Below are 56,680 nucleotides of genomic sequence, written 5' to 3' on the forward strand. Positions count from 1 at the left end.
TGCCCAGCGCCGAACAGATGGGCGACTGCGGCTGGGTGGCCAACCGCTGGACCGAGCTGCTGCCCCTGCCCGTGTCCATCAAGCAGCAACTGATGGCCTTGGACAGCCCGCTGGTGCGGCTGGAGCTGGTGGCGGATGTGCTGGAACGCAGCGGCATAGTCAATTCGCAGGGGACGGCGCCCGGCTCCCCGCCCGCCGCGCACTGACGAATTGGCGGTCCTGCGGCGTCATACCGCAGCAAGGTCCGGCACATTGACGGCACCACGCACCGAAAGCGCGGCAAAAAACTTAAAATCGCGGATTCAGCCCGCCAGCTGCGGGGCCTGCCGGTGGCATTTGCTGCTGCCGCTGCATTTTCCAGCCCTTCCCGCCTGGCTTTTTTTCGGCTTTCCCCGATTTCCCCCTCCGGCTTTTTTCCGGCCCCTCGGCGTTTTGCGCTGGCGCTCATTGTCATGACCGAACACAACACACCATCTGCAGCGGACCAGACCGCTCCCCAGGACGAAAACCAACTCATCGCCGAGCGCCGCGAAAAACTCAAGGCCCTGCGCGAACAGGTGCGTGAACAGGGCGGCGTGGCCTTCCCCAACGACTTCAAGCCGGCCGACCGCGCCGAGACCCTGCAGCAGGCCCATGCCGACAAGAGCGCCGAGCAGCTCGACGCCGAATCCGTGCAGGTCAGCCTGGGCGGCCGCATGATGCTCAAGCGCGTCATGGGCAAGGCCAGCTTCGCCACCATCCAGGACGGATCGCTGGGCCCCACGCACGGCCGCATCCAGCTGTACATCACGCGCGACACCGTGGGCGAGGAGGTCTATGCGGCCTTCAAGCGCTGGGACCTGGGCGACATCCTGGGCGCCGAAGGCACGCTGATGAAGACCAAGACCGGCGAGCTGTCGGTCAAGGTGCAGACGCTGCGCCTGCTCACCAAGAGCCTGCGCCCCATGCCTGACAAGTTCCACGGCATGGCCGATCTGGAGCAGAAGGTGCGCCAGCGCTACGTGGACCTGATGATGGACGAGCAGGCCCGCCGCCGCTTCATCGCGCGCAGCAAGGCCGTCTCGGGCATCCGCGAATTCATGGTGGAGCATGGCTTCCTGGAAGTGGAGACGCCCATGCTGCATCCCATTCCCGGCGGCGCCAACGCCAAGCCCTTCGTCACCCACCACAACGCGCTGGACCAGGAGATGTACCTGCGCATCGCGCCCGAGCTGTACCTCAAGCGCCTGGTGGTCGGCGGCTTCGAGCGCGTGTTCGAAATCAACCGCAACTTCCGCAACGAAGGCATCTCGGTGCGCCACAACCCCGAGTTCACCATGATGGAGTTCTACGCCGCCTACTGGAACTACCGCGACCTGATGGACTACACCGAGGCACTGGTGCGCGACGCCGCGCAAAAGGCCGTGGGCACGCTGCAGCTGACCTACGGCGGCAAGCCCGTGGACCTGTCCCAGCCCTTCCAGCGCCTGACCATTCCCGAGGCCATCGTCAAGTTCACCGAAGCCGGTGACAAGGTGGCCGACCGCGAATGGCTGACCAATGCCCTGCGCAAGCTGGGCATGACGGAAGAAAAGGACCGCCTGTCCACCCGTACCCTGGCCAGCCTGCAGGTGCTGTACTTCGAGGAAGTGGTCGAGGAAAAGCTCTGGCAGCCCACCTTCATCATGGAGCACCCCACCGAGATCTCGCCGCTGGCACGCGCCAATGACGAGCGCCCCGAAGTCACCGAGCGCTTCGAGCTGTACATCACGGGCCGTGAATTCGGCAACGGCTTCTCCGAACTCAACGACGCCGAGGACCAGGCCGCGCGCTTCAACGCCCAGGTCCAGGCCAAGGACGGCGGCGACGACGAAGCCATGTACTTCGACCACGACTTCGTGCGTGCCCTCGAGTACGGCATGCCCCCCACGGGCGGCTGCGGCATCGGCATCGACCGCCTGATGATGCTGCTGACCGACAGCGCCAGCATCCGCGACGTGATCCTGTTCCCCGCCCTGCGCCGCGAACAGTAAACCCCCGGCATCCAGCGCCTGCGCGCATGGCCAACTGAAGCCGCCTGCGTTCCCTTGGGAGCCAGGCGGCTTTTCCCTATACTGGCTCGCCATGCACATCCCCACCTACTGGGCGCAGGCGCGCCTGCGGCATGAAAGCCGCCCCACCCACGGCATCACCGTCCAGCGCTGGGGATGGTCCGACACCAGCCAGGAGGCTGCCCAGGCCCACGCCCAGGAGCGTGCCGCCAAGGCCCTGCAAGACGCCCGCAATGCGGCGCTACCCCCAGGCGAGCCGCGCATGGAATGGAAGAACGAGTACGCGCTCGACGGCGTCACCACCCCCATACGCGAAGAAGTCCTGCAGCGCCGCGACGGCACGGTGATGACGCGCAACAGCTACGGCGCCCACTGCCTGAACACCGAGCGCGTGGCCATCGCCGATATCGACCTGCCCGAGCCGCCCAGCGCTGTGCGCTTTCCCGTCGTGACCCTGCTTTTGCTGGCTTCGGCCGCCACCTGGCTGGCCCGGCTGGCACCGCACAAGAACAATTCGAGGATGGTGGCCACGGCGCTGGTCGTGCTGCTGCTGTTCCTGGCCATGCGGCGCGTGCAGCGCTGGTGGGAGGCGCGGCAGGCGCGCCGGCGCGCGGCCACGGACTCGCCGTCCGCACGCGCCATGGAGCGCGTACAGGCCTTCCACCAAAGCCATGCCGACTGGGGGCTGCGCGTCTATGAAACGCCCAAGGGCCTGCGTGTCATCGTCACGCATACCGATTTCGCACCCGACGACCCTGCCGTCGCGCAGTTGTTCGACGCCTTGCAGGTGGACCCGCTCTATGCCCTGCTGTGCGAGCGCCAGCAGTGCTTTCGCGCCCGCGTATCGGGCAAGCCCTGGCGCATGGGCCTGACCGGACTGTCCACCTCGCTGCGCCGCTGGCCCCAGCCCGAGCAGACGCGGCAAGAGCGCCGCCAGTGGGCGCTTGCCTATGACGAAAAAGCCCAGGGCTTTGCAGCTTGCAGGCTGCTGCAGCAACTGGGCAACCCACGCCTGTGTGCGGCCGCCGACGCCTTCGTGCAATGGCACGACGAAGCCAGCCGGGCCCGCACGGACCTGCCCCTGGCCTGAAGAAAGCCGGGCATCCACAATCGCACACGAATACAACGACCGACTTACACTGGCGCCACCCCCATGCCGCGTACTGCGCAGCCCCCTGACCCATTTCTGGTCTCACAACCCTGAAGGCCATGCCCGCTGCCCCACCACCTTCGCCCACCGACAGCACCGACTCTCCCGCCATCGAGCCCACCGGAGCGCGCTTCGCCAAGCCGACGGACGAGGCATCGCCGTTTTGCGTGCTGGTCGTGGAAGACCAGGCCTCGGTACGCACCAGTCTGGTCAGCGAGCTGCTGCATGCGGGCGTGACCCGCGTGCTGGAGGCTGCCGATGGCCCCAGCGCCCTGGCACTGTTCCGCGAGCAGCGCCCCGACCTCGTGCTGCTCGACATCCGTTTGCCGGGCGAGGACGGCTACTGGGTGGCCCGCCAGCTGCGCGAGGCCGAGCCGGGCGAGTGGACGCCCGTCATCTTCCTGTCCGGACTGGACAATGACCTGGACGTGTGGCGCGGCATCGAGGCCGGAGGCGACGACTACCTGGTCAAGCCCGTCAAGCCCATCGTGCTCGTGGCCAAGCTGCGCGCCATGCGCCGCCTGCTGGACATGCGCCGGCGCCTGGTATCGCTGTCGGCCGAGCTGCATGAGGCCAACCAGAAGCTCAACGAAATGGTCGAGCTCGACCAGCTCACGGGCCTGGTCAACCGCCGAGGCTTCGACCGCATCCTGCATGCCGAGATCGCCTCGGCCCGCCGCGAGGGCCAGCCGCTGACGCTGATGCTCTGCGACCTGGACCATTTCAAGCGCTACAACGACACCTATGGCCATGTGCATGGCGATGAATGCCTGAAACAGATAGGACGCCTGCTGCGCGAGGTCTGCGTGCGCCCGCGTGACGTGGCGGCGCGCTATGGCGGCGAGGAATTCGCGCTCATCCTGCCGCGCACGCCACGCTCGGGGGCCATGACGTTCGCGCGTGCCGTGGGCCAGATGCTGCGCGTGCTGCGCATACGCCACCCCGACTCACCCCATGAATCGGGCCTCACGCTGTCGGGCGGCATCACCACCTGCGTCCCCGACGAATACACCAGCGCCGAAGCCATGCTCATGCGCGCCGACCAGGCCCTGTACGCGGCCAAGGCGCAGGGGCGCGACCGCTTCTTCAGCTTCGAGATGCAGATGGACACGGTGGAGCAGCGCCGCACCTGACTGCCGGGCCTTGCGCCTGCGCTTACGATCGCAGCTCAATGCCGGGCGCGCGCAAGCCGCGCATCCGGGTCCCGAAAGCGGATTCCTGTTTCCTGAATGTTTGAAGTTATGCGTCGTTTTCAAGCGCACCTGCCCACCTGGATGCAGGATTGGCTGGAGTTCATCATCCCCGGTGCCCAGATCCTGCTGATCATCGGCGCGGCCTGGCTGCTCAATCGCCTGGTTCGCCGGCTGATCGCACGCGCGGGCCGGCACTACGGCCTGCCGCCGGAGCTGCTGGTGCCGCTGCGCGGCGTGTTCCGCTGGATTCTGATTGCCGCCACCGTGCCGCTGGTACTGGAGCGCCTGGGCGTCTCGGCCACCGTGCTGTGGACGGCCTTCACCGGCTTTGCCACCGTGGGCGCCGTGGCCTTCTTTGCGGCCTGGAGCGTGCTGTCCAACCTGTTCTGCGCCCTGCTCATCGTCATCGTCGGGCCCTTTCGCCTGGGCGACTACATCGAGGTGCTGGACACGGCCGAAAAGCCCGGTGCCAAGGGCCGCGTGATCGACATCAACATGCTCTACACCACCTTGCAGGATGCCCATGCGCCCGATGGCTCGCCCAATCTGCTGCAGATCCCCAACTCGCTGATCTTCCAGCGCGTGGTCCGGCGCTGGAAGGGGGGCCTGGGCGCGGATGGCGAGCATGCCAGCCATGGCGAGGAGGAGCGCGCCATCCGGCTGACCACGCCGCATGATGCCCAGCCCTCGCAGCCTCCCATGCACACGACCAACTAAGGCCGGCACCCCATGAAAAAAGCCGCCGCCCGGCAAAGGGACGGCGGCTTTGTCATTGGGCAGCGCCTCAGGGCTTGCGCGGCCGGACCTTGCTGGCGGCCAGCTTGGCGTTGGTGCGCGCCTGCTCCACATCCTGGGCGCGCGCCAGGGCCACGCCCATGCGGCGCTTGACGAAGCTCTCTGGCTTGCCAAACAGGCGCAAGTCCGTGCCCGGCACGGCCAGGGCCTCGTCCACGCCGTCGAACACCAGGCCTTCGGCATCCTGCCCGCCATAGATCACGGCGCTGGCGCCGGGGTTGCGCAGCGAGGCATCCACGGGCAGGCCCAGAATGGCGCGCGCATGCAGCTCGAATTCGCTTTGCCACTGCGTGGCCAGCGTGACCAGCCCCGTGTCGTGCGGGCGTGGCGAGACTTCGCTGAACCAGACCTGCTCGCCCTTGACGAACAGCTCCACGCCAAACAGGCCCAGGCCGCCCAGGTCATCGGTCACCGCCTTGGCGATGTCGCGCGACTTCTGCAGCGCCGCCGGGTGCATGGGATGGGGCTGCCAGCTTTCCACATAGTCGCCGGACTGCTGGATGTGGCCGATGGGATCGCAGAAATGCGTCTGCACCTGGCCGTCCGCACCCTTGGCGCGCACCGTGAGCTGGGTGATTTCGTAGTCGAAGTCGATGAAGCCTTCGACGATCACACGGCCATGGCTCACGCGGCCGCCGGCCATGGCGTAGTCCCAGGCCTTGGCCACGTCGTCCGGGCCGTCCAGCTTGCTCTGGCCCTTGCCCGAGCTGCTCATCACGGGCTTGACCACGCAGGGAAAGCCGATGGCGGGCTGGCCATCCGTGCCGTCGATGGCAGCCTGCAGTTCCTGCTGCGAATCACAGAAGCGGTAAGGGCTGGTGGCCAGGCCCAGCGTCTCGGCGGCCAGGCGGCGAATGCCTTCGCGGTCCATGGTCAGGCGCGCGGCGCGGGCCGTGGGGATCACGGTGACCACGCCTGCCGCTTCCAGCTCTTCGAGCATGGGCGTGGCAATGGCCTCGATCTCGGGCACGACCAGGCCGGGTTTCTCGGCCTCGATCAAGGCCTTGAGCTGGGCCGGATCGCTCATGGTGATGGTGCGTGCGTGGTGGGCCACCTGCTGACCGGGCGCGTTCTCGTAACGGTCCACGGCAATGGTTTCCACGCCCAGGCGCTGCAGCGCGATCAGCACTTCCTTGCCGAGTTCGCCGCTGCCCAGCAGCATGACTTTGGTGGCATGGGGGGAGTAAGGGGTTCCAAGGGTGGTCATCTGCGCGTCCGGTGAGCCAGGCAGAGCCTGGGCAAGATAAGAAAGAGAGGGAGGCAGGCCTGCACGGCCCGCAGCAGCCCCCGATCATAGGATGCCGACACAGGCGCCGCCTACAAACCCAGCGCCTGCGCGAGGTTGCACCGCGCCCGCGCCTCCAGCCGTTGCCGGAACCAGTCAGTGCAGTAGATGGCCTCGCGCTGCATGAAGCCCTGCAGCACCTCGCGGCGCTTGGCGCGGTACAGCGGCAAGGGCACCCATTCGTACTCGGCCCGCACCTGCAGCTCGTATTCGGAAAACCGCAGAGGGTCGGCCGCCAGAATGCCCAGGTCGGCATCCACCAGCAGTTGGGCGTCGATCCCGGACGGCTGTGCAGTGTGGCAGGTCGCCATGATCAGGCCGTGCACGCGCCCGGCCACCTCCGCCGGCAGGCCCTGCCCGCGCACCACGGCCACGGCCCAGTCGGCGCTGCGCGCCTCGTTGTCCTTGGCCTGGGTTTCGTAGACGGCATCATGGAACCACAGCGCCAGCGCCACCTCGCCGGGGTGCGCGGCCAGGCCCAGCGCCGGCTGCAGCAGGCCCATGGCCTCGCCCAGATGCTGCAGCGTGTGGTAGTGGCGCTGGGGCTCGCTGTAGCTTTGCAGCAGCTCGGCCAGCACAGGCTGCGGCGCGCTGGCGCCCAGTGCGGACCAGGCATGCTGCCAAGATGCCTGCCAGGTCTGCAGCGATGCATCGTTTGCGCTGGGCATTTCGGCCCCTGGTCCAACCTGGGTCATCGCCTGCTCCTTGGGTCTTCAGAAGATGCCGGGTGCCAGAGCCCGCAACGGCGCACCCGCCGGTGACAGCAGCCAGGCCAGCAGGCAGCAGTTGATCCCCACGGTGATCCAGAACACCAACTGGAACGAGGCCTTGCTGGACTTGTGCCGCAGCAGCCCTTGCGCGAGCAGCGCGCCAGGCCAGCCGCCCAGCAGCGCCAGCAGGTGCAGGCGGCCTTCGCTGGTACGCCAGCGGTCGTGCACGGCGGCGGACTTGTCGAATCCGTAGACCATGAAGGTCACGAGGCTTGCCGCCGCATACAGGCCGACCAGTGCCCAGGGCATGCGGCCAATCCAGGCAACGGCCATCAGCACGCAGAAGAAGGCAGCGGCCAGCCCCACTGCCACCTGGCCTCGCACAGTTGACTGAGGCCGCGAGGACATGCCGGCACGGCGTCGCCGCGCAGGCTGCGGATGGCCGCTACTGGACTCGCCAATGAAGGCGACATCCTGGGCGCGCCATTTCCCTTGGGCGTTGCGGCCGGGTACGTAGCTGACGCGCTCGCCGCCCTCGGGCCTGCGGCGGCGATCGGTGAAGGACTTGATGTGGACAAAGACCGGCGCCCCGCCGCCATCGGGCTCGATGAAGCCGAAGCCCTGCTCGTCCTTCCAGCCGGTGATGCGCCCCTGTTGCCGCATGGCGGGCTCAGTGGCGGCCAGCGGCGGCCGGCGACGCAGCAGGCTTGCGAGGCTCGCCCAGGCAAATGCCTATGTCGCGCGCCATGGTGAGCAGGCCGTGGTCCAGGGGCACGGTGCGCTGGGTGTTGGCCACGCGGGAGATTTCCACGCTGCCGATTTCGCCACCCTGCAGCGTGACCATGCGGCCGAAGCGCCCCGACAGCACCAGTTGCGCCGCATGGTGGCCGTACTGGGTGGCCAGCACGCGGTCAAAGGGAGTGGGGTCGCCGCCGCGTTGCACATGGCCCAGCACCGTGGTGCGCACCTCGCTCCTGAGATGGGGCTGCAGGCGCTCGCGCAGCACATGGCCGACGCCGCCCAGGCGTACGGGGTCCGGGCTTTGCTCTATGCGCTCACGCACCGTGAGGCTGGCACCGCTTTCCTTGGCGCCCTCGCCGATGCAGATGATGGTGTAGCGCTGGCGCTGCTCGCGCATGCGGCAGAAATCCACGATGGCCTGCAGGTCGTAGTCGATCTCGGGCAGCAGGATGACGTCGGCCGCACCGGCAATGCCGGCCTCCAGCGCCAGCCATCCGGCATGGCGCCCCATGGTCTCGACGATCATCACGCGGTGGTGGCTGTTGGCTGTGCTCTCGATGCGGCGCAGCGCCTCGGTGGCCGTGGCCACGGCGGTGTCGAAGCCAAAGCTGCGCTCGCAATTGGCAATGTCGTTGTCTATGGTCTTGGGCACGCCCACGCAGGTCAGGCCCACCTGTCCGGCCAGGCCATGCGCCAGGCTCATGGTGCCGTCACCGCCGATGGCCACCACCACGTCCAGTCCCAGCGCCCGGACATTGCGGCCCACGTGCTCCAGCGTGGCTTCGTCGCGCAGGGGATTGGCGCTGTTGCTGGTGCCCAGGATGGTGCCCCCCACATGCAGGATGCCCGAGACCTCGTCCCAGCCCAGGGGCTTGACGCCGGGCGGGTCGAGCATCAGGCCCTCGAAGCCGTCGGCAATGCCCAGCACCTCGCACTGGCCGTGGTTGATCAGGGACTTGGTGACCGCACGGATCACCGCATTCAGGCCGGGGCAGTCGCCACCTCCGGTCAGCACGCCAACGCGCATGGGAAAACTCTCCTGTGAAAACACTTGGCGTGCGCGTCCTCCATGGCCCGCACAGCCTTTGCAAGGCCCGCCAGCCCTCAGCCGGCCAGCCGCTGCGCTCGTCAATCCATCAAGGCAGCAGGTCCAGCGCCTGGAGGTAGGCCGGCTGGCGCATGAGATCGTCCCAGGGCTGGGGCACGGTCTCCGGCAGCAGGGCCAGGCGGCGCGATTCGCTGTCGGCATCGGGCTGCCAGCGGCCACTGCGCTGCGCGGCCTCCATGCCGGCCAGCAGCTCGTCCACATGCTCGCCCAGGCCCAGGCTCTGGTTGCACAGCAGCACCATGTCGCAGCCGGCCTCCAGCGCGGCCAGGGCTGCGTCGGTGTAGCCGATGAGTTGCCCGTCGATGCGGCGCGCGCCCTCCATGCTCAGGTCATCGCTGAAGATGGCGCCGTCGTAGCGCAGGCGGCTGCGCAGGATGTCCTTGAGCCACTTGGCGGAAAAACCGGCCGGGCGCCTGTCGACCTTGGGGTAGATCACATGGGCCGGCATCACGGCCGTGAGCACGCTGGACAGCCAGGGATAGGGCGCGGCGTCCTCGCCCAGGATGGCGGTGAGGCTGCGGCCATCGACCGGAATGTCCACATGCGAGTCGGCCTTGACGAAGCCGTGGCCGGGAAAGTGCTTGCCGCAGTTGCCCATGCCGGCCTGCAGCAGGCCGTGCATGAGGCTGCGGGCCAGCGCCGCCACCACGCGCGGGTCGCGGTGGAAGCTGCGGTCGCCGATGACGCTGCTGGCACCGTAGTCAAGGTCCAGCACCGGGGTGAAGCTGAAATCCACGCCGCAGGCGCGCAGTTCGGTGCCCAGCACGTAGCCGGCCGCCGTGGCGGCATTCATGGCGGCCAGGGCGCCGCTGCCTTCGCGCTGCTTGCTGCCCTTGCCGTCGTCCATCCACATCTGGCCGAAGGCGCGCATGGGCGGCAGATGCGTGAATCCGTCGGCACGAAAACGCTGCACGCGCCCGCCCTCGTGGTCCACGCAGATCAGCAGGTCGGCTTTGACGCCCTTGATATCGGCGCACAGCTGCACCAGTTGCTCGCGGCTTTCCCAGTTGCGGGCGAAGAGGATGATGCCGCCGACCAGCGGATGCGCCAGGCGCCGGCGGTCCGCGTCGGTGAGCGCCTTGCCGGCGATGTCGATGATCAGGGGTGCGTGCTCGGTCATGCTATGAATCCTGTGGAGTCAAAAAAGCCAGCGCTGCGCCGGCCGGGTGTCAGGCGCGGCGCTCGACCACGCAGAAGCTGGCCGCGTAGTCGCTCTCGTCGGTCACGGACAGGTGCACCTGCAGGTTCCGTGCCTCGAACCATTCCTTGAGCGCGCCGTGCAGCACGATGGCTGGCTGGCCACTGGGCAGCTTGACGACCTCGCAGCTGCGCCAGGTCATGGGCATGACCATGCCCATGCCTATGGCCTTGGAAAAGGCCTCCTTGGCGGAAAAGCGCGTGGCGACGAAGCGGATGCCGCGCTCGGGCCAGCGCGCGCGGCGGGCTCGCCAGGTGGACAGTTCGCCTTCGGCCAGCACCTTCTCGGCGAAACGGTCGCCATGGCGCTCCAGGCTGGCGCGGATGCGGCGCACGTCGCAGATGTCGGTACCGATGCCGTAGATCATGGATTCGCTCCGCGAAAGCTTCAGGCGCGCGCCGCCATGCCCTGGTCTATGCATTGCTGGTAGGCGCGCACGGTTTGGGCGTAGCCCAGCTCCAGCGCGTCGGCGATCAGCGCATGGCCGATGGAGACTTCGAGCAGGCCCGGCACGCGCGCCACGAAGGCGGCCAGGTTGTCGCGGCTGAGGTCATGGCCGGCATTGATGCCCAGCCCGGCGTCCAGCGCAGCCTGGGCCGCCGCCGCGTAGGCCTGCAGTTGAACTTCCTGGTCTGCCGTGCCCCAGGCGGCCGCATAGGGCTCGGTGTACAGCTCGACCCGGTCGGCGCCCGCGGCGCGCGCAGCGGCCATCTGTGCGGGAACCGGGTCCATGAACAGGCTGACGCGCACGCCGAGTTGGCGGCATTCGGCGATCAGCGGCCTCAGGCGCTCGGCATCCTGCGGGAAGTTCCAGCCGTGGTCGCTGGTGAATTGGTCCTCGCTGTCGGGCACGAAGGTGGCCTGGTGCGGGCGCGTGGCCCGGATGAAGTCCATCAAGTTCTGCGTCGGGTTGCCCTCGATGTTGAACTCCGCCTGCGGCCAATGCTTCATCAGCGCATGCAGTTCATAGACATCTTCGCTGCGGATATGGCGCTGGTCGGGACGCGGATGGATGGTGATGCCCTGGGCACCGGCCTCCAGGCAGATGCGCGCGGCGCGCGTCACGCTGGGAATGCCCAGATGGCGCGTGTTGCGCAGCAGCGCAACCTTGTTGACATTGACCGACAGCGCCGTGCGCTGCGAAGCGTGGGAAAGATTCATAGCGATTGCAGATCCATCATCAGCTGGCGGGTGCGCAGCATGGGACTGCCGCAATGGTATTGCAGCAAGGCCCTCAGTTGGGGCTTGAGGGCCAGCGCCGCCTCGGGCTGGGCCACCACATGCAGTGTGGCGTTGAAGGCCTGCCGTGCCTGCAGCGCGCTTTCAATGGCCTGCCATTGCGCAGCGCCCAGCACGGCGCGCTCGCCCTGCAGCGCCGGGCGCAGGCCGCCTTCGGCCACCAGCGCATAGCGACGCCCCTCGGCCAGCGGCGCCAGCGTGGCGCTTTCCTCATTCAAGGCAGGCAGATGGCCCAGTTCGCGCAGCAGCAGCAGCTCGAAGGTGCGCAGCACGGGCTCGATGGCATCGCCATGCTGGCCTGCCAGCACGCGCACCACGCCGGCATAGATGTCGAACAGCGCCGCGTAGGGATCGTCGCGCGCCAGCAGGCGCATCAGCAGCTCGTTGAGGTACAGGCCCGACAGCAGGGCGTCACCCTGGGGCATGACATGCCCGCCCACCCACTCTGCGCCCTTGAGGGTATGGATCTCGCCATTGCCCTCGCCGCCCAGGCTGTAGCTCAGGCTCAGCGGCTGCAGCGGCAGCAGCACGGGGCGAAAGTTCGAGGTCGGCCGCTTGACGCCCTTGGCCGCCAGCGCCACGCGGCCCCGGTGACGCGTGAAGACCTCAAGGATCAGGCTGGACTCGCTCCAGTCGTAGCTGTGCAGGACGAAGGCCGGCTCGTCCGAGACACGCTTGGCGCTAGCCATGGACCCAGGGCCTTGCGGTAAGGGTGCTCACTCGTAGCCGAACGAACGCACGCGGGCTTCGTCGTCGGCCCAGCCGGAGCGGACCTTGACCCAGACTTCGAGGAAGACCTTGGCATCCATGAGCTTTTCCAGCTCCTGGCGCGCCTCGGTGCTGATGCGCTTGAGGCGCTCGCCCTTCTCTCCGATGATCATGGCCTTGTGGCCGTCGCGCTCGACCACGATGGTGGCCGCCACGCGGATGAAACGCTTGTGCTGCTTGCTGGCCTCTTCCTCGAACTTGTCGATGACCACCGTGGAGGTGTAGGGCAGCTCGTCGCCCGTGAATCGGAACAGCTTCTCGCGCACGGTCTCCGAGGCGAGGAACTTCTCGCTGCGGTCGGTCAGCTCGTCGGCGGCGTACATCCAGTCCTGCTCGGGCAGGTACTTCTCGCAGATGCCGAACAGGCGCTCGATGTCTCCCTTGTTCTTGGCCGACATGGGCACGAACTCGGCGAACGGATGACGCTCCTGCATGCCCTTGAGCCAGGGGGCGATCTCGGCACGGCGGCCCACGGTGTCCAGCTTGTTGGCAATCAGCAGCGTGGGGATGCCAGGCTTGAACAGCGACAGCACCTTGGCATCGGCCAGCGTGAACTGGCCGGCTTCCACGACGAACAGGATCAGGTCCACGTCGCCGATGGCGCCCATCACGGTCTTGTTGAGCGACTTGTTCAGTGCCGTGCTGTGCTTGGTCTGGAAACCCGGCGTATCGACAAAGATGAACTGCGTCGCGGCGCGCGTGCGAATGCCCGTGATGCGGTGGCGCGTGGTCTGCGCCTTGCGCGAGGTGATGCTGATCTTCTGGCCCACCAGCGCATTCATCAGCGTGGACTTGCCCACATTGGGCTTGCCGACGATGGCGATCAGGCCGCAGCGCTGCGGGCCGGTCGGCACCTCGGGTGTCGGGGTGTCATCAGCAGCGGATGCCGTGCGAGCTGCGCCAGCGCCGGGCTTGGCCGCAGCCAGCAGGGCGTCAAGTTCGGCGGCGGTCTGTGCCGGCGCCGGGGGTTTGTCTTGGTTCATGCGTGTCTTGCTTTCAATAGTTCCAGCATGGCTGTGGCAGCCGTCTGCTCGGCGGCCCTGCGCGAGGCACCCGTTCCCCGGGCCTGCAGTTGCAACTCGGCAATCGCGCAGGCCACCTCGAAGGTCTGGCGATGGGCGGCGCCCGTGGTGGCAACCACTTCGTACTGCGGCAGCTTCATGCGCCGCCCCTGCAGCCATTCCTGCAGGGCCGTCTTCGCATCCTTTTCGGCTGCGCGCATGTGGGGGTTGATGTCCACGCCCTCGAAGAGATGGTGTACCACCTTCTCGCCCGCAGCGTAGCCGGCGTCCAGATACACTGCGCCGATCAGGGCCTCGACCGCATCGGCCAGGATGGAGGGGCGTTGCTTGCCGCCCGACTTGGATTCGCCTTCGCCCAGGCGCAGCAGATCGGGCAACTGCAGCCTCAGCGCGATCTGGTGCAGCGTACCTTCCTTGACCAGGTTGGCGCGCACGCGGGACAGATCGCCCTCGGGCATGGAACTGAGCCGCTGGTAGAGCAGGCTGGAAATGGCAAGATTCAGCACCGAGTCACCGAGGAATTCCAGGCGCTCGTTGTTGTCTGCCGAGAAACTGCGGTGCGTGACGGCACGCTGCAGCAATGCAGGCTCGGCAAATTGATGCTGCAGCCTCAGCTGCAGCGCATTCAGTAAGGGAGGCACCTATTGGGTCTGCTTCTTAAAACGGTAAGTCAGGTAGGCGGGGCCCACGAGATGGATCTCGCGCGAATATTCGAACCCCACCACCACACGGTCATTGATTTTGGTCACTTCGAGGTCCTCCCCCGTAATCGATTTGATGTCGTCGATCTGGGCTGAGCGATTGAAGCCGGCTTTAACGTCAGCCACGGAATTGCCTTCGCGGGCCGCCTTGTTGGCGGCCTTGACGATGGCCTGGTACTCCAGGAAGACCGGCACGGATTGTGCGCCCACGGCCACCACACCCACGCCCAGGGCAATCACAAACACCAGTCCCAGAAAGGACAGACCGCGCTGGCGCGAACGCCGGTTGTTCGATGTCAACATGCTTTTTCCTCCTCCGATGTGAATCCCTCGCGCATGCCTGGGGGCATCCGGCCCTCAGGCATGCATGTGATCAATGGAAGCCGCCGATGCGCTTGAAATCCCCGAAGTTCATCCAGACGAAGAAGGCCCGGCCAACGATGTTCTTGTCGGGCACAAAGCCCCAGTATCGGGAATCCAGCGAATTGTCGCGGTTGTCGCCCATCATGAAGTACTGGCCCTCGGGCACCTTGCAGGTGATGCCTTCGACGCTGTAGCGGCAGTTCTCGCGGAACTCGAAGCCGCTGGCACCCTGGATGAAGGCGGGCACGTCCTGGTTCACGATCATGCGGTGCGGCTTGTCGCCCAGCGACTCCTCGTACTGCTTGAAGTAGCGCATCGCGTCCTTGTCGAAGAAGTCCGGCAGTTCGCTGACCGGGACTTCCTTGCCATTGACCGTCAGCCGCTTGTTCAGATAGGAGATCTCGTCACCCGGCAGGCCCACCACGCGCTTGATGTAGTCCAGGCTGGGTTGCGGAGGATAGCGGAACACCACCACATCGCCGCGCTGCAGCGGCTGGCCCTGGGTGATCTTGGTGTTGATCACCGGCAGGCGCACGCCGTAGGTGAACTTGTTCACCAGGATCAGGTCGCCCACGAGCAGCGTGGGGATCATGGAGCCCGAGGGAATCTTGAACGGCTCGAACAGGAACGAGCGCAGGACAAAGACGATGGCGATCACGGGGAACAGGCCCGCGGTCCAGTCCAGCCACCAGGGCTGCATGAGGATGCGGCCCTTGGCCTCTTCCGACACCTCGATGTCGGTCTTGGCGATGCCCATGCGGTCGAGTTCTGCGCGGCGCGCCACGGCAGCCTCCTCGATGGCCACGGCGGCGCGGCGGCGGCGGGGCAGGAAATACAGCCGTTCGGCCACCCAGTACAGGCCAGTGACCACGGTGGCCAGGAACAGCAGCAACGCGAAGTTGCCCTCGATGAAGCCCGTGTACCAGGCGCCGATATAGCCCACGAAAGCCGCCAGCACGACGGCCGTAATCCATTGCATGGCTTGCATCAATCCTCCACTTGCAAGATGGCCAGGAAGGCCTCCTGAGGCACTTCCACCGAACCGATCTGCTTCATGCGCTTCTTGCCGGCCTTTTGCTTCTCCAGCAGCTTGCGCTTGCGGGTGATGTCGCCGCCATAGCACTTGGCCAGCACGTTCTTGCGCATGGCCTTGACGGTTTCCCGAGCAATGATGTTGGCGCCGATGGCGGCCTGGATGGCCACGTCGAACATCTGGCGGCTGATGATCTCGCGCATCTTCGCCACCACGGCCCGGCCGCGGTACGTGGCCTGGGAGCGGTGCACGATGATGGACAGCGCATCGACCTTCTCGCCGTTGAGCAGGATGTCCACCTTGACCACGTCGGAGGCGCGGTACTCCTTGAACTCGTAGTCCATGGAGGCATAGCCGCGCGAGACCGACTTGAGCTTGTCGAAGAAGTCCAGCACGATCTCGCCCAGCGGCATCTCATAGGTCAGCATCACCTGGCGGCCGTGGTACTGCATGTTGATCTGCACGCCACGCTTCTGGTTGGCCAGCGTCATCACCGGACCCACATAGTCCTGGGGCATGTACAGGTGCACGGTCACGATGGGCTCGCGCACCTCCTCGATACGGCCGGCATCGGGCATCTTGGACGGGTTCTCGACCTGGATGACCTCGCCATCGCCCTTGACCACTTCGTAGACCACGCTGGGCGCGGTGGTGATCAGGTCCTGGTCGAATTCGCGCTCCAGGCGCTCCTGCACGATTTCCATGTGCAGCAGGCCCAGGAAGCCGCAGCGAAAGCCGAAGCCCAGCGCCTGAGAGACTTCAGGCTCGAACTGCAGGGACGAATCGTTGAGCTGCAGCTTTTCCAGCGCATCGCGCAGCTGGTCATATTCGCTGGCTTCGGTGGGGTACAGACCCGCGAACACCTGGGGCTTGATTTCCTTGAAGCCGGGCAGGGCCTCGGTGGCAGGGCCCAGATTGTTGGGAAGCTTCTTTTCCAGCGTGATGGTGTCGCCCACCTTGGCTGCCTTGAGCTCCTTGATGCCGGCGATGATGTAACCCACCTCGCCGGCGCGCAGCGCGTCGCGCGGCACGTCGGCCGGAGTGAACACGCCCAGGTTGTTGGCTTCGTAGGCAGCGCCCGAAGCCATCATCTTGAAGCGCTCGCCACGCTTGAGTTCACCATCGACCACGCGCACCAGCATCACGACGCCCACGTAAGTGTCGAACCAGCTGTCGATGATCATGGCGCGCAGTTGGCCATTGGGATTGCCCTTGGGCGGCGGCACCTTGGCAACCACGGCCTCCAGGATCTCGTCGATGCCCATGCCGGTCTTGGCCGAGCAGGGAATGGCATCGCTGGCATCGATGCCGATGACGTCCTCGATCTCTGCCTTGGCGTTGTCGGGGTCAGCCTGCGGCAGATCCATCTTGTTGAGAACGGCCGTCACTTCCACGCCGAGATCCAGCGCGGTATAGCAGTTGGCCACGGTCTGTGCCTCTACGCCCTGAGAGGCGTCCACCACCAGCAGCGCTCCCTCGCAGGCCGACAGGGAACGCGAGACTTCGTACGAGAAGTCCACGTGGCCGGGCGTGTCGATGAGGTTGAGGTTGTAGACCTGACCATCCTTGGCCTTGTACTGCAGGGCAGCCGTCTGCGCCTTGATGGTGATGCCGCGCTCTTTCTCGATATCCATCGAGTCCAGCACCTGGGCTTCCATGTCACGGTCAGCCAGGCCTCCGCAACGCTGGATCAGGCGGTCGGCCAGCGTCGACTTGCCATGGTCGATGTGCGCAATGATGGAAAAATTTCTGATGTGGTTCATCAACGAGAAGGACTGCTAGTGAAAGTGGAAAACGACAGGGTCGGCGCGCAAGAAAAAAGGGCGCGTCCATGAACGACGCGCCCCGAACCAACAATCTCTGGCAACTGCGATAGTTGGGACTTTATTGTAGGCAAAAAGGGCTGGAAACCAAGCCCTGACAAGGCCTGCAAAGCTCCGGGCTTGATCTGTCACAATTATTTATCAACAGTTTATCAACAGACCCGACAAGCCATTTCTAGCCCGTCGATCACCGGATAGTGCGGTGCTTTTGCACCGCAACAATCCTCTTTGAAAACAGGTTTCTGACGCCTTGAGCCGTCACGCTTTGGTGGGGCATTTTACCCAATGCCCCAAGGGGCATGGGCAGGCCTTGATCCGGATTCCGAGGGTATTCCCCAGTACCCCGAAAAACCGGCCTACCCCAACCCCTCAGCGGGCAGGACGGATAAGCACGTACTGAGCCCATTCGCCGCGGCGCACCAGAAGGTTCACCGGCTTGCTCTTGTCCACCTTGGCCAGCGTGGCCTCGAAGCTCTTGAGCCCCGTGACCTCGACATTGGCCAGTTGCAGGATCACATCACCTTCGCGCAGGCCTGCGCGTGCTGCTGCCTCGACAGCGTCCGTCACGCGGACACCACCCTTGATGCCCAATTCCCTTTTCTGGGCATCCGTGAGTTCGGCCAGCGTCAGGCCCAGCGACTGGGAGACCAGGGTGCTGCCCTTGCCTGCAGCCTTTGCCTGGGGAGCGCCATCGGGCTCGACTTCGGCGATCACCATGGTCAGATCCTTGGCGGCTCCGCGGCGGAATACGGTGATGGTGCTGCGCGTTCCGGGCTTGGTGTTGCCCACCAGACGCGGCAGGTCGGCGACCTTCTCAATGGCCTTCCCATCGAACTTGATGATCACGTCACCCGCCTCGACGCCGGCCTTGGCGGCTGGGGAATCGGGTTCCACGGCAGAGACCAGCGCACCCTGAGCCTTGCCCAGGCCGATGGATTCGGCAATGTCCTTGGTGACCTGCCCGATTTGCACGCCGATGCGCCCTCGCGTGACCTTGCCGGTGGCGCGCAGCTGGTCGCTGACGCGCACGGCCTCGTCGATCGGAATCGCGAAGCTGATCCCCATGAAACCGCCGGAACGCGAATAGATCTGGCTGTTGATGCCCACGACCTCGCCGCGCATGTTCAGCAACGGGCCGCCCGAGTTGCCGGGATTGATGGCCACATCGGTCTGGATGAAGGGCAGATAGTCTCCCGTGTCGCGCTGCTTGGCGCTGACGATGCCTGCGGTGACCGAGTTGTCGAGGCCGAAGGGCGATCCGATGGCCATCACCCACTCACCGACCTTGAGACGGTTCACGTCGCCGATCTTCACGGCGGGCAGTCCGGTGGCATCGATCTTGACCACAGCCACGTCGGTGCGCTTGTCGCTGCCCACGATCTTGGCCTTGAACTCACGCTTGTCGGTCAGCGTGACGATGACCTCGTCAGCACCTTCGACCACGTGGGCATTGGTCATCACAAAGCCGTCCGCCGTCAGGATGAAGCCCGACCCCACGCCACGCGGCTGTTCCTCGTCAGGCTGTGAACGCGGCTGGGGGCGTTGGCGCGGCACATTGGGCACGGGCAGGCCGAAGCGGCGGAAGAACTCGAGCATGTCCTCATCCATGCCCAGCACCTCGGCAGAGTTGGCCGACGCCTTCTCCAACGTGCGGATGTTGACCACGGAAGGCCCTACCTGCTCGACCAGGTCGGTGAAGTCCGGCAGACCCCGCACCACGGCACCGCTTTGCGCATGAGCGGCACTCACCGGCACCAGCATTGAGGCGCTGCCAGCAGCCAGCGCCAGAACGCCTGCCAGTGTGCAGGACTGCAGCGTCTTCCATCGAACTGTGGTCATGGTGATCCTTTCCTTCTCAATCATTGTGTTGCCCCCGTGCCCATTGCGCCCGGGCGGCCTGTTCAGATACGCGGTGCCGACTTGCATCTCGGACGAACGCCACATTCTGGCGCAGTCCCGGCATGCACCGGCCAGACGATGGCTCAGAAGCCTGAAAGACGCTGTTAGTTCCCGAATCGGCAGCATGCATGCGGCGCGAACCGCCGTGCATGGGCCACAAATGACTGCACCCGCGTCCATTTCAATGCCGAACGGCTGGACGCGGGTGCAAAAGAAGGCAGGAGAGTCATGCTCTCCTGCGGGATTCAGCGCTGGTTCGCGCGCGGTGCCGAGGCGAAGTTGGCATTGCGCAGGAAGCTGGCCGGCATCTGCAACGTGGCCGGACCACTGTATTGCGGATGGGAGGCCAGCAGCGCATCCAGGCGCGGATCACGCAGCATGACGCTTTGGCCATAAGGGCCTGCCACAGCCACCACCGAAGAGGATTGGGCCGTATCTCCGAGAGGGAAGTCCTGGGCATTTCCAGCGACAGCAGCCGCTGCAGGCGCCCCCGTTTCAAGGGCGGCCAATGCCCGGCCCGGCGCCGCGCCGGGGCCTGCAGGCGCGCCGAGCATCACGCTCCAGCCAATGGCAGCCACGGCCGCCACGGAAGCAAAACCCGCAGCCATCTTCCAGCGGAATACCGACGCATTGGCTGCGTCGTGCAGCGGCGCGCCATTGACGACGGCCCTGCCGTGCGCCGGGCGCGCGACCTGCTCCAGCTCGTCTGCGGCGACGGGAACCAGTGGGCGGCGCGGCTCGTTGGCCAACTGGGAGCGGATTCCGGAAAGCAGATCGTGCCGGCTGTGGTGCGCCAGCTCAGGAGAGCGCAGCACATCGCCCACCAGGTGGTACATGCGCCATTCCTGCTGGCCTGCATCGCTTTGCGCATAGGCCAGCGCGGCCTGCAGCTCCGCGGCAGAGAGTTCGCCATCAGCCAATGCCGACAATTGTTCGCGCTTCGTCAGATCGTCATTCATGATCAATCACCTGCCTGTCTGCTCTGAGACCCTGTACCCAAAAAATGCGCCACCCGATGGCCATCACCCGTTGCTACCACCGCTTGCCAGACTGGCGCTCCAGCAAAGGCTTGACTCTCGCTGAAATCGCTTCGCGTGCACGGAAGATGCGTGAACGCACGGTGCCTATGGGACAACCCATGGCGTTCGAGATTTCCTCGTAGCTCAGGCCTTCGATTTCCCGCAACGTGACGGCTTGACGGAGATCTTCGGGCAAGGCCTCCATGGCGGCGTTGACTGCCTGGGCAATCTCCTGGGCCGCCAGGATCGTTTCGGGTGTTTCTTCGGTGGTTAGTTCCTGGCTGAGCCGGGAAGTTTCATCATCGTCATCCCCGTTGTGTAACGCGCTTTCGGTGATCAGCGGCGAGCGCTTCATGTCCAGCAGCGCCTTCTTGGCGGTATTCACGGCGATGCGATACAGCCAGGTGTAGAACTGGGCATCACCCCGGAACTGGTGCAGCGCCCGATAGGCCCGGATGAAGGTTTCCTGCGCAATGTCAGGCACCAGGTCCACGTCGCGCACCATGCGGCCAATGAGGCGCTCGATGCGGCGCTGGTACTTGATGACCAGCAGCTCGAAGGCCCGCATGTCTCCTGCGTTGGTGCGCTCGACCAGAGCCAGGTCGCTGTCGGCAGAAGAAGGCGGGAATTCGGGAGGCGTCATGAAATCGGTGAAGACGGGCCGTGGCGGCCCTGGCGCAGTCACTGCGCGCGTTCTGTAGGTCTGGGCGGGAAATATACAGCACGCCGCAAATCACCCCAGGTTTCAGGACTCTGCCTGTAAGACAGCAGCAGCCAGCGGGAGCTTCGCCAGCGCAAAGACCCCGTCGTAACGGGTCTGGCCTGCGCCCATAGCCATTGACCACCGTCAGCGCGCACCTGCAGCAGCACCGGCTGCGCATCGTCGGCAGCGGCTGCCTCACCAAGCCACCACTGCGCGCCATCCCATGCAACAAAGCCTCTGCCCAGGGCGCGCCATCCATGCCACATGCCTGCAGCTGCAACCAGAGAACCCGTGACAGCCACGACGGCAGGCCCCCATCCGGACTGAAGATCAAGCGCCCACGCCAGCAAAAGCATGGCCGCCAGCAGCCAAAGCGCGCACAGGCATGCGACCGACCCACGCGGTGGATTCAGCGGATGGCGGACTGCGGGCGGGGCATGGCGTGACGTCATGCCTGCAGTGTCGCAAAACCGCAGCATGTCTGACATGCGTTCCACCCCTGCCGGACGCGCCCTGACCCATGGGAGAAATAAAAAAGCCCGCTCCCTTGCGGGGCGGGCTTTTCATGGTGAGGTGTGCAGGCCTCAGATTCGCTTGAACACCAGCGTTCCGTTGGTGCCGCCGAACCCGAAGTTGTTTTTCACTGCCACTTCGATCTTCGCATCCCGTGCCGTGTTGGCGCAGTAGTCGAGATCGCACTCGGGATCCTGGTTGTCCAGATTGATGGTCGGGGGAATCTTCTGCTCGTGCAATGCCAGCACGGTGAAGACGCTCTCGATGCCGCCAGCGCCACCCAGCAGGTGACCGGTCATGGACTTGGTCGAGCTGACAACGATTTTCTTGGCGTGATCGCCCAGAGCCGCCTTGATGGCATTGGTCTCGTTGAGGTCGCCCAGCGGCGTGGATGTGCCGTGCGCATTCAGATAATCGATCTGGTCGGCGTTGATGCCGGCGTTGCGCAGAGCTGACAGCATGGCGCGGCGCGGGCCGTCCATGTTGGGCGCCGTCATGTGGCCGGCATCGGCACTCATGCCGTAGCCGCACAGTTCAGCATAGATCTTGGCACCGCGGGCCTTGGCATGCTCGTACTCTTCCAGCACCAGCACGCCTGCACCTTCACCCAGCACAAAGCCGTCGCGGTCCTTGTCCCAGGGACGCGAGGCGGCCTTGGGATCATCATTGCGCGTGGACAGTGCGCGCATGGCGGCAAAGCCGCCGACGCCCAGCGGGGAGACCGTGGCTTCCGTGCCACCAGCCACCACCACATCGGCATCGCCGTATTCGATCATGCGTCCTGCTTCGCCTATGCAGTGCAGCCCGGTCGTGCAGGCAGTCACCACGGCGAGATTCGGCCCCTTGAAGCCAAACCGCATGGACACATGGCCAGCCACCATGTTGATGATGGAGGCAGGCACGAAGAACGGCGTGATGCGGCGCGGTCCGCGCGCAGCCAGTTCTGCGTGGGTGTTCTCGATCAGCGGCAAGCCGCCGATGCCCGAACCGATCACACAGCCGATGCGCGTAGCCAGATCATCCGACAAGGCCTCGCCCGTGGGCAGACCTGAGTCCTGCACGGCTTGCGCCGCAGCAGCGATGCCGTAATGGATGAAGGTGTCCATGGAGCGCGCATCCTTGGCGCTCATGTACGACTCCACATCGAATCCCTTGACCTCGCCCGCAATCTTGCAGGCAAAGTTCGAGGCATCGAACTTGGTGATGAGGTCAATGCCGGACTGGCCGGCCAAAAGATTGGCCCAGGCGTCGCCCACCGTGTTACCCACGGGGGAGATGCAACCCAGGCCGGTCACGACAACGCGACGACGGCTCATGCGTAAAACCTTCTGCTGATCGCTCGGGTCAGGGCCCTGTCAGGCCTTCTGGTGGGTGTTGGCGTAGTCGATGGCGTTTTGCACCGTCGTGATCTTTTCCGCGTCTTCGTCGGGGATCTCGATGCCGAATTCATCTTCCAGGGCCATCACCAGCTCCACCGTGTCCAGGGAGTCAGCACCCAGATCAGCCACGAAGGCCTTTTCGTTGGTGACTTGAGACTCTTCAACGCCGAGTTGTTCGGCAATGATTTTTTTGACACGTGCTTCGATATCGCTCATGGTTTCCCTCTGGGGGTTGTGAATGAACCCGCGATTCTAGCCGTTTCGGACCTTACGCCCTCTTCAGCCGGCCGTCGCGAGGAAACGGCCTCTTCGGTTGCAAGCAACGGCGGCTTCTGGCAGGGATCTGCCCGCAGCCGCCGCAGCGCTTACATGTACATGCCGCCGTTGACGTGCAATTCCTGGCCGGTGACGTAGCCTGCGCCCGCCGATGCGAGATAGGCCACGGCATGGGCGATGTCGCTGGGCTGGCCCAGATCACCCATGGCGATCTGCGATTTCAGGGCATTTTTCTGCTCTTCAGGCAGCTCCGCCGTCATGTCGGTGGCGATGAAGCCCGGAGCCACGCAATTGACCGTGATGCCGCGGCTGCCCAGTTCACGGGCCAGCGCACGCGTCATGCCGGCAACGCCGGCCTTGGCAGCTGCATAGTTGGCTTGACCGGGGTTTCCGGAGGCACCAACGACGCTGGTGATGTTGATGATGCGTCCGAAGCGCTGCTTCATCATGGGCCGAATGGCCGTACGGCTGACTCGGAAAACCGCCTTGAGATTGGTGTCGATCACCGCATCCCAGTCATCGTCCTTCATGCGCATGGCCAGGGTGTCGCGCGTGATGCCGGCATTGTTGACCAGCACATGCAGGCCACCGTCATTCTTGACGATGCTGTCGATCAGGGCATCGACGGCGGTCACGTCCGTGACATTGAGGTTCACGCCACGGCAGCCCTCATGGGCCGACAGGGCCTGGCTGATCTTCTCGGCACCACCATCGGTGGTGGCCGTGCCGATCACGCGGTAGCCGCGCGCTGCCAGCTCCTGGGCAATGGCGGCACCGATGCCGCGCGAGGCACCCGTCACCAGGGCAACCTGGGGCTTGTTCTGGTTGTCAGTCATGCGAGGGATTCTTTCACGTCGGCCAGCGTGGCCGGGTCATAGAGGGCAGCGGCCGTCAGGTCCGCGTCAATCCGCTTGGTCAGGCCCATCAGCACCTTGCCGGGACCGCACTCGACGAGGTGGACGACGCCGCGGGCCTTCATGGCCTGAACGCATTCCACCCAGCGCACCGGGCCGAAGGCCTGGCGATACAGCGCATCGCGAATGGCGTCGGCGTCCTGCTGCACAGTCACGTCGATGTTGTTGAGCACTGGGATGCGCGGTGCAGCCAGCACGGTGGCAGCCAGCGCCGCCTTGAGCTTTTCGGCCGCAGGCTTCATCAGGCTGGAATGGAAAGGCGCCGACACCGGCAGCGGCAGCGCGCGCTTGGCGCCTGCGGCCTTGAGGGCCTCGCAGGCCTTCTCGACAGCCGCCTTGCTGCCGGCAATCACGGTCTGCGAGGGGTCGTTGAAATTCACGGCCTCGACGACTTCCGCACCACCCAATGCCGCCGTGACTTCTGCGCAGCCTGCGCGCACCTTGTCGGCATCCAGCCCCAGGATGGCAGCCATGGCACCGGTTCCCACGGGAACGGCCTCCTGCATGGCAGCCGCGCGCAGCCGCACCAGCGGCGCAGCCTGGGCCAGGGTCAGCACACCTGACGCGACCAGGGCCGAGTACTCACCCAGCGAGTGGCCCGCCACAACGTCGGGCAGCGCGCCGCCTTCGGCCTGCCAGACGCGCCAGGCAGCCACACCGGCCACCAGCATCACGGGCTGGGTATTGGTGGTGAGCGCCAGAGCTTCCTTCGGCCCCTGCTGGATCAGCTGGCCGATGTTTTCGCCGAGGGCATCGGAGGCTTCGACCAAGGTCTGGGCCACGACGGGATGGTCACCCCATCCGTCGAGCATGCCTACCGATTGCGAACCCTGACCAGGAAAAACGAATGCAAACTTCTTCATGATTTTCAAAAATAAAGGCCGCGCCATGGGCGCCTGCCCTCAGGCAGGCATCCCGCATCACATCTTGAGAAGTACCGCGCCCCAGGTGAAGCCGCCGCCAACACCTTCCAGCAGCACGGTCTGACCGGGCTTGACCTGGCCACTGCGCACGCCGTGGTCCAGCGCCAGGGGGATCGAGGCAGCCGACGTGTTGCCATGCTGGTCCACCGTCACCACCACCTTGTCCATGGACAGCTTGAGCTTGCGCGCCGTGCTTTGCATGATGCGGATGTTGGCCTGATGGGGGATCAGCCAGTCGATGTCGGCATCGGTGAGCCCTGCCTTGTCCAGCGTGGCGCGAGCAGCCTTCTCCAGCACGCCGACCGCCAGCTTGAACACGGCTTGCCCATCCATCTTCAGCAGCGGATCACCGAGGATCTGGCCACCGGAGACATTGCCTGGCACGCACAGGATGCCGACATGCTTGCCGTCGGCATGCAGGTCGGAAGCCAGGATGCCTGGCTGCTCGGACGCCTCCAGCACCACGGCTCCGGCACCGTCACCGAACAGCACGCAGGTCGTCCGGTCGTTGAAGTCCAGGATGCGGCTGAATACTTCGGAGCCCACCACCAGCGCGCGGCTCGCAGCGCCGGACTGGATCATGGCGTCGGCCACGGTGAGGGCGTAGACAAAGCCGCTGCATACGGCTTGCACATCAAAGGCCGCACAGCCATTGGCGCCGAGCTTGTTTTGCAGGATGCATGCCGTGGACGGGAAGACCATGTCCGGCGTCGATGTGGCGACGATGATCAGATCGATATCCTGCGGCTGGCAGCCGGCGGCTTCCAGCGCCTTCTTCGATGCCTCCAAGGCCAGATCGCTGCTGGCCACTTCTGGCGCGGCAAAGTGTCGGGCATGGATGCCGGTGCGCTCGACGATCCACTCGTCCGAGGTCTCGATGCCGCGCTGGGCCAGTTCGGCTGCCAGATCGTGATTGGTGAGTCGGCGGGGTGGCAGGTAACTGCCCGTGCCGGTGATGCGTGCGTAGCGTCTCATCTGTATTAGGGCGCCGACGGTCCCGATTCCGACTGCGCAGCCAGCAACAGAGGCAGGGCTGCGGAGATACGGGTACGGACACGGTCGAGCAGGTTGTTGCGGGCCGCATCATACGCGCGCTTCAGCGCGTGCTCGAAAGCCAAGGCATCGGCCGATCCATGGCTTTTGAAGACCAGCCCGCGAAGGCCCAGCAGCGCCGCGCCGTTGTAGCGGCGATGATCTACGCGCCTCATCAAAGCAGTTAGCACCGGATAGGCAACGATGGCCGCCATTTTGGTGAAGATGTTGCGCTTGAACTCCTGCTTGAGGGCATTGGAGATCATGGACGCCACGCCCTCGGAAGACTTGAGAGCCACGTTGCCCACAAAGCCATCACAGACCACGACCTGGGTCGTGCCCTTGAAGATGTCGTTGCCTTCGACGTTGCCGTAGAAATTCAGATGACCGGCCTTGCCGGCCGCGCGCAGCAGTTCGCCAGCGCGCTTGATGACCTCGCTGCCCTTGATCTGCTCCTCGCCAATGTTGAGCAGACCCACCGAGGGCGCCTCTTCGTTGTTCAGGGCAGACACCAGGGCCGAGCCCATGACGGCGAACTGCAGCAGATGCTCGGCCGAGCAGTCCACATTGGCACCCAGGTCCAGCACCGTGGTGGCCTCGCCCTTGGCATTGGGCAACTGGGGCGCGATGGCAGGGCGATCAATGCCATCGAGCGTCTTGAGCAGGTAGCGCGAGATGGCCATCAGCGCACCCGTGTTTCCAGCCGACACAGCAGCGGCAGCCGCGCCATCCTTGACTTGCTGGATGGCGATGCGCATGGAGGAATCCTTCTTCCTGCGCAGCGCCATCTCGATCGGATCATCCATGCCGACCACTTCCGAGGCCGGCACCACACTGGCGCGCTCATGCGCAAAGCCAGCCAGCGCATCGGGCTGGCCGACCAGCAGCAGCCGGGCATCGGGGTGGGAATCGAGGAACTGGCGGCACGCCGCAAGCGTGACGCGGGGGCCGTGATCACCCCCCATGCAGTCAACGGCCAAAGTGATCATGTGCGACTGGCAAGCCTGTTGCAAGGCCTGGAAAGATAGGAGCAACCATCAGAAAAAACAAAAGCCCGCGCTACGAAAACTGTAGCCGCGGGCCCTGCGGGAACGGTCGAAGATCAGGCTTCGGACTTGTTCTTCAGCACTTGACGGCCGCGGTACACGCCGTTGGGGCTGATGTGGTGACGCAGATGGGTTTCACCGGTGGTGGGTTCCACGGCAATGCCAGGCACATTCAGTGCGTTGTGCGAACGGTGCATACCGCGCTTGGAGGGGGACTTCTTGTTCTGCTGAACAGCCATGATGGCTCCTGTGTATCTGAAAAGGGTTGGTAAAAAACGCGATCAGCCCATTAAAGACACGAGGGGGTTTCGCGCGAAGCCCTTGATTATAGCGCAATCGCTTTTCCCGGCCTCGGCCTTTTTTCCGGACATCGCAATCAGTCGGCTGACTTGCCCACATCCAGCCCGCGCAGCACGGCAAATGGATTGGGCTTGTCCTCGCTGGCCTGCTCGAAGTCTGCGTCGCTGGACTGCATGCTCACCGGCTCGGGGCAGCTGTCGTGGCGTGGCACCACGGGCAATTCCATGAGCAGCTCATCCTCTATGAGTTCAAGCAGGTTGAATTCGCGGCTGAGCACCAGCAGGTCCTCGTCGCTCTCGTCATCCTCGGACTCGGCCGTGGTCTCATCCGCAACAAAGCGGAAAGACCTATCGACCTGGAGGGAGATGGGTGCCACAGTGAGGCAGCGTTGGCACACCATCGGAACGACAGCATCGGCCTGCAGATGCAGCCAGACCTGGCCCGAACCGCCGGTTTGCTCGACCAGTTCGCCGTCAGCCTGCCAGTGCACCTCGCCGTGCCCATCAGCGGCATCCGGCTGCGCATCCTCGGCCAGACGAGGAAAGGCCGAAAGCGCCGACTGACCCTGGAGATGGCCCGCCGATTGCGCAAAAGCGCGAACATCGAGACGGACCGCAGAAAATTCCTTGCTCATGCGGGCAGTGTAAGAGAATCCGGGCATGCAAGCTTCCCACCTCGCCTTAGCCCAGGCTCCCGGCCTGGCACGCCCCCTGATCCTTGGCTCCACCTCACGCTACCGCCGCGAACTTCTGGAGCGGCTGCAACTACCATTCCAGACCGTGTCCCCGGAAGTCGATGAGACACCGCTGACCGGCGAAACACCGCATGCACTTTCGTTGCGACTGGCCCTGGCCAAGGCACAGGCCGTGGCGGCGCTGCACCCGGGCGCCGTCGTCATCGGCTCCGACCAGGTACCCGAACTGGATGGCATGCCGCTGTCCAAGCCCGGCACCCACGAGCGCGCCACCGAACAACTGCGCCAGATGAGCGGGCGCCAGATGAATTTCCACACCGCCGTGAGCGTGGTCTGCCGGGAAAGCGGCTTTGCCGAGACCGATGCGGTCACCGTCCAGGTCCGGTTTCGTGATCTCAACGACGCGGAGATCGAACGCTACCTGCGCGCCGAACAGCCCTATGACTGCGCAGGCAGCGCCAAGAGCGAAGGACTGGGCATCGCGCTGCTGGATGCCATCGTCAGCGACGACCCCACGGCGCTGATCGGCCTGCCGCTGATCCGCACCTGCCAGCTGCTGCGCGCCGCAGGAGCCGTGCTGCCATGAACGATGCTGCAACCCAACCCACCAAAGGAACGCTCTATCTGGTGCCCGCGCCGCTGGACTTCGGCTGCGACGAGCAAATGCCGCTGACGCAGGTCCTGCCCGATGGAACACTGCGCACCGCTGCACGCCTGACCCACTGGATCTGCGAAAACGCCAAAAGCACGCGCGCCTACCTGAAGCGCATTGACGCACTGCACGCCCTGGCCCAACCCTTGCAAGCCCAGCAGATCACAGAACTGCCGCGCGAGGCCCACAAGAAGGGCGACCACGGCGACAAGGGCGCAGCGGTCTTCGATGCCAAGCCACTGCTCGCCCCCTTGCTGCTGGGCCACGACATGGGACTGGTCAGCGAGGCCGGAATGCCCGCCGTGGCCGACCCCGGCAGCTCCATCGTGCGCGCCGCGCATGATCTGGGCATACGGGTCGTGCCCCTGATCGGTCCGGTGTCGTTGCTGCTGGCCCTGGCCGCCAGCGGACTCAACGGACAGAACTATGCCTTTGTGGGGTACCTGCCGCAGGACGCTGGCGGGCGGGTTCAGCGCATCAAGGAGCTTGAAGCCCTGGCATTGCGCCAAGGCCAGACCCAGCAGTTCATAGAGACGCCCTACCGCAACGCCGCGCTGTGGCAGGCCCTGCTGCAGACGCTGCAACCCCATACGCGCCTGGCGCTGGCCTGCGGCCTGACACTGGAGAGCGCCCGCATCGAAAGCCGTCTGGTGCGCGAATGGCGCCAGCACAAGGAAGTGCCGGACAACCGCACGCCGGTGGTGTTTTCCATCGGTCGCTGAGACTGTCTTCCTCGATGAACAAAAAAAGCCCGCCTTCCACAAGAAGGCGGGCTTTTTGCATCTTGGCAGACGCCAGGGAAATCAGCGCAGAGACGGAAGGCTGGAGCGCAGCGCCTGAACGGCACCTCCACCGAAGGCCGCGCCAAAACGCTTGGCCAGGCGCTCGGCCACGTTGTCGCGGCGCGTGTAATCCACCACCTCTTCCGCCTTGACCACCTCACGGGCCACGTAGTCAAGACTGCCCAGCTTGTCGGCCAGGCCCATCTCCACGGCCTGCTGACCCGTCCAGAACAGGCCGCTGAACGTCTCGGGCGTCTCGTGCAGGCGATCGCCACGGCCGGCCTTGACCACATTGATGAACTGCGAGTGGATCTGGCCCAGCATCTGATGGGCATGGGCGCGCTGTGCTTCGGACATGGGACTGAACGGGTCCAGGAAGCCCTTGTTCTCGCCAGCCGTCAGCAGGCGGCGCTCCACGCCCAGCTTTTCCATGGCGCCCGTGAAGCCGAAGCCATCCATGAGCACACCGATGCTGCCCACGATGCTGGCCTTGTCGACAAAGATCTCGTCGGCCGCCGCAGCAATGTAATAAGCAGCCGAAGCGCAGGTTTCCTCCACCACGGCATACAGGGGCTTGTCGTACTTGCCCTTGAGCCGCACGATTTCGTCATTGATGATGCCGGCCTGCACCGGGCTGCCGCCTGGCGAGTTGATCAGCAGCACGACGGCACGCGAGCCCGAGTCCTCGAAGGCGCTGCGCATGGCGGCCACCACGAATTCCGCGCTGGCGTCGGCGCCTGCAGCGATCTCGCCCTTGACCTCGACCACTGCGGTATGCGGAGAGGAGCTGGTCGTGGTCGCCGTGTCCTTGGCAAACAGCACCCACAGGACCACCAGGATGAGTGCCGTCCACAGCAGGCGGCCGAAGAGGCGCCAGCGGCGCGAGGCGCGCTGCTCGTTGATGGTGGCGAAGACCAGCTTTTCCAGCACGTCCCGCTCCCAGCCGCTCGATGCCGCCGTTCGCGCATCGGCAGCCGCCGCGGCGGGCGTGGCCCGGGCCCACAGGTCCGCACCCGGGGAAGGGTGCGATGCGGAGCCAGGATTTTCCGGGGGTATGGGGGAAGTCATGTCAGAACTCGACGGGTTTCAGGTTATCGGCAGTATGCCAGTGCACCACCCCCGCGCTTTCGCTCAGGGAGATTTTCACCAGGCCGCCACGGCAGGGGCCGCCAGCGCAGGCGCCGCTGTCCGGCGCATAGACCGCACCATGGGTTGCGCACAGCAACCAACGCCCGGAATCATCGAAAAAGCGGTCTGGCTGGTAGTCCATCTCCATGGCCACGTGCGTGCAGCGGTTCAGATAGGCATGCGCCTGTCCCTCGAAGCGGATGGCGAATGCGCGGCAGGCATGCCCCGCGTAGACCACGTCGAAAGGCACGGCATTCGCACCTTCCTGCAAGGCCTCGCTGGCACACAAAACGATGCGATCAACGGTCACCAGCGCACCTCACAAGCATGGATTCCCGCGCTGACGCAGCCATGACGACTCAACCATGGGCCAGCAGCCACTGATGCAAATCCGCAACACTCTGCGCCACATGCAACGGCTGCAGCACGCCAAAGCCGTCGGTGGGATGCGCGCCATAGCCCACGCCCACACTAGCACAGCCAGCATTGCGGGCCAGTTCCAGGTCGTGCGTGGTGTCGCCGATCATCAGCACGCGGCCAGGCTCCACGCCGAATTCGGCCATCAGCTCCTGCAGCATCAGCGGGTTGGGCTTGCCGGCGGTTTCGTCCGCCGTGCGCGAGCTGTCGAACATGCCGCGCAGTTGCGGGTCCTGCAGCGCATCGTTCAGACCGCGCCGGCTTTTGCCCGTGGCCACGGCCAGCAGGTGGCCGCGCTCGCGCAGCGCCGCCAGCATGGGCAGCACGCCGGCGAACAGGCTGATGTCGTCCTGGTGCTTGATGAAATGGTGGCGATAGCGGTTGCCCAGCTCGGGGTATTTCTCGGGCGACACATCGGGCGCCGCACGCGCCAATGCCGGCATCAGCGCCATGCCGATCACATAGGAGGCCGCCTCATTGCTGGGGGGCGTGCCTCCCACATCGGCCACGGCCGCCTGAATGCACTTGACGATCACCGCGGTGGAATCCGACAGCGTCCCATCCCAGTCGAAGGCGATGAGGTCGAAGCGGCGCGCACGGTAGATCTCGGAAGAACCAGGAGTTGTCATGTCTGCAAGGAGTCAAATCCGGCGTCAGCCGGCGAAACGGGCCAGCTCCTCGGGAAGCTCAGCGCGCAATTCCACCCGCTCACCACTGGACGGGTGTGTGAACTGTAGCCGCCATGCGTGCAGGAACATGCGTTTGAGCCCCTGTTTCTGCAACCGGCGGTTCAGGTCGAAATCCCCGTACTTGTCATCCCCCGCAATCGGGTGCCCCTGGCTGGACAGGTGCACGCGGATCTGGTGCGTGCGCCCGGTCTTGATGGTCACCTCCAGCAGGCTCATGGCCGGCAGACCCAGCAGGGGCTGGGGCGCCAGCGTGCTGCGAACGCGCACCAGCGTGACGGAGCGCATGCCGTCAGGATCATCGGCCGTGGTCACCCGCACGCGGCGCTCGCCGTCGGCCTGCAGGTATTTGTGCAGCGGCAGATCAATCACCTTGCGGTTGGCAGGCCAGGTGCCCTGGACCAGCGCCAGATAGGTCTTGCCGGTTTCGCGCTCGCGGAACTGGTCCTGCAGATGCGTCAGCGCCGAGCGCTTCTTGGCCACCAGCAAGATGCCGGATGTCTCGCGGTCGAGCCGATGCACCAGCTCCAGAAAGCGGCTTTGCGGCCGCGCCTGGCGCAATTGCTCGATGACGCCAAAACTCACGCCCGAGCCCCCGTGCACGGCCACACCGGCAGGCTTGTCGATGGCAATCAGATGTTCGTCTTCCAGCAGACTGGGGAAATCCCTGGCGGGCGCAGGCCGCTCGGCCTTTTCGGCGACTTTTTCGGAAATGCGCACGGGCGGCACGCGAACGACATCGCCGGTCGAGACGCGGGTTTCCGCACTGACGCGCCCCTTGTTGATGCGCACTTCTCCACTGCGGATGATGCGATAGACATGGGTTTTGGGAACGCCCTTGAGATGGCGTATGAGAAAGTTGTCCAACCGCTGTCCGGCCGAATCGTCATCGACTTCGATCAGCCGCACTGCGGCAGTGGCTGCGTTCAGGGAACGGTCGTCTGCCGGTTTGCCCTCTATAATGTGTTTCACCTGTGCCGAACTATTTATAAGTGGTTGATTCTCATGGAGTTTAGTCCAAACAACCATTTCCCCGCACAGGCAGGTCGATGCCATCCGGTGTCATGCACGCGAAACAGCAGGAAAAGATGGCCTGCGAAGTTCGTCGTTGCATCGGTTGTGGCTGACGAATTGAAACACTGATACGGAATCTCAAGCTGGCAGAAGGGGTCGGACCCGGCGTCCGCCGCTGCCAGCGGATCAAAAGCGAGCATGTGGATCTTTTGGGCATGGATGGTCACGCTGTGGAGCAGGAAAACGCCTGCGCCCAGGATCATTGCCGCCCCCAAGCCTCCCGCCTGCCCCGCACGTGCAGCAGCTTCGCTTGAAGCTGGACGGCGTGCCTCTCTCATCGCTCTCGTCCCCCTGCCCTTGCCCCCATTGCTGACTTGAGCCAGGTCTCAAGAAGCAAGGCATTCGGCGATTCCTTTCGTTTCAATGCGTCAGTCCGGCATCTCGGCTCCCTCGCGAGCCTGTCTTTGATTACAAGTCAAAGGCGTGACGGTCTGGCAGCAGAGGCTGCACCCCGGCGCGCCCCAGAGAAAACGAATAAAGGAAACGCATCATGAAACGGATGCTCATCAACGCCACGCAGTCGGAAGAGCGGCGCCTTGCCATAGTCGATGGACAAAAGCTCCTCGACTACGAGATCGAGATCGAAGGACGCGAGCAGCGCAAGGGGAACATCTACAAGGCCGTGGTCACGCGCGTGGAGCCCAGCCTTGAGGCCTGCTTCGTCGACTACGGCGAAGACCGCCACGGCTTTCTGCCCTTCAAGGAAATCTCCAAGCAGTATTTCGCCGAAGGCGTCTCGCCCAGCCAGGCCCGCATCAACGAAGTCATCCGTGAAGGCCAGGAACTGATCGTCCAGGTCGAGAAGGAAGAGCGCGGCAACAAGGGCGCGGCCCTGACCACCTTCATCTCGCTGGCCGGCCGCTATGTGGTGCTGATGCCCAACAACCCGCGCGGCGGTGGCGTCTCGCGCCGCATCGAGGGCGAGGACCGCGCCGAACTCAAGGAGGCGATGGACCAGCTCGAGTACCCCAAGGGCATGTCCATCATTGCGCGCACCGCCGGCATCGGCCGCACCGCGCCCGAGCTGCAGTGGGACCTGAACTACCTGCTCAAGCTGTGGAACGCCATCGACGGCGCAGCCAAGTCGGCCAAGGGCGCCTTCCTGATCTACCAGGAATCGAGCCTGGTGATCCGCGCCATCCGCGACTACTTCAACGGCGACATCGGCGACATCCTCATCGACACCGACGACATCTACGAGCAGGCGCAGCAGTTCATGCAGCACGTCATGCCCGAGCATGCCGCCCGCGTCAAACGCTACCGCGACGATGCCCCCCTGTTCAGCCGTTTCCAGATCGAGCACCAGATCGAATCGGCCTACGCGCGCACCGTGACCCTGCCCTCGGGCGGCGCCATCGTCATCGATCACACCGAGGCCCTGGTCTCCATCGACGTGAACTCGGCCCGCGCCATCAAGGGCGGCGACATCGAGGAAACCGCCACCCGCACCAATCTGGAAGCCGCCGACGAAGTCGCGCGCCAGATGCGCCTGCGCGACCTGGGCGGCCTGATCGTCATCGACTTCATCGACATGGAGGAGAGCAAGAACCGCCGCGAAGTCGAGAATCGCCTGCGCGACGCGCTGCGCCAGGACCGTGCGCGCGTGCAGTTCGGCACCATCAGCAAGTTTGGCCTCATGGAAATGAGCCGCCAGCGCCTCAAGCCCGCCCTGTCCGAAGGCGCGCACATCAACTGCCCGCGCTGCGGCGGCTCCGGTCATATCCGCGATACGGAAAGCTCTGCGCTGCAGATCCTGCGCATCATCCAGGAAGAGTCCATGAAGGACAACACGGCCGCCGTGCACTGCCAGGTGCCCGTGGAAGTGGCCAGCTTCCTGCTCAACGAAAAGCGCGGCGAGATCACCAAGATCGAACTCAAGCAGCGCGTCAACGTGATCATGGTCCCCAACAAGTCCATGGACACGCCGCACTACAAGCTCGAGCGCCTCAAGCACGACGATGCGCGCCTGGAAAGCATGGAAGCCAGCTACAAGCTGGCCGAAGAGCTGGACACCGAAACCACGGTGACACGCCGCTCGCAGGAGCCTACCAACAAGCAGACACCCATGATCAAGGGTGTGCTGCCGGACATGCCGGCTCCCATTGCCGAGCCCCGTCCCGAAGGCAGCCGCAACCGCCCGGCCAACGGCCAGCAGCGCGACGCCAAGCCTGCAGCCACGGCGGCAGCGCCCGCACCGGCCGCCGCCCCCGTCGTGGTCCGCGAACAAGGCTTCTTTGCCTGGCTCAAGAGCCTGTTCGGCTTTGGCGCGGCACCTGCGCCGGTCGCAGCGCCCGTGCCGGCTGCCGAAGCCCCCGCACGCGAAGGTCGCCGTGACGGCCGCAACGACAGCCGTGGCCGCCGCAACGAACGCAATGGCGAGCGTGGTGGTGAGCGCACCGAGCGCAGCGGTGAGCGCGCCGGCGCCCCCAACGCCGAGCGCCAGGCTGGCGGTGGCGATCGCAACCGCCGCAATGCCGAGCGTGGCGAGCGCACGGAACGCGGTGAACGTGGTGAGCGCCCGGATCGTGGCGAGCGCGGTGAACGCACCGACCGCGGCGAACGCCGCGGCCGTGGCGAGCGCAGCCGCGACGGCGAAAACCGCCAGCCGCTGGAGGCCGTGAACGCCTCCGCAGCCCTGGCGGCAGATGGCAGCACCCTCGAGCAGCGTCCCGAGCGCGCGCCGCGTGGCGACCGCCAGGAACGCGGCGAAGGCCGCCGCGAGCGCGGTGAACGAGGCGAGCGTGGAGATCGCGCCGAACGCGGTGAACGCAGCGAGCGCCAGCCCCGTCAGTTCGAAGTCGCGCCCGAGTCCGAAGAAAAGCTGGACAACCAGGCCCAGCAGCAGGACCAGTCCCTGGACAACGCTGCTCCCGCCTCCGGCGAAGAGCAGCCGCGCCAGCGTCGTTCGCGCGACCGCTACGGCCGTGACCGCCGCGAGCGTGGCGATCGCGGTGACCGTGCAGAGCGCGCGCCGCGTGAAGCCGAAGGCGAAGCCGTGCAGTCCTTCGAGGCCTCCGTGCCCGAGCAGGACCAGCAGCCAGCCCGTCGCAGCTACTTCAACGCCGCCAACTCTGCTGCCGAAGTCCAGGCCCCCGAAGCCGTGGCCGAAGCCACAGTGGCCGCACAGCCTGCGGCAGTTGTGGAAGTGCAGCAACCCGTCGCGGTGCCCGAGCAGCAGAGCGCGGCCTTCGCGCCGGTCGCACCGGCCCCTGTGGCGGCCCCTGCCGTGATGGCAGACGTGCCAGCACCTGCTGCACCTGCTGCACCTGCCGCTTCTGCTGCTTCTGCCGCAGCCGAGCCCGCTGCAGCCAAGGCCGCTGAGGCAACCGCAGAACGCGGCCTGCCCAAGGTCCAGGCCTACCAGTTGCCCGTGTCCGAGCTGCAGGCGCTGGCCGCCGCCTCGGGCCTGCAATGGGTGGGCTCCGATGCCGACAAGGTGGCCGCTGCGCAGGCAGCCATCGCGGCCGAACCGCAGCCCGAGCGCGTCGTGCGCGAGCGCCCGCCCATGGTCGTGCTGGATGACGGTCCTCTCATCCTCGTGGAAACACGCAAGGACCTGAGCGACCTGCAGCTGCCATTCGAGCAGCAACCGCAGGGCGTGGCCCATGTCTGACCACAGACAGTGACGACACAGGGGCCCTCGCGGCCCCTGTTTGTTTCTGCCGCCACCACCGTCCATCTATCTTTCCTCCCTCTCTATCCTGGAGCTTGCGTCCCGCCATGCTGTTGCTGCTCTCCCCCGCCAAATCGCTGGACTACGACACACCGCTGCCGCCGAAGCTGCCACACACGCTTCCCGTCTTCTCCGAACAGCCGCTGGAGCTGATCGAAGTGCTGCGCCGCCAATCGCCGCAGCAACTGTCGGAACTCATGGGCATCAGCGACAAGCTGGCTGCGCTCAACGTGGCGCGCTACGAGGCCTTCAGCCCTCGCTTCACGGCCACCAATGCCCGCCAGGCGCTGCTGGCCTTCAACGGTGATGTCTATGAAGGCCTGCAGGCGCGCAGCCTGGACGCCGAAGACCTGGACTGGGCGCAGCAGCACATCGCCATCCTCAGCGGCCTGTACGGCGTGCTGCGTCCGCTGGACCGCATGCAGCCCTACCGCCTGGAAATGGGCACCCGGCTGGAGACCGCGCATGGCAGCAACCTCTACCAGTTCTGGGGCAGCCGCATTGCCGAGTACCTGAACCAGCGCGCGGCCCGGCAGCCGGCGGGCGAGCGCGTCGTCGTCAACCTGGCTTCGCAGGAATACTTCAAATCGGTAGACTTGAAGCACCTCAAGCCCCCGGTGGTGGAATGCGCGTTCGAGGATTACAAGAACGGCGCCTACAAGATCATCAGCTTCCATGCCAAACGCGCGCGCGGGCTGATGGCACGATTTGCCATACAGCAACGCGCTCGCAGCGCGGCTGAACTCGAAGCCTTCGATCTGGAAGGCTACGCACTGGCGCCAGCTTCCTCGACGCCTGCGCGCCTGGTGTTCCGCCGCAAGACCGCTGACTGAGCCTCGCCAGCCACCGGCCGGCCCCGGCCTCGATGCCTTTGGAGTCCATTCACTGCGGCAAGGGCCGCACTGCACGCCATGAGCCTCAAATCCTCACCAGATTCCCCGAGCACCGCGCAGGACCTGCCGGCGGGTCTCACGCCTGAACTCATGCAATGGGTACGCGACCAGCGCGCATCCGGCATAGGGCCTGCGGCCCTGCTGCGCTCCATGCGCGACGTGGGCTGGAGCGAAGAACTGGCCCGGCGGGCGTTGGACCTGCCCCACCAAGGCGAAGCGGCGCCACCGGCCGTCGTCGTCTCGGCCTCCTCGCTGCCCGAGCCGGACCTCTCCCAGGACCCCACCAGCATCGATGTCGGCGACCGCAAGGTCCAGGTACTGGTCAGCATGCGCAACCCGCGCATCGTGGTCTTCGGCAACCTGCTCTCGCATGAGGAGTGCGACGCCATCATCGCCGCCGCGCGTCCGCGCATGGCGCGCTCGCTCACCGTGGCCACGCAAAGCGGCGGTGAAGAGATCAATGACGACCGCACCAGCAACGGCATGTTCTTCCAGCGCGGGGAAACCGGCATCGTCCGCCAGCTGGAAGAACGCATCGCCCGCCTGCTGCGCTGGCCGCTGGACCACGGCGAAGGCCTGCAGGTGCTGCACTACGGCCCGGGCGCCGAGTACAAGCCCCACCACGACTACTTCGCGCCCGGCGAACCCGGCACGCCTACCATCCTCAAGCGCGGCGGCCAGCGCGTGGGCACCCTGGTCATCTACCTGAACGAGCCCGAGCGCGGCGGCGCCACCATCTTTCCCGAAGTGCCACTGCAAGTGGTTCCGCGCCGGGGCAACGCCGTCTTCTTCAGCTATGAGCGCCCCGACCCCTCCACGCGCACCTTGCACGGCGGCGCGCCCGTGCTGGCCGGCGAAAAATGGATCGCCACCAAATGGCTGCGCGAGCGCGAATTCCACTGAAGAGCCAGCGAACCCGGGCGTACCCACCCTTATTGACCTTATATGGCCGCCCATGCCTGCGGGCATGGAAATTCAGTTAGCTTCAAAGCCTGGGTCCACGCGCTCCGCGCGGACCGTCCAGGCCTGACCAGCGCCGGCACGGCCGGCCCTTTTTCCATGAACACTCCCGAACAATCCCAGCTAGGCAAAAGCTCTGCCTACATCGACCAGTACGCCCCCTCGCTGCTGTTCCCCCTGCCCCGCGCGCCCAAGCGCGAGGAAATCGGCATTCAGGGAAGCCAGATGCCCTTCTTCGGCGCCGACCTGTGGACGGCGTTCGAACTGTCCTGGCTCAACCTGCGCGGCAAGCCGCAGGTGGCTCTCGTGCATTTCACGATCCCCTGCGAGACCCCCAATCTCATCGAAAGCAAGTCGTTCAAGCTCTACCTCAACAGCTTCAACAACACCCGCCTGTCCGACGCTGCCGAAGTCCAGGCACGCCTTCGCACCGACCTGGCCGAAGCGCTATGGCGAGGCAGCGAGCAAAAGGGCAGCATCGGCGTGAAGATCATCGGCCTGGACCGCTTCGACCAGGAAATGGTGCAGGAACTGGACGGCCTGCTGCTGGACCGCCTGGACGTGGAATGCACGCAATACCAGCCCGCCCCAGAGCTGCTGCACGCCAACCACGAGGAAGCGCCCGTCACCGAGACCCTCGTCAGCCACCTGCTCAAGAGCAACTGCCTGGTCACGGGCCAGCCCGACTGGGGCAGCGTGCAGATCCGCTACAGCGGCGCGCAGATCGACCAGGAAGGCCTGCTGCAATACCTGGTGAGCTTCCGCAACCACAACGAATTCCATGAGCAATGCGTGGAACGCATCTTCATGGACATCTGGACCCGCTGCCGCCCCATCAAGCTCTCGGTGTACGCACGCTACACGCGCCGTGGCGGCCTGGACATCAACCCATTCCGCACCAGCCATCCTGGCGCGCTGCCGGCCAACGTGCGCTCTGCACGGCAGTAAAAGACGCGGCCGCCCCCTTCCCCTCACCGCAACGTAAACACCTCCAGCGACCGCTCCAGCGACTGGGCGCTGGCGCGCAGCGAGCCCGCCGCGCCGGCCGATTGCTCGACCAGGGCGGCGTTTTGCTGGGTGACGGAGTCGAGCTGGGCCACGGCGTCGTTGACCTGGGCGATGCCTACGGATTGTTCGCGCGTGGCGATGCTGATCTGGTGGACCAGGTCGCTGACGCGGCCCACGGCGTCGACCATGCCGTCGATGGTGCGGCCTGCGGCGTCCATGCGGGCGTTGCCATCGTTGATGCCGTCCACGGTGCGGTTGATGAGGCCGCTGATTTCCTTGGCGGCGGAGGCGCTGCGCTGGGCCAGGGCGCGCACTTCGCCGGCCACGACGGCAAAGCCGCGGCCCTGCTCGCCTGCGCGTGCCGCTTCGACGGCGGCATTCAGGGCCAGCAGGTTGGTCTGGAAGGCAATGCTTTCGATCACGCCGATGATCTCGCCCATGCGGCGCGAGGAGCCGCGGATGTGCTCCATGGCAGCGCCCACTTCCTGGATGGCGGCGCCGCTCTTGCCGGCGACCTGGCGGCTCTGGTCGCTTTCATGGGCCATGAGCTGGGCCGTGTCGGCGGTCTGTGCGACGGTGCCCGATATCTCTTCCATCGAGGCCGCCGTCTGCTGCAGGCTGGTGGCCTGGGATTCTGTGCGCTGCGCGAGGTCGAAGCTGCCCTGGGCGATCTCGTGGGCCGTCGTGGCAAAGCCGCGCATTTCGGTGCGCACGTCGCCGACCACGGCGCGCAGGTTGATCTGGATCTGCTGCAGCCGCTGCATCAGGGCACCCATGGGGCCGCTGTAGTCGTGCTGCATGTCCGTGCCCAGCTGGCAGCTGGCAATGTCGGCGGCAAAGCCGCTGGCCTGCTCCAGGCCCGCCACGCAGCGCTGCTGGAAGCGCCACAGCACAAAGCTGCCGCCCGCCAGCAAGGCGGCCAGGCGCGTGCCCCAGGCTGCGGCGCCCTGCCAGCCCAGCAGGTCGGGCAGCATGGCCGCCAGGCCCACGCCGCCCAGCATCAGCGCCATGCGCGCGGTCAGGCCCAGGTCGCCGCGGCGGTCCCACAGCCCGGCCAGGCCCAGGCGGCGCAGTTCGCCGCCGCGCAGTCGCAGGGTTTCCTGGCCGGCATCGGCTTCGGCGCGCATGCGGGCATAGAGGGCTTCGGCGGCTTCGATCTCGGCCGCCTGGGGCTTGGTGCGCACCGACAGGTAGCCGCGCGGCCTGCCGCCTTCCATGATGGGCGTGACGTTGGCGCGCACCCAGTAGTGGTCGCCGTTCTTGCGCCGGTTCTTGACCAGGGCAGTCCACGGGTAGCCGTGGGCGATGGTGCGCCACATGTCCTTGAAGGCGGCGGCCGGCATGTCCGGGTGGCGGATGAGGTTGTGCGGCTGGTCGATCAGTTCCTCGTAGGTATAGCCGCTGACCCGCACGAAGGCAGGGTTGCAATGGGTGATCTCGCCCTTGGTGTTGGTGACGGATACCAGCAGCTCATCGCCCGGAAAGTCGTAGTTGAGCTGGCTGACGGGCAAATTCACGCGCATGGGTACCACTCCTTTGGGATGTCTCTTGTTCTTGTGAAATGGCAAGGCGAAGCGCTCTGAAGCCACCGGAATCCATCAAACGGAAACACAAATTCACATTTCCAAATCATCTCACAGCACGGCAACCCCAGTCCCATGCTCGGAACTGGTGCATGGTTTTACAGCGTGTGCGCCAGATTTGTGGTGATGATTCAGAACAGTTGAGGTGTAAAGGGATCGCTGTCCGGCGCGGGCTGGGCCGGTCCCCTGAGCAGTTGCTCGCGCGCCAGCGGGTCGTGGGCGGTGGCGTTCCAGTCGGCCGTGCGAACGAGGTTGCCCACGCGCACGCCCAGCAGGCGCAGCCGCTTGGCCAGGGGCACGCGCTTGAGGCATTGGCCTGCGGCGCGGCGCAGGGTGGCGGCATCGGCCATGGGCAGCTCCAGCGTGTGGTCGCGCGTGGCGGTCTTGAAGTCGTCGTAGCGCAGCTTGATGCCCACGGTGCGGCCCATGTAGCCCTTGCGCTGCAGGTCCTGGGCCAGGCGTTCGCACAGGTCGGTGAAGATGGCGCTCAGTTCGGCCCGGTCGCGCACGGCATGCAGGTCGCGCTCGAAGGTGGTCTCGCGGCTCATGGAGACGGGCTCGCTGTGCGTGACCACGGGCCGGTCGTCACGGCCCCAGGAGGCACCATGCAGCCAGTTGCCGTAGGCGCGGCCAAACCATTGCACGAGCTGGGGCAGGCTTTGCGCGGCCAGCTCGCCGATGGTCCGTATGCCCAGCGCCTGCAGCTTGGCGTCGGCCTTGGGGCCTATGCCATTGATCTTGCGGCAGGCCAGCGGCCAGATGACGGTCTGCAGGTCCTCGGGCTGGACGATGGAGATGCCGTTGGGCTTGTTGAATTCGCTGGCCATCTTGGCCAGCAGCTTGTTGGGGGCCACGCCGATGGAGCAGGTCAGGCCCGTGGCGTCGGTGATGGTTTTCTGGATCAGCCGAGCCAGCACGCGCCCGCCTTCGCGCTGGCCGCCAGGCACGTCGGTGAAGTCGATGTAGACCTCGTCCACGCCGCGGTCCTCCATCAGCGGGGCGATGGAGACGATGATCTCCTTGAACATGCGCGAGAAGCGCCGCACCTCGGCAAAGTCCACGGGCAGCATGATGGCCTGGGGGCACAGGCGCGCGGCCTTCATCATGCCCATGGCCGACCCCACGCCGAACTGGCGCGCCGGGTAGGTGGCCGTGGTGATCACGCCCCGGCCGACGTAGTCCTTGAGGCGCGAGAACTCGTCCACCGGAATCTCGTGCAGCCGCCCGGCGTAGCGCGCATCCAGCGCCTCGTCATGCGCGCGGCGCCCGCCGCCGATGACCACGGGCAGTCCCTTGAGCTGCGGATAGCGCAGCAGCTCCACCGATGCATAGAAGGCGTCCATGTCCAGGTGGGCGATGCGGCGCGCAGGCGCAGCATCGGCAGGGCTTGCGGGTGTCGTGGGTGTCGTTTCAGGCACGCCGCCATTATTGCGGCAACTGTGCATTCATACAGCCTGCAGGGCTTGTTCCCACAGGCCCTGGACCATTCATCCCTGCAGGCAGATCAGCACCAGTCCCAGCACCATCAGAGCCATGCCGATCTTCTCCTGGCGGCTCAGGCTTTCGCTGAGCACGCGGCGCGAGACGATGTAGCTGAACACCACCTCGACCATGCCCAGCGTGCGCACGGGCGCGGCGCCTTGCAGGGCGTAGGCGGTGAACCAGGCCAGCGAGGCGGCCGCGCCCATGCCGCCGGCCAGCAGCGACACGCGCCAGGCGCGGAAGATGGGGCGCAGGCCCTGCGCGTGGGTGCGCGCAATCCAGGCGCCCAGGCCCAGGGTCTGCATGAGCTGGGCAATCAGCACGCCCCAGGCGCCCGACAGCCAGGGAGATATCTCGCCCAGGCGCGCCAGTTCCACGGCGCCGCCCCGGTAGCCCACGGTGGCGATGGCAAAGCAGGCGCCGCAGGCCAGGCCATAGAGCGCCGAGCGGCTGGCCCAGGCCGACAGCGACAGCATCTGGCCGCGCGGCGGCAGCGACAGGATGAGCACGCCCAAGGTGGCCAGCGCCATGGCCAGCAGGGCCACGGCCGTGGGCAGCTCGTGCAGGAAGAGGCCTGCGAACAGGGCGACCTGCAGCACCTCGGTCTTGGACAGGGTGACGGCCACGGCGAAGTTGCGCTCCTTCATGGCCAGCAGCAAGGCCGCCGTGGCCGCTACCTGGAAGAAGGCGCCCAGCGCGATCCAGCCCAGGTAGGCCCAGGAGAACCGGGGCAGCGCCCAGGCCCCGTCCCCTCCCAGGTACAGCGCCAGCAGGTAGATGCCGGCAAACGGCAGGCCGTAGAGAAAGCGCACCAGGGTGGCCGGCAGGGTGCCGAGTTCGGAGGTCAGCGAGCGCTGGGCCGTATTGCGCACAGTCTGGGCGGCTGCGGCGAACAGCACCACGGGCACCCACAGCCAGGTCAGGTCTTGGAGGGAAGAAAGCATGTCGGCAAAAAAGGGAAGGCACCGCCGGCATGGCGCGGGCGACTGAGTGCCGGCCAGCATAGCCGCCGGTCGGGCACCAGGCGCACGCACTTGGAGAAGGCTGCCGCGCCCGGCAGCGAAACAGAGGCCGGCCAGCCAACGCTGCACGCGCGCCCTGCTCTGGCCAGGGCAAGCAGGCTGCGTTGTGCAGCAGCACGGCCGTCGCCAATGGCGAGCGGGCCTGCGCGGCGCGCTACAGGTCGCGCCGGATCAGCGCGCCCTTGAACAGCACCGGTCCCGTGGGCCCGGTCTGGCTGGGCACGCCGCCCTTGGGCTCCAGGCTGATGGCCAAGGCAGGCACGCCCTGGACTTCGGCGGCCGCTGCCGTCAGCTTCACGAGCTTGTCGCGTCCCAGCACGCCCAGCGATTGCGGGCCGCCCTGGGGCGGCAGGGCCCACAGCTGCAGCGATTTGTCTGCGGCCTCGTGGAAGTCGCCCACGCGCTGCAACACCAGGCTGTTCTTGCCGGGGTCGAAGGTCACGAGCATGGAGGCATCGGCCTTGTCGTCGGCCAGCACGGCCACGTACTGGATCTGGGGCGTTGCCTGCAGCGCGACCTGGGCGGCCTGCAGCTGGTTGCGCAGCACGGCCAGCTGGCGCTCACCGCTTTGGCGCAGGTCCTGGTGCGACCACAGCCCCACGGCCACGGCCGCCACGGTGGCGCAGGCGCCCAGCAGGGCCGCGCCGCGCCACCAGGCCAGGGCACGGCCCACGCCGGATTTCGCGCGTTCGTCCAGGCCTTGCCCATCACCGGCGCGCCGCCGGTGCGGCTGGGCGGCGCGGGCCTTTTCGGCCTGCAGCAGGTTGTCGATGCGGACCCAGACCGCATCGTCGGGGCGCACGGGAGCCTGCATTTCGGACAGGGCCGACCAGCGGCCCTGCCACAGCAGGGCGGCGGCGCGCACCGGGGCCTGGTCACGGGCCAGTTGCTCGAAGCGGCGGCGTGCCGCACCGCGCAGCGTGCCCAGGGCGTATGCGGCGGCCAGCCGGTCCAGCAGTTCGGGGTGTCGGGAAATATTCATGGCAAATCCTTGGGCCGCTCAGAGCATGTCATCTGCATCACGCATGGCGCGAGAGGCAGCGGCGCAACTGCTCCAGGCCGCGCCGGATCCAGGTTTTGACCGTGCCCAGCGGCAACTGCAGCTGGCCGGCCAGTTCGCCGTGGCTGAGGTCACGCAGGTAGGCCAGGCTGACCACCTCGCGCTGGCGGCCTTCCAGCCGCTCCAGGCACTGGTACAGCGCCACCGCCTGCTCGCTGGCCTCGGCCAGTTGCAGCGGGCCCTGGCTTTCATCGCTCCCGCCGCCATGGGCCGCCAGTTGCGCCTCATCGAACTCCTCGTTCAGGTGCAGGCGTTCGGCGCGGCGCCGGCGCAGGAAGTCCAGCGCCCTGCTGCGCACCACCAGGCCCATCCAGGCCAGCGGCGGGCTCAGCGAGCCCCGGTAGCCCGAGGCGCTGCGCCAGATGTGCAGGTAGCTGTCCTGCAGCACGTCTTCGGCCCAGTCCTTGTGCCGCAGGATGCGCAGCGCAAGCCCGTACAGCCGGGACGAGGTGGCCTCGTACAGGCTGCGGAGCGCGGGCTCGTCCTGCGCTGCGATGCGGTCCAGAAGGTCCATCAGCTCTTGGTCGGTTGGTGTGGTGCCCATGCACGCATTGTGGGCGAGCGGGCGGCCCCGTGGCCCGCACTGTTGCGTCGCCGCCCCGGGGGGCTTGTCGTGTCCTTCAATCGGCTGCAGGGGTCATATCGGTGGCCTGCAGGGGGTCTGGTACCGGTCTGCCGGCCTGCGCCGGCTCTCACTGGGCAATACGCAGCACATTGCGAACCGGATGCGGATAAATTTTTTTGCACCCAGGTGAATCCAACCTCACCCATGCTGCGTATTCCGTGTGTCGCGCCCCGGACAGCGGTCCAAGGCGACATCCCTCAACCCCTCGACCTGGAGAACCTCATGAGCTACATCCTCCCCCTCGGCCTGGCCACCATGGCTGCACTGACGCTTGGCGCCTGCTCCTCCATGGACATGAGCAAGAGCTATTCCCAGTCCGGCCTGCCGGCCGCCGTGCAGGTGCCCGCAGGCCACAAGGTCGCCATGGAAACCGTCGGCATCGGCCAGATCACCTACGAGTGCCGCGCCAAGAAGGACCAGGCGATGGAGCAGGAGTGGGCCTTCGTCGGCCCCGATGCCCGCCTGACGGACCGCCAGGGCCGCGTCATCGGCCGCTACTTCGGCCCGCCCGCCACCTGGGCGCACCAGGACGGCTCCAAGGTCACGGCCACCCAGGTCGCGGTGGCTCCGTCCAGCGCAGGCAACATTCCCCTGCAACTGGTCAAGGCCGAACCTGCCACCGGCATGGGCGCCATGCAGGGCGTGACCTATATCCAGCGCGTGGCCACGCGCGGCGGCGTGGCGCCGGCCATGGCCTGCAACAGCTCCACGCTGGGCCAAAAGCAGGTGGTGCAGTACCAGGCCGACTACATCATCTGGAAGGCTTCCTGATCCGCCGCCACCGGTGCCGCTACGGCTGCCCGCCCCCTGCCCCGAAGGCCGAGGGCGGCATGCCGAACTGGCGCCTGAAGGCCAGCGAATAGGCGCTGTGGCTTTCATAGCCGGCCTCCAGCGCCACCTGCACGATGGGCCGGCCGGCCAGCAGGGCCTGCATGGACGACAGCAGCCGCGCGCGCTGCCGCCAGCGGCCGAAACTCAGGCCGGTGGCCTGCAGGAAATGGCGGTGGAAAGTCTTCTCGCCCATGGCCAGCCGTGCGGCCCAGTCGGCGGCCGTGGCGGCCAGGTTTTCAGCCCGTTCACCGCCCTGGCCCACGGCCTGGCCGCCTTCGGCCAGCGCGCGGCAGACAGCCGCCATGCGCGCATCCTGCGGCCAGGGCAGGTGAAATGGCACGACAGGCGGCTGGCGCAATTCCTGCAGCAGCAGTTCGACGACCAGCCGGTTCCTCGTTTCATCCTGTCCGCGCTGCGGTGCCGCCGGCCAGCGCGCGACCTCGCTGATCAGCTCGCGCAACAGCGGCGAGACCTCGATCACGCAGTCCGCCACCGGCAGCCCCTGCGCCGCCTGGGCATCCACGAACAGGCTGCGCACCTGCACGGCACCACGCATGCGCAGGCTGTGCGGCACGCCCGAGCACAGCCAGACGCCGCGCGTGGGCGGCACCACCCAGCGCCCGCTGCGCGCGCGCACCTCCAGCACGCCCTGAACGGCATAGAGCAGTTGGCAGCATTCGTGGGAGTGCTCCTGCACTTCCATCCCGGCCGGATAGTCACCGGCCACGCCCGTGACGGGCAAGGGCGCGGCAGCCTGCAGCTCAGGCAGGCCGGCATGGCCACAGGGCACGGCGGGCAAGTCGGCGGCAGTGCGCATGTTTGTCCAGATCCATGGAGAAAATGAGAAATTCTATAAAGACAGACAAACGCCCTGCCCGCAAACTGGCACCCGTTCCCTGTGATTCACCGCCATCGCACCATGCACCGCCTGCCCTCGCCCTCCCTACCATCCCTGGCCCATGGCCGGGGTCCGGGCGCCTGCGCAGGCGCCGCATTTCGCACCGACTCTCCCTGATCCCGGCCTGGCGCAGCTTCCCCACACCGGGAAGCCAGGAGAGCGGGGCTGCCGGCCGATCCGGTGGCTGCATACCCAGCGTTTCCTGCGAGGCCCGCATGCTGAAGAATCCCGCGTCCAGATACCTTCCCTTCCCCGCCGTCGACCTGCCCGACCGCCAATGGCCTTCGCGCCAGCTGAGCCAGGCGCCCGTGTGGCTGTCCACCGACCTGCGCGACGGCAACCAGGCCCTGTTCGAGCCCATGAACCGCGAGCGCAAGCTGCGCCTGTTCCACGAGCTGGTGCGCATAGGCTTCAAGGAGATCGAGGTGGGCTTTCCCTCTGCCTCGCAGACCGACTACGCCATCGTGCGCCACCTGATCGACGAAGGGCTGATCCCCGCCGATGTGACACCCATGGTCATCACCCAGCTGCGCGAGGACCTGATCCGCGCCACGGTGGACAGCGTGGCCGGCGCGCGGCGCGCCATCGTGCACTTCTACAACGCCGTGGCACCGGCCTGGCGCGAGATCGTCTTCGGCATGCAGGTGCCCGAGATCATCGCCATGGTGGAGCACCACATCGCCCTGCTGCGCGAACTGACCGATGCCCATCCCGAGACCGAATGGGTGCTGCAGTACTCGCCCGAGACGTTCTGCATGGCCGAGCTGGAGGTATCGCTGGCCGTGTGCAACGCGGCCATCCGCGCCTGGGATGCAGGCCCCGCGCGGCCCATGATCATCAACCTGCCGACCACGGTGGAGGTGAGCACGGCCAATGTCTTCGCCGACCAGATCGAGTGGATGCACCGCCGCCTGGAGCGGCGCGAGCACATCGTGCTGTCCGTGCACCCGCACAACGACCGGGGCACGGGCGTGGCCTGCGCCGAGCAGGCGCTGCTGGCCGGCGCCCAGCGCGTGGAAGGCTGCCTGTTCGGCAATGGCGAGCGCAGCGGCAACCTCGATGTGGTGACGCTGGCGCTCAACCTGTACACGCAGGGCATCGCGCCGGGACTGGACTTCTCGGACATCGCCGCCGTGGCGCGCATTGCGGAGGAATGCACGGCCCTGCCCATCCACCCGCGCCACCCCTATGTGGGCGACCTGGTGTTCACGGCGTTCTCGGGCTCGCACCAGGACGCCATCGCCAAGGGCTTTGCGGTGCAACGGCCCGATGCGCCCTGGCGCGTCCCCTACCTGCCCATCGACCCGCAGGACCTGGGCCGCACCTACGACAGCATCGTGCGCGTCAACAGCCAGTCAGGCAAGGGCGGCATCGCCTTCCTGCTGCAGCGCGACCATGGCGTGACCATGCCCCGGCGCATGCAGGTGGAATTCAGCGCCGTGGTGCAGCGCCAGGCCGACGCCAGCGAGGCCGAGCTGGCCAGTGAAGACCTGTGGGAGCTGTTCGAGTCCACCTACCTCGCACCCCGGCAGCATCCCTGGCGCTACCACAGCCACCATCTGTTCGACAGCGCCAAGGGCCAGGGCATTGCGCTGGAAGTGGTGCGGACGGACGGGCTTCGAATGCAGCTGCATGGCGAGGGCAGCGGTCCCATCGACGCCGTGGCCGCTGCCATCGGCCAGCACCTGGGCGTGGCGCTGCGCATAGACCACTACGAGGAGCGCAGCCTGGGCCAGGGCGCCGGCGCCACGGCGCTGGCCATCGTCGAGGCCGCCCTGCCCGGCGTGGCGGGCACACGCTTCGGTGCGGGGCGCCATGCCAACATCGTGACCGCGTCCATCCTGGCCGTGCTGCATGCGGCGGGCCGGCTGGTGGCGGCGCAGCCGGAAAACCGGCGCGTACCTGCCCAAGCCTGAGGCGCAGCCTGAAAGGAGAAAAGGACCGCCGAGGCGGTCCTTTTCTCGTGCAGCTTTTGCCGGTTCAGCGCACGGCGCCCGGATAGGTTCCGGGCAGCAGGATGCTGCGGTCCACGGTATCGATCTGCGTGTGGCCGCAGAAGGCCATGGTGGTCTCCAGCTCCTTCTGGATGATCTGCAGGGCGCGCGTCACGCCATGCTCGCCGTAGGCACCCAGGCCGTAGAGGAAGCTGCGGCCGATCATGGTGCCCTGGGCGCCCAGGGCACGCGCCTTGAGCACGTCCTGCCCGCTGCGGATGCCGCCGTCCATCCAGACCTCGATGTCCTTGCCCGCCGCCTCGGCAATGCCCGGCAGCGCCTCGATGGACGAGGGTGCGCCGTCGAGCTGGCGCCCGCCGTGGTTGCTGACGACGAGCGCGTCGGCGCCGCTGTCGGCCGCCAGGCGCGCGTCCTCGGCGTCCATGATGCCCTTGAGGATGAGCTTGCCGCCCCAGAGCTTCTTGATGCGCTCCACGTCGCCCCAGTTCAGGCTGGGATCGAACTGGCTGGCGGTCCACGACGACAGCGAACTCATGTCGGCCACGCCATCCACATGTCCGACGATGTTGCCGAAGGTGCGGCGCTTGGTGCCCAGCATGCCCAGGCACCAGTGCGGCTTGGTCGCCAGGTTGGCCAGGTTGCGCAGCGTGGGCTTCGGTGGCGTGGACAGGCCGTTCTTGATGTCCTTGTGGCGCTGGCCCAGGATCTGCAGGTCCAGCGTCAGCACCAGGGCCGAGCAGTTGGCGGCACGGGCACGCTCGATCAGGCGCTCCATGAACCGGCGGTCGCGCATCACATAGAGCTGGAACCAGAACGGATGGCGGCCCGTGTGCTCGGCAATGTCCTCGATGGAGCAGATGCTCATGGTGGACAGCGTGAACGGAATGCCGAAGGCCTTGGCCGCGCGCGCGCCCAGGATCTCGCCGTCGGCATGCTGCATGCCGGTCAGGCCCGTGGGCGCGATGGCCACGGGCATGGCGACCTGCTCGCCGATCATGGTGGTGCGCGTGCTGCGCCCCTCCATGTTCACGGCCACGCGCTGGCGCAGCTTGATCCGGTGGAAGTCGTCCTCGTTGGCGCGGTAGGTGCCCTGGGTGTAGGAACCCGAATCGGCGTAGTCATAGAACATGCGCGGCACGCGGCGCTGGGCCACGACGCGCAGGTCTTCGATGCAGGTGATTTTGGAAAGGTCGGTGGACACGTTTTCTGGCTTTCTGGAACCCGCATGCCGCGGGACTGCCGAGCATGGTAGTGCCGTGCGCGGGCTCCGGCCACCCGTTCGGGTTTGAAGTGATTTGTGCGCCGATTGAAATTTTCTCTCTCGCAGCCCAACCCAGGGCTAACGCTAGTGCGCCAAACCGCCATGGGAGTAACGATCCGCCCCGCACAACATCCTAAAAACTCTTCAGGAGAAGCTCCTATGGTTTGGCAACAGGTCTACGACCCTCTTTCCAACATGTGGCTGTCCACACTGCTTGCGGCCATTCCGGTCGTGGTCATGCTGGTGGGACTGGGCTTTTTGCACATGAAGGCCCATCTGGCGGCCGGCGCCGGGCTGGTTGCCGCGCTGGTGATCGCGGTCTTCGTCTACAACATGCCGGCCGGCATGGCCGGGCGCGCGGCGCTGTTCGGCGGCTTCACGGGGCTGCTGCCCATCGGCTGGATCGTTCTGAACATCATCTTCCTGCACCAGCTGACCGAGAAGAACGGCAGCTTCAAGATCCTGCAGGACTCCATTGCCGGCATCACCGAGGACAGGCGCATCCAACTGCTGCTGATCGCCTTCGCCTTCGGCGCCTTCTTCGAGGGCGCGGCCGGCTTCGGCACGCCCGTGGCCGTGACGGCGGCCATCCTCATCGGCCTGGGCTTTTCGCCGCTGGCCGCCTCGGGCCTGTCGCTGATCGCCAATACCGCGCCCGTGGCCTTCGGCGCGCTGGGCACGCCGGTGATCACGCTGGCCAAGGTCCATGGCTACGACCTGATGGAGGTCACGGCCATGGTCGGCCGCCAGCTGCCGTTCTTCTCGGTGCTGGTGCCGTTCTGGCTGATCTGGGCCTTTGCAGGGCGCAAGGCCATGATGGAGATCTGGCCCATCATCCTGGTGACCGGCGTGTCCTTCGCCATTCCGCAGTACCTGGTGTCCAACTTCATCGGACCCGAGCTGGTGGACATCATCGCGGCCATCGTCTCCATGGTCTGCACGGTCGGCTTCCTGCGCATATGGCAGCCCAGGACCATCTGGCGCTCGACCTCGCTCAAGGGCCATGAGAGCAACGGCGGCGAGGCCCAGGCGCCCCGCGCCGTGACCCAGCACCCGCGCGCCGACGTGATCCGCGCCTGGACGCCCTGGGCCATCCTCACGGTCTTCGTCTTCATCTGGGGCCTGCCCTCGGTCAAGGCGGCGCTCAATGGCCTGTTCGCACCGGCCTTTCCCATGGAAGGCCTGCACAACATGGTCGAGAAGGTGCCGCCCGTGGTGCGCCAGCCCACCAAGGAAGGCGCCATCTACACGCTGAACCTGCTGTCGGCCACGGGCACGGGCATCCTGCTGTCGGCCATCGTGGGCGGCCTGGTCATGAAGTACAACCCCGTGCAACTGGTCAGCCAGTTCGTGCGCACCCTCTGGCTGGTGCGTTATTCGCTCATCACCATCGTGCTGATGCTGGCGCTGGGCACGCTGACGCGCTACTCGGGCACCGACACCACGCTGGGCCTGGCCTTCGCCAACACCGGCGTGTTCTACCCCTTCTTCGGCACGCTGATGGGCTGGCTGGGCGTGGCGCTCACGGGTTCGGACACGGCATCGAACGTGCTGTTCGGCGGCATGCAGAAGGTGGCGGCCGAGCAGCTCGGCCTGTCGCCCAACCTCATGGGCGCGGCCAACAGCTCGGGTGGCGTGATGGGCAAGATGATCGATGCGCAGTCCATCGTCGTCGCCTCCACGGCCACGCGCTGGTTCAACCACGAGGGCGACATCCTGCGCTACGTGTTCTTCCACTCCGTCGCCCTGGCCTGCCTGATGGGCATCTTCGTGACGCTGCAGGCCTATGTCTGGCCGTTCCGCCTGATGGTCAATTGAGCCTTGCGCATCTGCGTCAGGCCCCAGCCGCCCGCATGCGCCGGGCGGCTTTTTTGCGCCTGGGGTACGCATCGCTGCATCAACAGATGCGCAGCGGCATTTATGGTTGTACCATGCAACCATATTCAAACCCTGCACGGCCCCAAGGAGCACCCATGCCGCAGCACGATCTTTCCCTGGTGGACGACATCCGCGCCGCCTCGCGCCAGATGGTGCGCGAGCTGGGCTTCATGCAGGCCACGCTGGCGGCCACGGACTATCCGCCCTCGGCCGTGCACGCCATCCTGGAGATCGGCGCGCAGGGGTCCATGGCGGCCTCGCAGCTGGCCCAGGCGCTGGGGCTGGAGAAATCCAGCGTCAGCCGCATGGTGCGCAAGCTGGTGGAGGCCGGCGAGCTGAAGGAAACCGCCGATGGCGAGGACGGCCGCGTCAAGCGGCTGGCCCTCACCGCCAAGGGCCGGCGCACGCTGGCCGCCATCGAGGCCTTCGGGCGCCAGCAGGTGACGGCCGCGCTGGACCGCATGCAGCCGCCGCAACAACAGACGGTCTCGCGCGGCCTGGCCCTCTACGCCCAGGCACTGCAGGCGCATCGGCAGGAGGAGCCCCTGCCCGCACCCGCGCAGATACAGGTCCTGCCCGGATACCGGCCCGGCTGCATCGGCCGCATCGTGGAAATGCATGCGCGCTTCTATGCACGCCACGCAGGTTTCGGCGTCTTCTTCGAAAGCCGCGTGGCCAGCGGCCTGGCCGAGTTCGCTAGCCGGCTGGACAAACCCTGCAACCAGCTGTGGACGGCGCTGGACGGCGACCGCGTCGTGGGCTCCGTGGCCATCGATGGCGAAGACCTGGCCAAGCACCCCGAGGACCGTCAGGCGCACCTGCGCTGGTTCATCCTGGACGACGGCCTGCGCGGCGCCGGCACGGGGCGCCAGCTGCTGCAGCAGGCCCTGGCGTTCTGCGACCAGCAGGCCTTCGAGGCCACCCAGCTGTGGACGTTCAGCGGCCTGGATGCGGCACGCCGGCTCTACGAATCGTCAGGCTTCACCCTGGCCGAGGAATGGCCGGGCCAGCAATGGGGCGAGACCGTGACCGAGCAGCGCTTCGTGCGGGCTCGGCCCTGATGCTGCCCTGAGGCTGCCCTGGGGCCGCACTGCGGCGTTCAGCGCCCGCCCGCGCGCGAAGCCACCACGCCGGCGCCGCGCACCTCCACCTGCACGCTGTCCAGCACCTGCCCCTTGGCATCGACCAGTTCCAGCCGGTGGCGGCCGGGCCAGGGCATCCAGGCGGCGGCAGCACCCCGGCCGATCTCCTTGGGCGGCGGCTCGGCCGCGCCGGGCGGGGCGGCGCTGACCATGCGCCAGCGCAGGCTCGCGTCCTGCCATTCCTGCGTGGCGGCCGTGCCAGCCGGGCGGGCCGACAGCTGCACGCGCTGGCGGTCTGGCGGAATGTCGGGGTCCAGCGCGAGGATGGTGCCGTTGGCCGGGCGCGCAATGCGCACGGGCGAGGCGGCCGAAGTCCCGCGTGTTGATGCGGATGCGGCAGGCAGGCCGCTGCCCGCCATGGCGAACAGGCTCTGCTGCGTGCCTGCCACGAACCATTCGCTGCGCGCGCTCTCCAGCGGCAGGCCCGACGCATCGGGGCCGAAGCGCACGGCCTGCTGCAGCACGCCCGCCGGCGCCTTGGGCGCGCGGCTGGGTGTGCGGGCATGCAGGAAGCCCATCACGGCGGCCCAGACAGGTGCCGCGCCGCTGGTGCCGCTGACCGAGTGCATGGCCTCGCCGCGCGCATTGCCCACCCACACGCCCACGGTGTAGCGCTGCGACCAGCCCACGGCCCAGTTGTCGCGCATGTCCTTGCTGGTGCCGGTCTTGACGGCCGTCCAGAAGCGCGTGGCCAGCACGCTGTCGGTGCCGAAGGTGGGCGCGCGCGCCATGGGATCGGACAGGATGTCGCCCACGATGAAGGCCGCGCGTGCGTCGATGGCCTGCACGGGCGCAGCCGGCTTTTGCGCTGCGGACCCCTCGCCCGTGGGCTGCGCCGCCCAGCGCACGGGCGTCAGCTGCCCGCCGTTGGCCAGGGCGCGGTAGGCGTTGGTGAGCTGCAGCAGCGGCACCTCGGCACTGCCCAGCGCCAGGCTGAAGCCGTGGTAGCCGCCGCTTTCGCGCAGCGGCAGGCCCAGGCGCTGCAGTTGCGAGAAGAAGGCATCGGGCGTGACCATGACCAGGGTGCGCACGGCCGGCACGTTGAGCGACGACGCCAGCGCCGTGCGCGCCGAGACCCAGCCCTTGAAGCGCCGGTCGTAGTTCTGCGGGATGTAGAGCCCGTTCTGCGTGGGAATGTGGGCCGATGAATCCTCGATCAGCGAGGCCGCCGTCAGCCGCCGCTCGGCAATCGCCTGGGCATAGAGAAAGGGCTTGAGGGTGGAGCCGGGCTGGCGCATGGCCGTGACACCATCCACCTCGGCCGCCTGGCTCAATTCGCCCGACGAGCCCACCCAGGCCAGCACCTCGCCCGTGGCGTTGTCCAGCACGACGATGGCGCCGTCCTCCACGTTGCGGCCCTGCAGCTCGCGCAGTTGCTGCTGCAGGCTTTGCACGGCAAAACGCTGCACGGGCGCGCTCAGCGTGGAGCGCACGCGGGCCTGGCCTTTGGACTGCGGCTCGGCCAGCAGGCGGCGCGCCAGGTGGGGGGCCTGGCCTTCGCTGGCCGCCCATTGCCGGCGCAGCAGCACGCTGGCGGTGAGCAGTTCCATGGCCGTGCAGTCGCGCGCCGCCGCATCCTCGGGCGCCAGCGACTGCAGCACGCCGCAGGCGCGCCGGCCCACGCGCTCGGGCGAGGCGTTGGGCGCGCGCACCAGGGCGGCGGCAATGGCGGCCTCACGTGCGTCCAGCCCGTGCGCGGCCTTGCCGAACAGGGTGCGCGACAGCGCATCGATGCCCACGATCTCGCCCCGGAAGGGCACCAGGTTCAGGTAGGCCTCCAGGATCTGGTCCTTGCGCCAGCGCCGGTCCAGCACCTGGGCCGACACGGTCTGGCCCAGTTTCTGCACCACGCTGCGCCCGCCCGGGCCCTGGCGCCAGTCGCCGTCCAGCAGGCCCGCCAACTGCATGGTGATGGTGCTGGCGCCGCGCGTGCGCTGGTTCCAGAGGTTGCCCCAGGCGGCGGCGGACACGGCCGCCCAGTCCACGCCGCTGTGCTCGTAGAAGCGCTTGTCCTCGCTGAGCACCAGGGCCGTGCGCAGCGCGGGAGAGATGTCGGCCAGGGCCACCCAGTCGCCACGGCGCACGCTGGCGTCTGTGCGCTGGCGCTGCAGCACCTCGCCCTCGCGCGAGAGCAGTTCGGTCTCGGAGGAGCGGTGGCCTTCGCGGACTTCGGAAAAGCTGGGCAGCGCCTGGGCGGCACCGGCCGCCGCGAACAGCAGCGCGGCCGCCAGGGCCGCGCGGGGAAGACGCATGAAGGGGGAAGGTCGCCGGGATTCGATCATGGAGCCGGCATTGTCCGCCTTTGGGCCAGCGGCTCAGGAAGAATGGCGTATGCCCTTCTTGAGCTTGAAGGACAGCAGCACCATGAGCACGCCGAAGACCACCGCATACGTGGCCAGCACCCAGAGCATGGCCATCATGCCCGCGCCCGGCTGGGCCAGCACGAAGGCGCCGAACAGCACGGACAGCACGCCGCCCAGGATCAGCAGCCACTCGCCCGTGATCTCCTTGCGCAGCCGCACGGCCGCCACGATCTGCAGCAGGCCCGTGACCAGGGCCCAGGCGCCGATGTACAGCGTCATCACCAGGGCCGTGACGCCGGGCGCGACCACGGTGAGCACGCCCACCACCACGCCGGCCAGGCCCCACAGCAGCAGCACCCACCAATGGCGCATCTGGTCGCGCCCCTGGATGGCCGAATACACGCCCAGCAGGCCATCGACGAAGGTGAAGGCACCGAAGGTCAGCACCAGCGCCGCCAGCGATACCGCCGGCTGCGCCCAGGTCAGCACGCCGAAGGCGATGGCGACCAGGCCGCGCAGCAGCAGCACCCACCAGGTGCGGTGAAGAATCGTGGACAGCGGATTGGGGCTCATGGATGCTCCTTCAAAACAGTCCCCATGACCTTGGAGCAGGCCTGCGGCACTGTCTGTAGGCCAAGGCCGGCTTGGCGGCGGACCCTGACATGGATCAATCCAGTTGCAGCAGCACGGGCTGGTGGTCGGAGAGCCTTGTGTCGCTGTCCACGGCCCAGCCGCGCACATGGCCGCGCAGGCTGTCGCTGACCCAGGCGAAATCGCAGGCGCCGGGCTCGGGGCCCCACTGGCGGTCGAATAACCGGAAGGTGGGCGGCTGGGGCTGGTCCGGGTGCAGCACGCTCCAGCTGTTGTGCCACTGGCCGGCGCTCAGGGCGCCCTGCTCGCCGGCCGCCCAGGGGGCGGACAGGCCGGCGTATTCATCCTCGTGCGGCTCGAAGTTGAAGTCGCCGCAGAGCACGGCATGCGGCGTGTGCGGCTTGGTCTGCTGGGGCGAGCCGTCGCTGGCTGGCTGGGGCGGCGCCTCGGCCTGGCCCAGGGCCTCGATCTGCAGGGAACGCAGCGCCAGCGCCTGGGCCATGCGCTGGCGGCGCGAGAAATATTCGAGGTGGGTGCTCATCACGCGCACGGGGCCCAGTGCGGCATCCATCACGGTCACTGCCGTGCAGCAGCGCGGCATGCTGCGCACGCCGCCATCGTGCGGATACGGCAGGCGGTGATGGGCCACCCGCAGAGCAGGCAGGCGCGTGGCCACCAGGTTGCCGAAGCGCTGCCGGCCCACGGCCGTGAATTCGTCCACGGCCGCGCCGAAGAAGACCTTCCAGCCTTCGGGCAGGGCCGCGCGCACCTGCTCCACCTGGTCGCCGGGCGCGCCCTGCAGGCCCGGATAGTGGACGGCGATTTCCTGCAGGCACAGCACGTCGATATCGGCCATGGACAGCGCATGCGCCACGATGCGCTCCGGATCCATGCGGCCGTCCAGGCCCAGGCACCATTG

The 56,680-nt window shown here is 66.6% G+C and carries 53 protein-coding genes (2 of these 53 only partly in view); 15 read left to right on the forward strand and 38 right to left on the reverse strand.

Features of this window, described 5'->3' with window-relative positions; all coding sequences use genetic code 11:
• The 5 genes from ACF8O7_RS10980 to ACF8O7_RS11000 form a co-directional block, all read left to right on the forward strand.
• Positions 1-206: the 3' portion of an LON peptidase substrate-binding domain-containing protein gene (locus ACF8O7_RS10980; protein ID WP_392443351.1), read on the forward strand. Its footprint begins 469 nt before the window's first position; the window shows 206 of its 675 coding nt (coding positions 470-675); the start codon falls outside the window, past its left edge; it ends in the stop codon at positions 204-206.
• Between the two features lie 246 nt (positions 207-452).
• The gene (lysS, locus tag ACF8O7_RS10985) at positions 453-2,012 is read left to right on the forward strand and encodes a lysine--tRNA ligase (RefSeq protein WP_126310804.1); all 1,560 of its coding nucleotides are present in this window, start codon (positions 453-455) and stop codon (positions 2,010-2,012) included.
• A 91-nt stretch (positions 2,013-2,103) separates the two neighbouring features.
• A complete protein-coding gene (locus tag ACF8O7_RS10990; protein WP_126310807.1) occupies positions 2,104-3,120 on the forward strand; it encodes a hypothetical protein in 1,017 nt (338 codons plus the stop codon).
• Between the two features lie 119 nt (positions 3,121-3,239).
• Positions 3,240-4,313 (forward strand): diguanylate cyclase domain-containing protein, encoded by a 1,074-nt coding sequence (locus ACF8O7_RS10995; protein ID WP_016447776.1) that lies wholly within the window; start codon positions 3,240-3,242, stop codon positions 4,311-4,313.
• 108 nt (positions 4,314-4,421) lie between these two features.
• Positions 4,422-5,090 carry a mechanosensitive ion channel family protein gene (locus ACF8O7_RS11000; RefSeq protein WP_170962006.1) on the forward strand — a complete coding sequence of 223 codons (669 nt, stop codon included), beginning with the start codon at positions 4,422-4,424 and terminating at the stop codon, positions 5,088-5,090.
• Positions 5,091-5,157: 67 nt separating this feature from the next.
• Here the strand turns inward: ACF8O7_RS11000 and purT are convergent, their stop codons facing one another.
• From purT to ACF8O7_RS11120, 24 genes are all read right to left on the reverse strand, one after another.
• Positions 5,158-6,375 (reverse strand): formate-dependent phosphoribosylglycinamide formyltransferase, encoded by a 1,218-nt coding sequence (gene purT, locus ACF8O7_RS11005; protein ID WP_046239857.1) that lies wholly within the window; start codon positions 6,373-6,375, stop codon positions 5,158-5,160.
• A 110-nt stretch (positions 6,376-6,485) separates the two neighbouring features.
• Positions 6,486-7,148 carry an N-methyl-D-aspartate receptor NMDAR2C subunit gene (locus ACF8O7_RS11010; protein ID WP_126310809.1) on the reverse strand — a complete coding sequence of 221 codons (663 nt, stop codon included), beginning with the start codon at positions 7,146-7,148 and terminating at the stop codon, positions 6,486-6,488.
• Positions 7,149-7,166: 18 nt separating this feature from the next.
• Positions 7,167-7,826: a cold shock and DUF1294 domain-containing protein gene (locus tag ACF8O7_RS11015; RefSeq protein ID WP_126310811.1), complete on the reverse strand. Its 660-nt coding sequence runs from the start codon at positions 7,824-7,826 to the stop codon at positions 7,167-7,169.
• Between the two features lie 7 nt (positions 7,827-7,833).
• Positions 7,834-8,931, reverse strand: a complete 1,098-nt coding sequence (locus tag ACF8O7_RS11020) for a 6-phosphofructokinase (protein ID WP_126310814.1) — start codon at positions 8,929-8,931, stop codon at positions 7,834-7,836.
• 109 nt (positions 8,932-9,040) lie between these two features.
• The gene (gene nagZ / locus ACF8O7_RS11025; protein WP_016447782.1) at positions 9,041-10,132 is read right to left on the reverse strand and encodes a beta-N-acetylhexosaminidase; all 1,092 of its coding nucleotides are present in this window, start codon (positions 10,130-10,132) and stop codon (positions 9,041-9,043) included.
• A gap of 49 nt (positions 10,133-10,181) precedes the next feature.
• Positions 10,182-10,577 carry a holo-ACP synthase gene (gene acpS / locus ACF8O7_RS11030; protein WP_016447783.1) on the reverse strand — a complete coding sequence of 132 codons (396 nt, stop codon included), beginning with the start codon at positions 10,575-10,577 and terminating at the stop codon, positions 10,182-10,184.
• A gap of 20 nt (positions 10,578-10,597) precedes the next feature.
• Positions 10,598-11,371, reverse strand: coding sequence for a pyridoxine 5'-phosphate synthase (locus ACF8O7_RS11035; protein ID WP_126310816.1), 774 nt, complete (start codon positions 11,369-11,371; stop codon positions 10,598-10,600).
• Positions 11,368-12,138: a DNA repair protein RecO gene (gene recO / locus ACF8O7_RS11040; protein WP_016451180.1), complete on the reverse strand. Its 771-nt coding sequence runs from the start codon at positions 12,136-12,138 to the stop codon at positions 11,368-11,370. The genes ACF8O7_RS11035 and recO overlap by 4 nt, the downstream gene beginning before the upstream one ends.
• 27 nt (positions 12,139-12,165) lie before the next feature.
• Positions 12,166-13,200: a GTPase Era gene (era, locus tag ACF8O7_RS11045; protein ID WP_034363812.1), complete on the reverse strand. Its 1,035-nt coding sequence runs from the start codon at positions 13,198-13,200 to the stop codon at positions 12,166-12,168.
• Entirely contained in the window at positions 13,197-13,880 is a 684-nt protein-coding gene (gene rnc / locus ACF8O7_RS11050; RefSeq protein WP_012207060.1) for a ribonuclease III, read from the reverse strand. The genes era and rnc overlap by 4 nt, the downstream gene beginning before the upstream one ends.
• The gene (locus ACF8O7_RS11055; RefSeq protein ID WP_016447787.1) at positions 13,881-14,243 is read right to left on the reverse strand and encodes a DUF4845 domain-containing protein; all 363 of its coding nucleotides are present in this window, start codon (positions 14,241-14,243) and stop codon (positions 13,881-13,883) included.
• A 70-nt stretch (positions 14,244-14,313) separates the two neighbouring features.
• Positions 14,314-15,291 (reverse strand): signal peptidase I, encoded by a 978-nt coding sequence (gene lepB, locus ACF8O7_RS11060; RefSeq protein WP_016451178.1) that lies wholly within the window; start codon positions 15,289-15,291, stop codon positions 14,314-14,316.
• Positions 15,291-17,099, reverse strand: coding sequence for a translation elongation factor 4 (lepA, locus tag ACF8O7_RS11065; RefSeq protein WP_016447789.1), 1,809 nt, complete (start codon positions 17,097-17,099; stop codon positions 15,291-15,293). Before lepA ends, lepB begins: the two co-directional genes overlap by 1 nt.
• Before the next feature lie 429 nt (positions 17,100-17,528).
• Positions 17,529-18,998, reverse strand: coding sequence for a DegQ family serine endoprotease (locus ACF8O7_RS11070; RefSeq protein ID WP_126310818.1), 1,470 nt, complete (start codon positions 18,996-18,998; stop codon positions 17,529-17,531).
• A gap of 305 nt (positions 18,999-19,303) precedes the next feature.
• On the reverse strand, positions 19,304-20,017 hold the full coding sequence (locus ACF8O7_RS11075; protein WP_016447791.1) for a sigma-E factor negative regulatory protein: 714 nt from the start codon (positions 20,015-20,017) through the stop codon (positions 19,304-19,306).
• 73 nt (positions 20,018-20,090) lie between these two features.
• Entirely contained in the window at positions 20,091-20,720 is a 630-nt protein-coding gene (rpoE, locus tag ACF8O7_RS11080; protein WP_016447792.1) for an RNA polymerase sigma factor RpoE, read from the reverse strand.
• Between the two features lie 644 nt (positions 20,721-21,364).
• Positions 21,365-22,609, reverse strand: coding sequence for a beta-ketoacyl-ACP synthase II (gene fabF, locus ACF8O7_RS11085; protein ID WP_016447793.1), 1,245 nt, complete (start codon positions 22,607-22,609; stop codon positions 21,365-21,367).
• 39 nt (positions 22,610-22,648) lie between these two features.
• Entirely contained in the window at positions 22,649-22,888 is a 240-nt protein-coding gene (acpP, locus tag ACF8O7_RS11090; protein WP_003058049.1) for an acyl carrier protein, read from the reverse strand.
• A 149-nt stretch (positions 22,889-23,037) separates the two neighbouring features.
• Positions 23,038-23,784 (reverse strand): 3-oxoacyl-ACP reductase FabG, encoded by a 747-nt coding sequence (fabG, locus tag ACF8O7_RS11095; protein WP_016447794.1) that lies wholly within the window; start codon positions 23,782-23,784, stop codon positions 23,038-23,040.
• Complete coding sequence (gene fabD / locus ACF8O7_RS11100; protein WP_026062373.1) at positions 23,781-24,725, reverse strand: ACP S-malonyltransferase; 945 nt, start codon at positions 24,723-24,725, stop codon at positions 23,781-23,783. Before fabD ends, fabG begins: the two co-directional genes overlap by 4 nt.
• Positions 24,726-24,782: 57 nt before the next feature.
• On the reverse strand, positions 24,783-25,760 hold the full coding sequence (locus ACF8O7_RS11105; RefSeq protein WP_016447796.1) for a beta-ketoacyl-ACP synthase III: 978 nt from the start codon (positions 25,758-25,760) through the stop codon (positions 24,783-24,785).
• Positions 25,761-25,765: 5 nt separating this feature from the next.
• Complete coding sequence (gene plsX, locus ACF8O7_RS11110) at positions 25,766-26,806, reverse strand: phosphate acyltransferase PlsX (protein WP_016451174.1); 1,041 nt, start codon at positions 26,804-26,806, stop codon at positions 25,766-25,768.
• Positions 26,807-26,919: 113 nt separating this feature from the next.
• Positions 26,920-27,102, reverse strand: coding sequence for a 50S ribosomal protein L32 (gene rpmF, locus ACF8O7_RS11115; RefSeq protein WP_012207072.1), 183 nt, complete (start codon positions 27,100-27,102; stop codon positions 26,920-26,922).
• A gap of 137 nt (positions 27,103-27,239) precedes the next feature.
• Positions 27,240-27,797 (reverse strand): DUF177 domain-containing protein, encoded by a 558-nt coding sequence (locus ACF8O7_RS11120; RefSeq protein ID WP_016447798.1) that lies wholly within the window; start codon positions 27,795-27,797, stop codon positions 27,240-27,242.
• A gap of 25 nt (positions 27,798-27,822) precedes the next feature.
• Between ACF8O7_RS11120 and ACF8O7_RS11125 the strand changes: the two genes are divergently transcribed.
• Complete coding sequence (locus ACF8O7_RS11125) at positions 27,823-28,443, forward strand: Maf family nucleotide pyrophosphatase (RefSeq protein ID WP_046985931.1); 621 nt, start codon at positions 27,823-27,825, stop codon at positions 28,441-28,443.
• Positions 28,440-29,231, forward strand: coding sequence for an SAM-dependent methyltransferase (locus tag ACF8O7_RS11130; protein ID WP_047326615.1), 792 nt, complete (start codon positions 28,440-28,442; stop codon positions 29,229-29,231). Before ACF8O7_RS11125 ends, ACF8O7_RS11130 begins: the two co-directional genes overlap by 4 nt.
• Before the next feature lie 81 nt (positions 29,232-29,312).
• On the opposite strand, the gene ACF8O7_RS11135 is transcribed toward ACF8O7_RS11130, so the two are convergent.
• From ACF8O7_RS11135 to ACF8O7_RS11150, 4 genes are read right to left on the reverse strand one after another with little or no spacing between them, the layout of a single operon-like run.
• Positions 29,313-30,359 (reverse strand): S49 family peptidase, encoded by a 1,047-nt coding sequence (locus tag ACF8O7_RS11135; protein ID WP_016451171.1) that lies wholly within the window; start codon positions 30,357-30,359, stop codon positions 29,313-29,315.
• Between the two features lies 1 nt (position 30,360).
• The gene (locus ACF8O7_RS11140) at positions 30,361-30,729 is read right to left on the reverse strand and encodes a Rieske 2Fe-2S domain-containing protein (protein WP_016451170.1); all 369 of its coding nucleotides are present in this window, start codon (positions 30,727-30,729) and stop codon (positions 30,361-30,363) included.
• Positions 30,730-30,778: 49 nt separating this feature from the next.
• Positions 30,779-31,465, reverse strand: coding sequence for an HAD family hydrolase (locus tag ACF8O7_RS11145; RefSeq protein WP_016451169.1), 687 nt, complete (start codon positions 31,463-31,465; stop codon positions 30,779-30,781).
• A 24-nt stretch (positions 31,466-31,489) separates the two neighbouring features.
• Complete coding sequence (locus ACF8O7_RS11150; RefSeq protein WP_016447804.1) at positions 31,490-32,551, reverse strand: RluA family pseudouridine synthase; 1,062 nt, start codon at positions 32,549-32,551, stop codon at positions 31,490-31,492.
• A gap of 535 nt (positions 32,552-33,086) precedes the next feature.
• Between ACF8O7_RS11150 and ACF8O7_RS11155 the strand changes: the two genes are divergently transcribed.
• From ACF8O7_RS11155 to queF, 4 genes are all read left to right on the forward strand, one after another.
• Positions 33,087-36,209, forward strand: a complete 3,123-nt coding sequence (locus ACF8O7_RS11155; RefSeq protein ID WP_047217389.1) for an Rne/Rng family ribonuclease — start codon at positions 33,087-33,089, stop codon at positions 36,207-36,209.
• Between the two features lie 107 nt (positions 36,210-36,316).
• Positions 36,317-37,102, forward strand: a complete 786-nt coding sequence (gene yaaA / locus ACF8O7_RS11160; RefSeq protein ID WP_016447806.1) for a peroxide stress protein YaaA — start codon at positions 36,317-36,319, stop codon at positions 37,100-37,102.
• Positions 37,103-37,180: 78 nt separating this feature from the next.
• Positions 37,181-38,065 carry a 2OG-Fe(II) oxygenase gene (locus ACF8O7_RS11165; protein WP_016447807.1) on the forward strand — a complete coding sequence of 295 codons (885 nt, stop codon included), beginning with the start codon at positions 37,181-37,183 and terminating at the stop codon, positions 38,063-38,065.
• 156 nt (positions 38,066-38,221) lie between these two features.
• Positions 38,222-39,070 (forward strand): NADPH-dependent 7-cyano-7-deazaguanine reductase QueF, encoded by an 849-nt coding sequence (gene queF, locus ACF8O7_RS11170; protein WP_043791423.1) that lies wholly within the window; start codon positions 38,222-38,224, stop codon positions 39,068-39,070.
• Between the two features lie 23 nt (positions 39,071-39,093).
• On the opposite strand, the gene ACF8O7_RS11175 is transcribed toward queF, so the two are convergent.
• The 5 genes from ACF8O7_RS11175 to ACF8O7_RS11195 all read right to left on the reverse strand — a co-directional run bounded on the left by ACF8O7_RS11175 (position 39,094) and on the right by ACF8O7_RS11195 (position 44,821).
• Positions 39,094-40,653 (reverse strand): PAS domain-containing methyl-accepting chemotaxis protein, encoded by a 1,560-nt coding sequence (locus ACF8O7_RS11175; RefSeq protein WP_209672097.1) that lies wholly within the window; start codon positions 40,651-40,653, stop codon positions 39,094-39,096.
• 191 nt (positions 40,654-40,844) lie between these two features.
• Entirely contained in the window at positions 40,845-42,158 is a 1,314-nt protein-coding gene (locus ACF8O7_RS11180; RefSeq protein WP_016447830.1) for a DNA polymerase IV, read from the reverse strand.
• Positions 42,159-42,200: 42 nt separating this feature from the next.
• Entirely contained in the window at positions 42,201-43,139 is a 939-nt protein-coding gene (locus ACF8O7_RS11185) for a DMT family transporter (protein WP_017404187.1), read from the reverse strand.
• A gap of 232 nt (positions 43,140-43,371) precedes the next feature.
• Positions 43,372-44,199, reverse strand: coding sequence for an anti-sigma factor domain-containing protein (locus ACF8O7_RS11190; RefSeq protein WP_392443359.1), 828 nt, complete (start codon positions 44,197-44,199; stop codon positions 43,372-43,374).
• 37 nt (positions 44,200-44,236) lie between these two features.
• The gene (locus ACF8O7_RS11195) at positions 44,237-44,821 is read right to left on the reverse strand and encodes an RNA polymerase sigma factor (RefSeq protein WP_016447833.1); all 585 of its coding nucleotides are present in this window, start codon (positions 44,819-44,821) and stop codon (positions 44,237-44,239) included.
• Between the two features lie 303 nt (positions 44,822-45,124).
• On the opposite strand from ACF8O7_RS11195, the gene ACF8O7_RS11200 reads away from it, so the two are divergent.
• Positions 45,125-45,673, forward strand: coding sequence for a DUF3455 domain-containing protein (locus ACF8O7_RS11200; protein WP_016447834.1), 549 nt, complete (start codon positions 45,125-45,127; stop codon positions 45,671-45,673).
• A gap of 19 nt (positions 45,674-45,692) precedes the next feature.
• Here ACF8O7_RS11200 and ACF8O7_RS11205 read toward each other — a convergent pair whose 3' ends face one another.
• The gene (locus ACF8O7_RS11205; protein ID WP_017404188.1) at positions 45,693-46,550 is read right to left on the reverse strand and encodes a helix-turn-helix transcriptional regulator; all 858 of its coding nucleotides are present in this window, start codon (positions 46,548-46,550) and stop codon (positions 45,693-45,695) included.
• 296 nt (positions 46,551-46,846) lie between these two features.
• On the opposite strand from ACF8O7_RS11205, the gene ACF8O7_RS11210 reads away from it, so the two are divergent.
• Positions 46,847-48,547, forward strand: a complete 1,701-nt coding sequence (locus tag ACF8O7_RS11210; protein WP_046241440.1) for a 2-isopropylmalate synthase — start codon at positions 46,847-46,849, stop codon at positions 48,545-48,547.
• 64 nt (positions 48,548-48,611) lie between these two features.
• Here ACF8O7_RS11210 and ACF8O7_RS11215 read toward each other — a convergent pair whose 3' ends face one another.
• Positions 48,612-49,787, reverse strand: a complete 1,176-nt coding sequence (locus ACF8O7_RS11215; protein WP_016447837.1) for an alpha-hydroxy acid oxidase — start codon at positions 49,785-49,787, stop codon at positions 48,612-48,614.
• Positions 49,788-50,006: 219 nt separating this feature from the next.
• Here ACF8O7_RS11215 and ACF8O7_RS11220 point away from each other — a divergent pair, with 219 nt between their 5' ends.
• Positions 50,007-51,665, forward strand: a complete 1,659-nt coding sequence (locus tag ACF8O7_RS11220) for an L-lactate permease (RefSeq protein WP_392443361.1) — start codon at positions 50,007-50,009, stop codon at positions 51,663-51,665.
• 155 nt (positions 51,666-51,820) lie between these two features.
• Complete coding sequence (locus tag ACF8O7_RS11225; RefSeq protein WP_275824370.1) at positions 51,821-52,786, forward strand: bifunctional helix-turn-helix transcriptional regulator/GNAT family N-acetyltransferase; 966 nt, start codon at positions 51,821-51,823, stop codon at positions 52,784-52,786.
• A gap of 38 nt (positions 52,787-52,824) precedes the next feature.
• Here the strand turns inward: ACF8O7_RS11225 and pbpC are convergent, their stop codons facing one another.
• The 3 genes from pbpC to ACF8O7_RS11240 all read right to left on the reverse strand — a co-directional run.
• The gene (pbpC, locus tag ACF8O7_RS11230) at positions 52,825-55,149 is read right to left on the reverse strand and encodes a penicillin-binding protein 1C (protein ID WP_126310848.1); all 2,325 of its coding nucleotides are present in this window, start codon (positions 55,147-55,149) and stop codon (positions 52,825-52,827) included.
• A 33-nt stretch (positions 55,150-55,182) separates the two neighbouring features.
• Entirely contained in the window at positions 55,183-55,743 is a 561-nt protein-coding gene (locus tag ACF8O7_RS11235; protein ID WP_012207099.1) for an HdeD family acid-resistance protein, read from the reverse strand.
• 94 nt (positions 55,744-55,837) lie between these two features.
• Positions 55,838-56,680, reverse strand: partial view of an endonuclease/exonuclease/phosphatase family protein gene (locus ACF8O7_RS11240; protein ID WP_392443365.1) — the 3' portion only. Its footprint extends 27 nt past the window's final position; only the last 843 of its 870 coding nucleotides appear in the window; its start codon lies off the right edge, out of view — the gene reads right to left on this strand; its stop codon occupies positions 55,838-55,840.

Source organism: Delftia sp. WSY_16 (assembly GCF_043104415.1).
Lineage (GTDB): Bacteria > Pseudomonadota > Gammaproteobacteria > Burkholderiales > Burkholderiaceae_C > Comamonas > Comamonas tsuruhatensis.

Bases quoted from the DNA above. Each gene is read 5' to 3' on its own strand.
- lysS (WP_126310804.1), top strand. From the start codon at position 453: ATGACCGAACACAACACACCATCTGCAGCGGACCAGACCGCTCCCCAG.
- ACF8O7_RS10990 (WP_126310807.1), top strand. From the start codon at position 2,104: ATGCACATCCCCACCTACTGGGCGCAGGCGCGCCTGCGGCATGAAAGC.
- ACF8O7_RS10995 (WP_016447776.1), top strand. From the start codon at position 3,240: ATGCCCGCTGCCCCACCACCTTCGCCCACCGACAGCACCGACTCTCCC.
- ACF8O7_RS11000 (WP_170962006.1), top strand. From the start codon at position 4,422: ATGCGTCGTTTTCAAGCGCACCTGCCCACCTGGATGCAGGATTGGCTG.
- purT (WP_046239857.1), bottom strand. From the start codon at position 6,375: ATGACCACCCTTGGAACCCCTTACTCCCCCCATGCCACCAAAGTCATG.
- ACF8O7_RS11010 (WP_126310809.1), bottom strand. From the start codon at position 7,148: ATGACCCAGGTTGGACCAGGGGCCGAAATGCCCAGCGCAAACGATGCA.
- ACF8O7_RS11015 (WP_126310811.1), bottom strand. From the start codon at position 7,826: ATGCGGCAACAGGGGCGCATCACCGGCTGGAAGGACGAGCAGGGCTTC.
- ACF8O7_RS11020 (WP_126310814.1), bottom strand. From the start codon at position 8,931: ATGCGCGTTGGCGTGCTGACCGGAGGTGGCGACTGCCCCGGCCTGAAT.
- nagZ (WP_016447782.1), bottom strand. From the start codon at position 10,132: ATGACCGAGCACGCACCCCTGATCATCGACATCGCCGGCAAGGCGCTC.
- acpS (WP_016447783.1), bottom strand. From the start codon at position 10,577: ATGATCTACGGCATCGGTACCGACATCTGCGACGTGCGCCGCATCCGC.
- ACF8O7_RS11035 (WP_126310816.1), bottom strand. From the start codon at position 11,371: ATGAATCTTTCCCACGCTTCGCAGCGCACGGCGCTGTCGGTCAATGTC.
- recO (WP_016451180.1), bottom strand. From the start codon at position 12,138: ATGGCTAGCGCCAAGCGTGTCTCGGACGAGCCGGCCTTCGTCCTGCAC.
- era (WP_034363812.1), bottom strand. From the start codon at position 13,200: ATGAACCAAGACAAACCCCCGGCGCCGGCACAGACCGCCGCCGAACTT.
- ACF8O7_RS11055 (WP_016447787.1), bottom strand. From the start codon at position 14,243: ATGTTGACATCGAACAACCGGCGTTCGCGCCAGCGCGGTCTGTCCTTT.
- lepB (WP_016451178.1), bottom strand. From the start codon at position 15,291: ATGCAAGCCATGCAATGGATTACGGCCGTCGTGCTGGCGGCTTTCGTG.
- lepA (WP_016447789.1), bottom strand. From the start codon at position 17,099: ATGAACCACATCAGAAATTTTTCCATCATTGCGCACATCGACCATGGC.
- ACF8O7_RS11070 (WP_126310818.1), bottom strand. From the start codon at position 18,998: ATGACCACAGTTCGATGGAAGACGCTGCAGTCCTGCACACTGGCAGGC.
- ACF8O7_RS11075 (WP_016447791.1), bottom strand. From the start codon at position 20,017: ATGAATGACGATCTGACGAAGCGCGAACAATTGTCGGCATTGGCTGAT.
- rpoE (WP_016447792.1), bottom strand. From the start codon at position 20,720: ATGACGCCTCCCGAATTCCCGCCTTCTTCTGCCGACAGCGACCTGGCT.
- fabF (WP_016447793.1), bottom strand. From the start codon at position 22,609: ATGAGCCGTCGTCGCGTTGTCGTGACCGGCCTGGGTTGCATCTCCCCC.
- acpP (WP_003058049.1), bottom strand. From the start codon at position 22,888: ATGAGCGATATCGAAGCACGTGTCAAAAAAATCATTGCCGAACAACTC.
- fabG (WP_016447794.1), bottom strand. From the start codon at position 23,784: ATGACTGACAACCAGAACAAGCCCCAGGTTGCCCTGGTGACGGGTGCC.
- fabD (WP_026062373.1), bottom strand. From the start codon at position 24,725: ATGAAGAAGTTTGCATTCGTTTTTCCTGGTCAGGGTTCGCAATCGGTA.
- ACF8O7_RS11105 (WP_016447796.1), bottom strand. From the start codon at position 25,760: ATGAGACGCTACGCACGCATCACCGGCACGGGCAGTTACCTGCCACCC.
- plsX (WP_016451174.1), bottom strand. From the start codon at position 26,806: ATGATCACTTTGGCCGTTGACTGCATGGGGGGTGATCACGGCCCCCGC.
- rpmF (WP_012207072.1), bottom strand. From the start codon at position 27,102: ATGGCTGTTCAGCAGAACAAGAAGTCCCCCTCCAAGCGCGGTATGCAC.
- ACF8O7_RS11120 (WP_016447798.1), bottom strand. From the start codon at position 27,797: ATGAGCAAGGAATTTTCTGCGGTCCGTCTCGATGTTCGCGCTTTTGCG.
- ACF8O7_RS11125 (WP_046985931.1), top strand. From the start codon at position 27,823: ATGCAAGCTTCCCACCTCGCCTTAGCCCAGGCTCCCGGCCTGGCACGC.
- ACF8O7_RS11130 (WP_047326615.1), top strand. From the start codon at position 28,440: ATGAACGATGCTGCAACCCAACCCACCAAAGGAACGCTCTATCTGGTG.
- ACF8O7_RS11135 (WP_016451171.1), bottom strand. From the start codon at position 30,359: ATGACTTCCCCCATACCCCCGGAAAATCCTGGCTCCGCATCGCACCCT.
- ACF8O7_RS11145 (WP_016451169.1), bottom strand. From the start codon at position 31,465: ATGACAACTCCTGGTTCTTCCGAGATCTACCGTGCGCGCCGCTTCGAC.
- ACF8O7_RS11150 (WP_016447804.1), bottom strand. From the start codon at position 32,551: ATGGTTGTTTGGACTAAACTCCATGAGAATCAACCACTTATAAATAGT.
- ACF8O7_RS11155 (WP_047217389.1), top strand. From the start codon at position 33,087: ATGAAACGGATGCTCATCAACGCCACGCAGTCGGAAGAGCGGCGCCTT.
- yaaA (WP_016447806.1), top strand. From the start codon at position 36,317: ATGCTGTTGCTGCTCTCCCCCGCCAAATCGCTGGACTACGACACACCG.
- ACF8O7_RS11165 (WP_016447807.1), top strand. From the start codon at position 37,181: ATGAGCCTCAAATCCTCACCAGATTCCCCGAGCACCGCGCAGGACCTG.
- queF (WP_043791423.1), top strand. From the start codon at position 38,222: ATGAACACTCCCGAACAATCCCAGCTAGGCAAAAGCTCTGCCTACATC.
- ACF8O7_RS11175 (WP_209672097.1), bottom strand. From the start codon at position 40,653: ATGCGCGTGAATTTGCCCGTCAGCCAGCTCAACTACGACTTTCCGGGC.
- ACF8O7_RS11180 (WP_016447830.1), bottom strand. From the start codon at position 42,158: ATGCACAGTTGCCGCAATAATGGCGGCGTGCCTGAAACGACACCCACG.
- ACF8O7_RS11185 (WP_017404187.1), bottom strand. From the start codon at position 43,139: ATGCTTTCTTCCCTCCAAGACCTGACCTGGCTGTGGGTGCCCGTGGTG.
- ACF8O7_RS11190 (WP_392443359.1), bottom strand. From the start codon at position 44,199: ATGAATATTTCCCGACACCCCGAACTGCTGGACCGGCTGGCCGCCGCA.
- ACF8O7_RS11195 (WP_016447833.1), bottom strand. From the start codon at position 44,821: ATGGGCACCACACCAACCGACCAAGAGCTGATGGACCTTCTGGACCGC.
- ACF8O7_RS11200 (WP_016447834.1), top strand. From the start codon at position 45,125: ATGAGCTACATCCTCCCCCTCGGCCTGGCCACCATGGCTGCACTGACG.
- ACF8O7_RS11205 (WP_017404188.1), bottom strand. From the start codon at position 46,550: ATGCGCACTGCCGCCGACTTGCCCGCCGTGCCCTGTGGCCATGCCGGC.
- ACF8O7_RS11210 (WP_046241440.1), top strand. From the start codon at position 46,847: ATGCTGAAGAATCCCGCGTCCAGATACCTTCCCTTCCCCGCCGTCGAC.
- ACF8O7_RS11220 (WP_392443361.1), top strand. From the start codon at position 50,007: ATGGTTTGGCAACAGGTCTACGACCCTCTTTCCAACATGTGGCTGTCC.
- ACF8O7_RS11225 (WP_275824370.1), top strand. From the start codon at position 51,821: ATGCCGCAGCACGATCTTTCCCTGGTGGACGACATCCGCGCCGCCTCG.
- pbpC (WP_126310848.1), bottom strand. From the start codon at position 55,149: ATGATCGAATCCCGGCGACCTTCCCCCTTCATGCGTCTTCCCCGCGCG.
- ACF8O7_RS11235 (WP_012207099.1), bottom strand. From the start codon at position 55,743: ATGAGCCCCAATCCGCTGTCCACGATTCTTCACCGCACCTGGTGGGTG.